Here is a 57,671-nt window from a genome sequence, read left to right on the forward strand (position 1 = left end):
CTTGATCAGCGCGAACGGGGCGCCGAACGGGTCGGCCAGCCAGGCGAGCCGGCCGACGTCCGGGACGTCCTCCGGGCCCATCAGCACAGTGCCGCCGGCGCCGGTGGCCCGGGAGACCACGCCGTCCACGTCGGAGGCACCGAAGTACGGCGTCCAGCTGGGCGGCTGGGCCTCGTCCATCACCGGGGCGATGCCGCCGAAAGAGGTGGCCCGCAGGTCGCCCCCGGCCGGGGAGACCACCTTGTACGTCATACCGGGCGCGGGGAAGTCCTCGGAGCGCCAGCCGAACACCGTCCGGTAGAAGGCGAAGCCCGCGTCCACCGGGCTGGTGTGCAGCTCGACCCAGATCAGCGCGCCGTCCTCGGAGACGACGTCCAGACCGGGCACCGCGGCGGGCTGCCAGACCGCGAACCGGGCGCCCTGCGGGTCGGTCAGCTGGGCCATCCGCCCGGCGTCCATCACGTCGAGGGCCGGGACCCGGACGGCGCCGCCGGCCCGCTCGACGGCCGTGCAGGTGGCCTCGGCGTCGGGTGCGTGGAAGTACGTCGTCCAGGCGGACCGCGCGCCCTCCTCGGTGAGCGGGCCCACGGCCGCGGCCGTCTTCCCGTCCAGCTGGAGGAAGCCGTAGCCACCGGCCTCCGGGCCGGCGGACCGGAAGGTCCAGCCGAAGACCGTGCCGTAGAAGGCGGCGTCGGCGGCCGGGTCCGGGCTGCCGAGGTCGATCCAGCAGGGGGAACCGGCGGGGAAGTCGGTGGTGAGCATGGTGTCGCGTCCCTTCGAGGCAGGCAGACGGGTACGACCGGCCGGGCGGGCGTACCCGCCCGGCCGCTGCCACCTGCGAGTCTGCACCCCGCCACCGACATCCGCAGCCGGGGCGGACGGCTACGGGAGCGGCAGCACGTGGCGCAGCGCCTCGACGGCGTCCGGGTCGCCGTCCACCGTCAGCTCGGCGCGGGCGCCGCGGCCGTAGACGAAGAGCAGCAGCTCGCCCGGCTCCCCGGTGATCCGCACCGTCGGCTGGCCGGCCGGGCCGATGGTCGGACCGGTGCCGTCCGGGCGGCTCAGCTCCAGCCGCACCGGGGAGCGGCGGCCCGCCTCCAGCCGGGCGATCAGCGGCAGCCGGCGCCAGAGCGCCTCGGCCCGGCCGGGCGGCACGGGCTGCGGCCCGGGGCCGTCACCGGCCCGGGCGACGTCCTCGGCGTGCACGTAGTACTCGACGGTGTTGGCCGCCTCGTCCGCGCCGGGCAGCGAGAACAGCGAGAGGACCGGCGGGCCGGAGCGGAACAGCCGGACCAGCTCCTCGTAGGGCCGCTCGGCGTACGACTCCTGCACCCGGCGGGTCCGGCCCGCCAGCGGCCCGATCCGGATGCCGGCGGCGGCGTCCGGCCGCCGCTCGCGGATCACCAGGTGGGCGGCGAGGTCCCGGGTGGACCACCCGGCGCAGAGGGTGGGCGCGTCCGGCCCGGCGGCGGCCAGCAGTTCGGCCAGACGGTGGCGCTCGGCGTGGGCGTGGTTCGACATGCCTCCACCCTAGGGGGCGCCGCGTTGATCGTTCCCGGCTCCGCGACGATCCGCCGCCCGCCATCGGCGGGCTGACGGCGGGTCAGCGCAGCTGGCCGGTCAGCTTGGTGGAGCCGGTGCGGTTGCTCGCCGTCAGGATGCAGGTGTAGTCCCGCCAGCCCTGCTGGTAGAAGGTGTAGCTCGGGCCCACCGGATAGCTGTAGTACGGCCCGCCGCCGCCCTGCCGGGCCTCGGCGGCGGCCTGGGCCTCCTTGCAGCCGTCCCGCATCGCGTTGGCGACCTGGTAGTCGCCGGACAGCCCCTCGGGCAGCAGCTGGTCGGCGATCGCCTCGCCGTCGTGCTTCTCCTCGCAGGGGCGGGGCTCCGGCTTGGTGACGGTCTTGCTCAGCTGCGGGTGGTCCAGGCAGCTGCCGACGGGGAAGAAGCTGTACGGCACCACCTTGGGCGGCGTCGGCGTGGGCGTCGGGGTGGGGGTCGGTGTGGGCGTGGGGGTCGGGGTGGCCGTGGTGGGGGAGGGCGGCGGCGGCTTGGGCGCCGGCGCGTCCTCGGGCCACAGCAGGACCGTCGCCACCACCGCGAGCAGGACCGCCAGCACCGCCACGACGGCGATCAGCAGGCCCCGGGACGGCCGGGTGTCGGAGGTGCCCCCCGGGCGGGGGCGGTCGTCGTCGCCGTCGTCCGGCGGCCCGGCCGGTCCGGAAGCGCGCTGCTCGGAGGTCATGACCACGAGAATGGCGCAGAGCGGGGCCGTGCGGCAGGCGGTTTCCACAACTCGTTCGATCGGATGGTCCGCCCGGCGCCCGGCGGGCCGGTCCGCCGCGGCCGGAGGGGCCCGGCCGTGATCCGGACGGCTGCCCGGCGGCCCGGACCGGGCTGACACAATGGCCCCATGTCCACCACACCCGCCGCCCCCGGTTCCACCGCCCTGGCCCCCGAGATCGCCGCCCGGCTCAAGCGCACCGAGGACGGCCTGCTCCCGGCCGTCGCGCAGCAGTACGACACCGGCGAGGTGCTGATGCTCGGCTGGATGGACGACGAGGCGCTGCACCGCACCCTCACCACCGGCCGCTGCACCTACTGGAGCCGCAGCCGCCGGGAGTACTGGGTGAAGGGCGACACCTCCGGCCACGTCCAGCAGGTCAAGTCGGTCGCGCTGGACTGCGACGGCGACACCCTGCTGGTCAAGGTGGACCAGACCGGCGCGGCCTGCCACACCGGCGACCGCACCTGCTTCGACGCCGACGTGCTCCCGCTCGGCTGACCGCCCGCCCGGCCGACCCACCCCTTCCGTCCCTCCGTCGTAAGGTGCCGCCCGCCATGGACCTCGAAGCCTTCCGCAAGCTCGCCGTCGACACCCGGGTCATCCCGGTCACCCGCAGGCTCCTCGCGGACGGCCTCACCCCGATCGGCCTGTACCGCAGCCTCGCCGCCGAGCGCCCCGGCACCTTCCTGCTGGAGTCCGCCGAGCAGGGCCGCAGCTGGTCGCGCTACTCCTTCGTCGGCGTGCGCAGCGCCGCCACCCTGACCGCGGGACCGGACGGCGAGGCCCGCTGGCTCGGCACCCCGCCGGTCGGCATCCCCACCACCGGCGACCCGCTGGAGGTGCTGCGCGCCGCGCTGCGGGCCCTGCACACCCCGCGCCACGCCGACGACGGCCTGCCCCCGCTCACCGGCGGTCTGGTCGGCTACCTCGGCTACGACGTGGTGCGCCGGCTGGAGAAGCTGCCCGACCTCAACCCCGACGACCTGAAGCTGCCCGAGCTGACCCTGCTGCTCGCCACCGACCTCGCGGTGCTCGACCACGCCGACGGCACCGTGCTGCTGATCGCCAACGCGGTCAACCACAACGACCTGGCGAGCGGCGTCGACGAGGCCCACGCGGACGCCGTGGCCCGGCTCGACGCGATGGAGGCCGACCTGCTCAAGCCGGTCGACCCGGGCCTGGCCACCTTCACCCCGAGCGGCCCCGGCGAGGTCCGCTCGCCGTTCGGCGGGGAGCCCTACCGGGCCGCGGTGGAGGAGATCAAGGAGCGGATCCGGGCCGGCGAGGCGTTCCAGGTGGTGCCCTCGCAGCGGTTCGAGGCGCCCTGCCCGGCCTCCGCGCTCGACGTCTACCGGGTGCTGCGCACCACCAACCCGAGCCCGTACATGTACCTGTTCCGCTTCCCGGGCCCGGACGGCGGCGCCGAGGGCGGTTTCGACGTGGTCGGCTCCAGCCCGGAGGCCCTGGTCAAGGTCACCGACGGTGCGGCGATGCTGCACCCGATCGCCGGCACCCGGCACCGCGGCGCCACCCCGCACGAGGACGCCGAGCTGGCCGCCGAACTGCTCGCCGACCCCAAGGAGCGCGCCGAGCACCTGATGCTGGTCGACCTCGGGCGCAACGACCTCGGCCGGGTCTGCGAGCCGGGCAGCGTCGAGGTCGTCGACTTCATGCAGATCGAGCGCTACAGCCACGTCATGCACATCGTCTCCACGGTGACCGGCAAGGTCGCCGAGGGACGGACCGCCTTCGACGTGCTGACCGCCTGCTTCCCGGCCGGCACCCTGTCCGGCGCGCCCAAGCCGCGGGCGATGCGGATCATCGAGGAGCTGGAGCCCACCCGCCGCGGCCTGTACGGCGGCTGCGTCGGCTACCTGGACTTCGCGGGGGACTCCGACACCGCGATCGCCATCCGCACCGCGGTGCTGCGCGACGGCACCGCGTACGTCCAGGCCGGCGCCGGTGTGGTGGCCGACTCCGACCCGCACGGCGAGGACACCGAATGCCGCAACAAGGCCGCCGCCGTCCTGCGCGCGGTCGCCACGGCGAATACGCTGCGTAGGCCGTAGGACACGCCCCAGGACGTGGGCCCCCGCGCGGCCCGCGGGGGCCGCCGCAGCGGAAGGGACAGCAGGATGCCGGACGTGCAGCGGCGGATCGTGACCGCCGCCAGGGAGCAGCTCGTGCGGCAGCCGGGCGGCCACGGCGGCGTCCTCGCGGACGTGCGCCTGGAGGGGCGGGCGGCCGCGCTGGTGCTGCTCGCACCCGGAGCGGTGCCGGACCCGGCCGGGCACTACCGGGCGGTGGACGCGCTGGTGGTGCTGGACGTGCTCCCGGCGCCGGAACGGGCCGAACGCCACCGCTTCCACGCCGCCGCGGGCGTCCCGCTGTACGTCGTGGTGGACCCGGCGGAGGGGGTCTGCACGGTGCACAGCCGTCCGCTGCCCGGCACCGGGTACCGGGAGGCGGAGCGGGTGCCCTTCGGCAACGACCTGTTCCTGCCGCTGGGGGAGCGGACACTGGTGCTGGAGACGGGCGACTTCCCCACCGAGCCGCCCACCCCGGGTGCGGCGGCGGGGTGAGGACGGGGGACACTGGAGCGGTGAGCGCCGAAGCCCCTGCCGACACCGTGACCGCCGACCCCGACCCCGCCGCCGCGACCGCGCCCGCCGCGCGGGCCGGGCGGCGCACCCTCGGGGTGATGCTGCTGCTCACCGTGCTGGGCGCGGTGCTGGTGCTGACCGCCGCAGGCCGGGTCTGGGCCGAGGGGACGGCGGGGACCCTGGAGGTCTCCGTCACCGGCGGGAAGATCTCCGAACTGCCCGCCGGGCTGGCGCTGGTGGCGCTGGCGGCGGCGGTGGCGGTGTTCGCGGTGCGCGGCGCCGGCCGGATCGCGGTGGGGGCGCTGACCGTACTGGCCGGGCTGGGCGCGGCGGCCGCCGCCGCGGCGGGCGCCGGGGACACCGGCGCGCTGGACGCCGAGGCGGCCCGCAAGCTCGCGCTCACCGGCTCGGCCGCGACCGGGGTCGGGCACACCGGCTGGCCGTGGGTGGCGCTGCTGGGCGGGTTGCTGCTGGCGCTGGCCGGGCTGCTGACCGCCCGGTACGGGCGCGGCTGGCCGGCCATGGGCAGCCGCTACGAGGCGCCCGCCGGCAAGGCGCCGGTGAAGCGGCGGCCGGCCGCCGCGGAGAGCCCGGCGGACCTGTGGAAGGCGCTGGACCGGGGCGAGGACCCGACGGCGCGCTGACCGGCGCGGACGCGGGCGGAGCACTGTGACGCGATAGACCCGCCACCCCCTTTGGGGCGCCGGTGTGTGGCCCGGCACAATGGAGACGTCCATGGGACACGTCAACCCGGGAGGGGCCGAGCAGGCCCGGCCGGGCCCCCGAGAGCGTAGGAGCACCATCCAATGGCAGCAGCAGCACACGGCCACACCACCGCCGCCTGGACCGGCGTGACCATCTCGTTCCTCGGCTTCTGCGTCGCGGGCGTCGCGATGATCCTGCCGTCGGTGCTGCTCACCTGGGCCGGCCTGGCGGTCGTCCTGCTCGGCGGCGTGGTCGGCAAGGCCATGTCGATGGCGGGCATGGGCAAGCAGCCCAGCACCAACGTGTACACCCACGAGGAGCAGGCCGCGCTGGCCGCCGCCTCCGCCTGACCGACCGGCGCTTCGCGTGAACGGCGGCCCACGGGCCGCCGTTCCGCGTGTCCCGGTGGGGCCGGAAACGGGCCGCGGCGGGGCACAATCATGGGCGTGAACGCCGCCCCCGCCCCCACCGCCTCCGCCCGGCCCTCCGCGCCGCGCCGGCTGGTGCCGCCGCTGGCCGCAGCGGCCGCCGTGGCCCTCCCCGCCGGGTACGTCGCCGCGGTGGACCCGAACGTCCCCGGGCACTACCCCGACTGCCCCTTCCTGGCGGCCACCGGCTGGTGGTGTCCCGGCTGCGGGGGGCTGCGCTGCGTGCACGCGCTGGCCCACGGGGACCTCAGCGGGGCGCTGCACGACAACGCCGTGGCGGTGCTGCTGTTCGCCGTGCTGGCGGTGCTCTGGGTGCGCTGGCTCTGGGCGGCGGTGCGCGCCCTGCCCGGCCCCCGGCCGGCGCTCGGGGCCCGGCGCTGGGTGCTGGTGGGGCTGCTCGTCCTCGTCTTCACGGTGGTCCGCAACCTGCCGATCGGGGCCGGCCTGGCCCCGCCGCCGGTCTGACCGCCGGGGTGGCGATGGTGTGAAGCCGCAGTTCGCGGGGGTGTCCGGGGGTCCGTACCGTGAGACGCGCGCCGGGCGGATGCGCTGTGCGCTCCCCCTTGCCGATACCATCGAAGGGCCGGAGGCCCGCTGGTCGTCCGGCTCCTCGCCAGCAGGACCAGGACTGGCAGACATGATGGGGGCGCCCGAGTGAGTGTGCTCGACTCGATCGTCGAAGGGGTCCGCGAGGACCTCGCCGAGCGGCAGGCCCGGGTCTCGCTGGACGAGCTCAAGGAGCTCGCCGCCAAGGCGCCGGACGCCAAGGACGGCGTGGCGGCGCTGCGCGGCGACGGTGTCCGGGTGATCTGCGAGGTCAAGCGCTCCAGCCCGTCGAAGGGCGCGCTGGCCGCGATCGCGGACCCGGCGTCGCTGGCGATCGACTACGCGGCCGGCGGTGCCGCCGCGATCAGCGTGCTGACCGAGCAGCGCCGCTTCGGCGGGTCGCTGGCCGACCTGGACGCCGTCCGGGCCGCGGTGGACACCCCGCTGCTCCGCAAGGACTTCATCGTCACCGCCTACCAGCTGTGGGAGGCCCGCGCGCACGGCGCCGACCTCGCGCTGCTGATCGTCGCGGCGCTCGACCAGCCGGCCCTGGTGTCGCTGATCGAGCGGGCCGAGTCGATCGGCCTCACCCCGCTGGTCGAGGTGCACGACGAGGAGGAGATCAAGCGCGCGGTGGACGCCGGCGCGCGGATCATCGGCGTCAACGCCCGCAACCTCAAGACCCTTGAGGTGGACCGCAACACCTTCGGCAACGTCGTCCACGCGATCCCGGACGGCGTCGTCAAGGTCGCCGAGTCCGGGGTGCGCGGCCCGCTGGACGTCATCTCCTACGCCAACCTGGGCGCGGACGCGGTGCTGGTCGGCGAGTCGCTGGTGACCGGCAAGGACCCGCGGGCCGCGGTGGCCGACCTGGTCGCGGCCGGCGCCCACCCGGCGATCCGGCACAAGGACTGATCCCGCCGCCATGAAGATCGCCACCCGTCTCGCCCCCGGCTGCCGCCCGCGCGGCTGCCGCGCGCCCGCGCGCCGGGTGCTGGGCCGGCGGGTGCGGTACGTCATCGGCTGCGAGCCCGGGCAGGTGCCGGGGCGGCGATGGCGCGTGACGTCCGGCTGATCGCAGCCGGCGGACGTCACCGTCAACCGTCGTCATCTTCCCGAGGGACTTCACCATGTCCGAACGGTCCGAGAAGGACTACCTGCCCGGCGCCGAGGTGCCGGACGCGCGCGGCTACTTCGGCGCGTACGGCGGCCGCTTCATCCCGGAGGCGCTGGTCGCCGCCGTGGAGCAGGTCGCCGAGGAGTACGAGAAGGCCAAGGCCGACCCGGCCTTCGCCGCCGAGCTCGACGCGCTGCTCAAGGACTACACCGGCCGGCCCAGCCCGCTGACCGATGTGCGGCGGTTCTCCGCCGAGGCCGGCGGCGCGCGCATCCTGCTCAAGCGCGAGGACCTCAACCACACCGGCTCGCACAAGATCAACAACGTGCTGGGCCAGGCCCTGCTCACCAAGCGGATGGGCAAGACCCGGATCATCGCCGAGACCGGCGCCGGCCAGCACGGCGTGGCCACCGCCACCGCCTGCGCCCTGTTCGGCTTCGACTGCACCATCTACATGGGCGAGGTCGACACCCGGCGCCAGGCGCTGAACGTCGCCCGGATGCGGATGCTCGGCGCCGAGGTGGTGGCCGTGACCTCCGGCAGCCGCACCCTCAAGGACGCCATCAACGAGGCGTTCCGCGACTGGGTCGCCAACGTGGACTCCACCCACTACCTGTTCGGCACCGTGGCCGGGCCGCACCCGTTCCCGATGATGGTCCGCGACTTCCACCGGGTCATCGGCGTGGAGGCGCGCGAGCAGGTCCTGGAGCGCACCGGGCGGCTGCCCGACGCGGTCGTCGCCTGCGTCGGCGGCGGCTCCAACGCGATGGGCATCTTCCACGAGTTCATCCCGGACGCCGGGGTGCGCCTGATCGGCTGCGAGGCGGCCGGCGAGGGCGCCGAGACCCCGCGGCACGCGGCCACCCTCACCAAGGGCGACCCGGGCGTGCTGCACGGCTCGCGCACCTACGTCCTGCAGGACGAGGACGGCCAGACCATCGAGTCGCACTCGATCTCGGCCGGCCTCGACTACCCGGGCGTCGGCCCGGAGCACGCCTGGCTGAAGGACACCGGCCGGGCCGAGTACCGCCCGGTCACCGACGACGCCGCCATGCAGGCGCTGCGGCTGCTGTCCCGCACCGAGGGCATCATCCCGGCGATCGAGAGCGCGCACGCGCTGGCCGGCGCCCTGGAGCTGGGCCGCGAGCTCGGGCCCGAGGCCACCGTCCTGGTCTCGCTCTCCGGGCGCGGCGACAAGGACATGCACACCGCCGCCGAGTACTTCGGCCTCTACGACGAGCCGGGCGCCGGCTCCGCCCACGGGGGTAAGTGACCATGGCTTCGAAGCTCAGTGGCGTCCTCGCCGCCGCCAAGGCGGAGGACCGCGCCGCGCTGATCGGCTACCTGCCGGCCGGCTTCCCGTCGGTGGACGGCGGGATCCGCGCGGTCGGCGCGCTGGTCGAGGGCGGCTGCGACGTCGTCGAGATCGGCCTGCCGCACTCCGACCCGGTGCTGGACGGCCCCACCATCCAGACCGCCGACGACATTGCGCTGCGGGCCGGCGTGCGGATCAAGGACGTGCTGCGCACCGTCCAGGAGGTCGCCGCCGCGCACCCCGCCGCGGCGGTGCTGGTGATGACCTACTGGAACCCGGTGGACCGGTACGGCGTCGCGCGGTTCGCCGCCGACCTCGCCGCGGCCGGCGGGGCGGGCTGCATCCTGCCGGACCTTCCGGTGGAGGAGTCCGAGGAGTGGCGCAAGGCGGCCGGGGAGCACGGTCTGGACACCGTGTTCGTGGTCGCGCCGAGCAGCAAGGACAAGCGGCTGGCCGAGGTCACGGCGGCCGGCAGCGGCTTCGTGTACGCGGCCGCGGTGATGGGCGTGACCGGCAGCCGGGCGCAGGTCGGCGAGCTGGCCGAGGACCTGGTCGCCCGGACCAGGGCCACCACCGAGCTGCCGGTCTGCGTCGGCCTCGGCGTGTCGACCCGGGAGCAGGCCGCCCAGGTGGCCGGGTTCGCGGACGGCGTGATCGTCGGCTCGGCGTTCGTGCAGCGGATCCTGGACGCCGACGGGGACGAGCCGGCCGCGCTGGCGGCGGTGCGCGAACTGGCCGGCGAACTGGCGCAGGGCGTCCGCCGGCGGTAGACCACCCCTCCCGCGCGGTGCCCGACGGCCCGCCACCCCGCCCGGGGTGGCGGGCCGTCGGCGTTCCCGGACCCGTTCGGTCACCCCCTCGACCCGAACGGGTGAACAGTGGCGGGCACGCGCACCAGCCCGCGGTTGGGCGGCGTTGAGTGGAGGGACGAGTGCACGAGCGACGTGCCCGGGGGCCAAGCGAGCGGAAGGGGTCGGCCGATGCCCGGTCTTCAGCGAGCCGTGCTGCTGCGGGCGGCCGCGGCCGCGCTGGCGCTCGGCGCCGCGCTCGGGGCGCAGTGCGCGGTCGGGCCGGCGCTGGCCAGGCGGGGGGTGGAGCGCGCCGAGCGGGACGCCTACGTCTGCGCGGAGGCGGTCCGGATGGAGGCGGCGGCCGCGCGGGCGGGCCGCCCGGCCCCCGCCGGATCCGGCGGCTCCGGGCGCACCGACCGGCACGACGTCGACCGGTACGACCTGGGATGGCCGTTCGGCTGCGACCCTGACCACTCGTTAGGGTGAAACCACCTCAGAACATCTCAACCTTCACTCTTTTGGCTTAACTCCGAAAACCGGAGGAACCCGGCGTCCCCGGGAGCGGTTCATAGGGGCGTGACGGTGTTTCCCGAGGGGGTTGTCCGGATGGCCGGGCCGGCGACGGAGTGGATCGGCACGGCCGCCCGGCTGGGCCTGGCCGTGGTCTGGGGCTGGGCCGGGCTGGCGAAGATCGCCGACCCGGCGGAGGCCGCCCAGGCGGTGCGCGCGTACGAGATCCTGCCCGAGTCCCTGGTCAAACCGGTGGGCCACGGGCTGCCCTTCCTGGAGCTGGCGCTCGCCCTGCTGCTGCTGGCCGGCCTGGGTACCCGGGTGGCCGCGGCGGTCTCCGCGGTGCTGCTGCTCGCCTTCATCGGGGGCATCGCCTCCGCCTGGGCGCGCGGCATCTCGATCGACTGCGGCTGCTTCGGCGGCGGCGGGGCGGTCGACGCCTCGCAGACCGAGTACCTGCAGGAGATCCTGCGCGACACCGGGTTCCTGGTGCCGGCCGGCTGGCTGCTCCGGTGGCCCCGCACCAAGTTCTCGGTGGACGGCCTGCTGGCGGGCTGAGCGCCCGCCCCACCCTCCCCGGACCCCGCCACCCGCACCCCCACCCCCGAACCTGGAATTCCAAGGCTGATGAGCGAGAAGAACCGAGAAGGCAAGCGCACCGCCCGTGAGCGGATGCTGGCGGAACGCGCCGAGGAGGAGGTCCGCGGCCGGCGGAAGCGCAAGCTGGTCATCGGCGGAGTGGCGCTCGCGGTGATCGCCGCCGCGGTGGTCACCGGCGTCGTGGTGCAGGACCAGCGCTCCACGCCGGAGACCCCCACCGCCGTACCGGCCGGCACGATCGGGGACAAGAACCTGGTCGTCCCGGTCGGCTCGGACAACGCGCCGTCCGTCCTCACCGTCTACGAGGACCCGCGCTGCCCCGCCTGCGGCGTCTTCGAGCGGGATTTCTCGCCCACCATCAGCCAGCTGGAGGACGCGGGCAAGATCTTCACCAACTACCACATCGTCTCGTTCATCGACCGGGCCGTGCCGGGCAAGGGCTCCAAGTACGCCGCCAACGCGCTCGGCTGCGCCCAGGACGCCGGGCACTTCCGCGACTACCACGACGTCCTCTACCGCAACCAGCCGGACGAGACCAACGACGCGTTCGGGAACAAGGCGACCCTGATCAACCTCGCCAAGCAGGTCGACGGCCTGGTCACGCCGGCCTTCGAGTCCTGCGTCAACGACCTGAAGTTCAGCGACTGGGTGTCCGCGGTGCAGCAGGACTTCGACAAGTCCAACTTCAAGTCCACGCCGACCGTGCTGCTCAACGGCCAGCCGATCTACCCCAAGTTCAACAACGAGGAGATCACCCCGGCCAACCTGGTCGCGTGGGTGGACGCCGCCAACCAGGGCAAGCAGCTGGGCACCCCGGGCAGCCACGGCCAGTCGCCCGCGCCCACCAGCACCGCCTCGGAGGCCAACAACCCCTCGCCCAACGCCGGCTGAACCGGGCGCGTACGCTGCGGGGTGGCCGCCGCCCCCTCCCCGTCCGGAGGGGGCGGCGCCGGGCCGTGCTCCGGGCCCGCGCGCCGATCTGTGCCCGACTGTGACCCGCCGGGGTGTCCTGGACGGGCCGCCGACCCTGTAGCGTCGGAGCTGCCATGGATATCGCCTACATTCCCAGCCCGTCGCGGGGTGTCCTGTACCTCGGACCGATCCCGCTGCGCGCCTACGCCTTCTGCATCATCCTCGGTGTCGTCGTGGCCGTCTGGCTCGGCAGCAAGCGCTGGGTCGCCCGGGGCGGCGGCCGCCACACCGTCGGCGACATCGCGGTCTGGGCCGTGCCGTTCGGCCTGGTCGGCGGCCGGCTGTACCACGTGATCACCGACCACCAGCTGTACTTCGGCGAGGGGAAGAACCCCTGGAACGCCTTCAAGATCTGGGAGGGCGGCCTCGGCATCTGGGGCGCGATCGCGCTGGGCGCGGTCGGCGCCTGGATCGGCGCCCGCCGCCGCGGTGTCCCGCTGCCCGCCTACGCCGACGCGATCGCCCCGGGCATCGCGCTCGCCCAGGCGCTCGGCCGCTGGGGCAACTGGTTCAACCAGGAGCTGTACGGGCGGGAGACCACCCTGCCGTGGGGCCTGGAGATCACCAAGACGCTCCCCGGCGGTGAGGTGGTCACCACGATCCACCACCCCACCTTCCTCTACGAGTCGCTCTGGTGCGTGGGCGTCGCCGCCCTGGTGATCTGGGCGGACAAGCGGTTCACCCTGGGCCACGGGCGGGCCTTCGCGCTGTACGTGGCCGGGTACACGGCGGGCCGGTTCTGGACCGAGTGGCTGCGGGTCGACGAGGCGCACCACATCCTCGGCCTGCGGCTGAACGACTGGGTGGCGATCCTCGTCTTCCTCGGCGCGGTGGCGTACTTCGTGGTCGTCGGGAAGAAGCGGCCCGGCCGGGAGGACCCGGCGAGCATCGACCCGATGGCGCGGGCCGAGGCGGAGGCCGCGGCGCCGGCCGACGAGCCCGGGAACGACCGGCCGGAGGGCGACCGGCCGACGGACGACCGGCCGCAGGACGGCCGGGCCGAGAAGTCCGACCCGCTGGAGAAGGGTGCCAAGCACCCGGCCTGACCTGCACCGACCCCCGCTCCCGGCCGCCCCGCACCCCGTGCGCAGGGCGGCCGGAGCCATGTTCGGAAAGCCTTACTTTGCTGGAAATGCCCAGCTCAACAGGGCTACGGTCGACGGGTAAGGCGATCGGACCGATGGACGGAGGGGAACGGCCGTGACTGCGACCGCCCTGGAACACGAGAGCGGACACCACCCCCGGATACCCGCTGCCGGGCACCACCGGGACGTCAACGGCGGCTGGCTGCGCCCGGCGGTGTTCGGCGCGATGGACGGCCTGGTCTCCAACTTCGCGCTGATGACCGGTGTGGTCGGCGGCGCCGTCTCCAGCAGCACCGTCGTGCTCACCGGCCTCGCCGGGCTGGCGGCCGGCGCCTGCTCGATGGCGGCGGGCGAGTACACCTCGGTGGCCTCCCAGCGGGAGCTGGTGCAGGCCGAGATCGAGGTCGAGCGGCTGGAGCTGCGCCGCAACCCGCACGGCGAGCTGGCCGAGCTGACCCAGCTGTACGTCGAGCGCGGGGTCGACCCGGACCTCGCCCACGAGGTGGCGCGGCAGCTGTCCGCCGACCCGGAGCAGACGCTGGCGATCCACGCCCGGGAGGAGCTGGGCGTCGACCCCGACGACCTGCCCTCGCCGTGGGTGGCGGCCGGTTCCTCGTTCGTCTGCTTCGCGGTGGGCGCGCTGCTGCCGCTGCTGCCGTACCTGCTGGGCGCGACCTCGCTGCTGCCGGCGCTGCTGGTCGCGGCGGCCGGGCTGTTCGCCTGCGGGGCGGTGGTGGCCCGGGTGACGGCGCGCAGCTGGTGGTACAGCGGCGTGCGGCAGCTGGCGCTGGGCGGGATCGCGGCCGGGGTGACCTACCTGCTGGGCGCGCTGATCGGCGGGCAGGTCGGCTGACGGCCGGACGGGCCGCCGCAGGGGACGGCCGGGCACTGTGCCGTTGCATTGTTATGCAGCCGAACGGGTGAGGTTGCACACACGGTCGCCCGGCCGCGCCTGGCCTTGTCTCGCCATGTGGGCCCATAGGCCGAAGAATCGCATCCCCCGGTCACGTTCCGGGATGGAATCGCAGGCCGCTCGGACGGGCCACCGGAATCGCGGGATTTCGGCCCTGTTTCAGGCCCTGGAGGGCCGGGCACAATCGTCGGGACGTGCGGTGTGGCACGTCCCCTCACCCACCCGGTGACCTGCGGATCAGTCCGCGATGTGGACGCAATACTCCGCTTCCCGGGACCTTCGGCATCATGTAACGTGCGTGCCTCAATCGCATCAGGGCCAACGTCGTCCCTACTGCACCAGTTTCGAAAGACGACGACGGGAGAGCCGATGCTGTCTGCATCCATGCACTCCGCCAACGAGCCCCAGGCCGGCGCCGCCCGCCCGCCGTACGCGCTCGTTCCGGATGCGCGACCTGCTGCTCAGGGCCTGTACGACCCGCGTAACGAGCACGACGCCTGTGGCGTCGGATTCGTCGCCACGCTGACCGGCACCGCCGACCACACCGTCGTCGAGCAGGCGCTGACCGTCCTGCGCAACCTGGAGCACCGCGGCGCCACCGGCGCCGAGCCGGACTCCGGCGACGGCGCGGGCATCCTCACCCAGATCCCGGACGCCTTCCTGCGCGCCAAGGTCTCCTTCGACCTCCCGGAGGCCGGGTCCTACGCGGTCGGCATCGCCTTCCTGCCCGACGCCGACGACGAGGACGCCGCCGCCGTCGCCCGGATCGAGGCGATCGCGGCCGAGGAGGACCTCACCGTCCTCGGCTGGCGCGACGTCCCGGTCACCCCCGACCTGCTGGGCGCCACCGCGCGCGGCGTGATGCCGCGCTTCCGCCAGCTCTTCCTGGCCGGCGAGGGCAAGGCCGGCCTCGCGCTGGACCGGATCGCCTTCGTGGTCCGCAAGCGCTCAGAGCGCGAGGCCGGGGTCTACTTCCCCTCGCTGTCCGCGCGCACCATCGTCTACAAGGGCATGCTGACCACCGGCCAGCTGGAGCCCTTCTTCCCCGACCTGTCGGACCGGCTCTACGCCTCCGCGCTCGGCCTGGTGCACTCGCGCTTCTCCACCAACACCTTCCCCAGCTGGCCGCTCGCCCACCCGTACCGGTTCGTCGCGCACAACGGCGAGATCAACACCGTCAAGGGCAACCGGAACTGGATGACCGCCCGCGAGTCGCAGCTCGCCACCGACCTCATCCCGGCCAACCGCAACGGGCAGGGCCTGGAGCGGATCTTCCCGGTCTGCACCCCGGACCACTCCGACTCGGCCTCCTTCGACGAGGTCCTGGAGCTGCTCCACCTGGGCGGCCGCTCGCTGCCGCACGCCGTGCTGATGATGATCCCGGAGGCGTGGGAGAACCACGCCACCATGGACCCGGCCCGCCGCGCCTTCTACCAGTACCACTCCAACCTGATGGAGCCCTGGGACGGCCCGGCCTGCGTCACCTTCACCGACGGCACGCAGATCGGCGCCGTGCTGGACCGCAACGGCCTGCGCCCCGCCCGCTACTGGATCACCGAGGACGGCCTGGTCGTCCTCTCCTCCGAGGTCGGCGTGCTCGACATCGAGCAGACCCGGGTGGTCAAGAAGGGCCGGCTGCAGCCCGGCCGGATGTTCCTCGTCGACACCGCCGAGCACCGCATCGTCGAGGACGAGGAGATCAAGTCGGCGCTCGCCGCCGAGCACCCCTACGAGGAGTGGGTCGCGGGCGGCCAGATCCAGCTCGCCAAGCTCCCCGAGCGCGAGCACATCGCCCACACCCACGCCTCGGTCACCCGCCGCCAGCAGACCTTCGGCTACACCGAGGAGGAGCTGCGGGTCATCCTGGCGCCGATGGCCAAGACCGGCGCCGAGGCGCTCGGCTCGATGGGCACCGACTCGCCGATCGCCGCGCTGAGCGAGAAGCCGCGCCTGCTGTTCGACTACTTCGTGCAGCTCTTCGCGCAGGTCACCAACCCGCCGCTGGACGCCATCCGCGAGGAACTCGTCACCTCGCTGCTGTCCAACCTCGGCCCCGAGGGCAACCTGCTGGCCGCCGAGGCGGCGTCCTGCCGCTCCGTCGGCATCACCTTCCCGGTGATCGACAACGACGAGCTGGCCAAGCTGGTCCACATCAACGCGGACGGCGACCAGCCAGGCCTCAAGGCCGTCACGCTGTCCGGCCTCTACAAGGTCGCCGGCGGCGGCGGGGCACTGGCCGCCCGGCTCGCCGCGATCGCCGCCGAGGCCGACGCGGCCATCGCCGACGGCGCCCGGATCATCGTGCTCTCCGACCGGCACTCCGACGCCGAACACGCCCCGATCCCCTCGCTGCTGCTCACCTCGGCGATCCACCACCACCTGATCCGCACCAAGCAGCGCACCCAGGTGTCGCTGCTGGTCGAGGCGGGCGACGTCCGCGAGGTGCACCACGTCGCGCTGCTGATCGGCTACGGCGCCGGCGCGGTCAACCCGTACCTGGCCATGGAGTCGGTCGAGGACCTGGTCGCCCAGGGCGTGTTCATCCAGGGCGCGGAGCCCGAGAGGGCGATCAAGAACCTGATCAAGGCGCTCGGCAAGGGCGTGCTCAAGGTGATGTCCAAGATGGGCATCTCCACCGTCGCCTCCTACCGCGGCGCCCAGGTCTTCGAGGCGATCGGCCTCTCCCGGGAGCTGGTGGACGCCTACTTCGCCGGCACCACCACCAAGCTCGGCGGCATCGGCCTGGAGGAGATCGCCCAGGAGACCGCCGCCCGGCACGCCAAGGCCTACCCGGCCTCCGGCATCCCGGCCGCGCACCGCGCGCTGGAGATCGGCGGCGAGTACCAGTGGCGCCGCGAGGGCGAGCCGCACCTGTTCGACCCGGACACCGTCTTCCGGCTGCAGCACTCCACCCGCAACCGCCGCTACGACATCTTCAAGCAGTACACCGACCGGGTGAACGAGCAGTCCGAGCGGCTGATGACGCTGCGCGGCCTGTTCAAGCTCGACGCGCTCGGCCGCACCCCGGTGCCGGTCGAGGAGGTCGAGCCGGTCTCCGAGATCGTCAAGCGGTTCTCCACCGGCGCCATGTCCTACGGCTCGATCTCCCGCGAGGCGCACGAGACCCTGGCCATCGCGATGAACCGCCTCGGCGGCAAGTCCAACACCGGCGAGGGCGGCGAGGACCCGGAGCGCCTGCACGACCCGGAGCGCCGCTCGGCGATCAAGCAGGTCGCCTCCGGCCGCTTCGGCGTCACCTCCGAGTACCTGGTCAACGCCGACGACATCCAGATCAAGATGGCCCAGGGCGCCAAGCCCGGCGAGGGCGGCCAGCTGCCCGGCCACAAGGTGTACCCGTGGGTCGCCAGGACCCGGCACTCCACCCCGGGTGTCGGCCTGATCTCGCCGCCGCCCCACCACGACATCTACTCGATCGAGGACCTGGCGCAGCTGATCCACGACCTCAAGAACGCCAACCCCGAGGCCCGCATCCACGTGAAGCTGGTCTCCGAGGTCGGCGTCGGCACGGTCGCGGCCGGCGTGTCCAAGGCGCACGCCGACGTCGTGCTGGTCTCCGGCCACGACGGCGGCACCGGCGCCTCGCCGCTCACCTCGCTCAAGCACGCGGGCGGCCCCTGGGAGCTCGGCCTCGCCGAGACCCAGCAGACCCTGCTGCTCAACGGCCTGCGCGACCGGATCGTGGTGCAGACCGACGGCCAGCTGAAGACCGGCCGCGACGTCGTCATCGCCGCCCTGCTGGGCGCCGAGGAGTTCGGCTTCGCGACCGCCCCGCTGGTGGTCTCCGGCTGCATCATGATGCGCGTCTGCCACCTGGACACCTGCCCGGTCGGCGTCGCCACCCAGAACCCGGTGCTGCGCGAGCGGTTCTCCGGCAAGCCGGAGTTCGTGGTCAACTTCTTCGAGTTCATCGCCGAGGAGGTCCGGGAGATCCTGGCCTCGCTGGGCTTCCGCTCCGTCGAGGAGGCCGTCGGCCACGCCGAGCACATCGACGCCGAGGCCGCGGTCGGCCACTGGAAGGCCGCCGGGCTCGACCTGGCCCCGCTCTTCCACGTGCCCGAGCTGCCCGAGGGCGCGGCCCTGCACCGCACCACCACCCAGGACCACGCGCTGGACAAGGCCCTGGACAACCAGCTGGTCGACCTGGCCCAGGACGCCCTGGAGAACGGCGAGGCCGTCCGCATCCAGCTGCCGATCCGCAACGTCAACCGGACCGTCGGCACCATGCTCGGCCACCACGTGACCAAGCGGTATCGCGGCGAGGGCCTGCCGGAGGGGACCATCGACGTCACCTTCACCGGCTCGGCCGGCCAGTCCTTCGGCGCCTTCGTGCCGCGCGGCATCACGCTGCGCCTGGAGGGCGACGCCAACGACTACGTCGGCAAGGGCCTGTCCGGCGGCGTGATCGTGGTCCGTCCGGCCCGCGACGCGGCGGCGATCGGCAACGACGCGCAGAACCACGTCATCGCCGGCAACACCATCGGCTACGGCGCCACCGGCGGCCGGATCCACCTGCGCGGCAAGGCCGGTGAGCGCTTCGCCGTCCGCAACTCGGGTGCCACCCTGGTCGTCGAGGGCGTGGGCGACCACGGCCTGGAGTACATGACCGGCGGCCGGGTCGTCATCCTCGGCGAGACCGGACGCAACCTGGCGGCCGGCATGTCCGGCGGCATCGCCTACGTGCTGGACCTGCGCCCCGCGAACGTCAACAGCGGCATGGTGGGCATCGAGGCCCCGAGCGCCGCCGACCGCGAATGGCTGCGCGAGACCGTGCAGCAGCACTACGAGGAGACCGGCTCCACCGTCGCCGCCGAGCTCCTGGCGGACTGGGGCAGCGGGGTCTCCCGCTTCTCCACGATCATGCCGACCGACTACAAGGCAGTGCTCGCCGCCAAGGACGCCGCTGAGCGCGATGGCCTCTCCGAGGCCGAGACCACTCGCAAGATGATGGAGGCGGCACATGGCTGACCCCAAGGGCTTCCTGACCACGCCCAAGCAGCTGGCCGAGCGGCGTCCGGTGGACGTGCGCCTGCGCGACTGGAACGAGGTCTACGTCGAACGCAGCCTGCTGCCGATCATCACCAAGCAGGCCGGCCGTTGCATGGACTGCGGCATCCCGTTCTGCCACAACGGCTGCCCGCTCGGGAACCTCATCCCCGAGTGGAACGACCTCGCCTACCGGGACGACTGGAACGGCGCGATCGAGCGGCTGCACGCGACCAACAACTTCCCGGAGTTCACCGGGCGGCTCTGCCCGGCGCCCTGCGAGTCGGCCTGCGTGCTCGGCATCAACCAGGACGCGGTGACCATCAAGAACGTCGAGGTCACCATCATCGACAAGGCCTGGGACCGGGGCGGGGTCACCCCGCAGGTGCCCGAGCGGCTGTCCGGCAAGACGGTCGCCGTGATCGGCTCCGGGCCGGCCGGCCTGGCCGCCGCCCAGCAGCTCACCCGGGCCGGGCACACGGTGGTGGTGTACGAGCGGGCCGACCGGATCGGCGGCCTGCTGCGGTACGGCATCCCCGAGTTCAAGATGGAGAAGCGCCACATCAACCGCCGCATCGAGCAGATGCGCGCGGAGGGCACCCGCTTCCGCACCGGCGTGCACGTCGGCGAGGACCTCACCGGGCAGCAGCTGCGCGAGCGCTTCGACGCGGTGGTCGTCGCGGCCGGCGCCACCACCGCCCGCGACCTGCCGGTGCCCGGGCGCGAGCTCAAGGGCGTCCACCAGGCCATGGAGTACCTGCCGCTGGCCAACAAGGTGCAGGAGGGCGACTTCGTGGAGTCGCCGATCAGCGCCAAGGGCAAGCACGTCGTGGTCATCGGCGGCGGCGACACCGGCGCGGACTGCGTCGGCACCGCGCACCGGCAGGGGGCGGCCTCCGTCACCCAGCTGGAGATCATGCCGCGGCCCGGCGAGGAGCGGCCGGCCGGCCAGCCGTGGCCGACCATGCCGATGACCTACAAGGTCACCTCGGCGCACGAGGAGGGCGGCGAGCGGGTCTACTCCGTCTCCACCACCCACTTCACCGGCGACGAGGACGGCAACGTCCAGCAGCTGCACCTCGTCGAAGTGCAGTTCAAGGACGGGAAGTTCGAGCAGGTGCCGGGCAGCGAGCGGGCCATCCCGGCGCAGCTGGTCACCCTGGCGATGGGCTTCACCGGGACGGACGTGAAGAACGGTCTGGTCGAGCAGCTGGGCGTGGACCTCGACGCACGCGGTAATGTGGCCCGCGACGGCCGCTTCGCCACCAACGTCGATGGCGTCTACGTCTGCGGTGACGCCGGACGGGGCCAGTCGCTGATCGTCTGGGCCATCGCGGAGGGCCGCTCGGCCGCCGCGGCGGTCGACACCTACCTGGGCGGCAAGACCCCGCTGCCCGCACCGATCCGGCCGACGGACCGCCCCCTGGTGGTCTGATCCGGTCCAGGTAGCCCGGCGCCGCACTGCCGGGTCGTACCGAGCCGCACCCCGTCAGCGTCGCCGGGCCACCGCGGTCCATGGCGCCTGCCCACATCCCCGACCAGTTTGGGGGCAGGCGCCTTTCGCGTTTCCCGGGGCGGGCCGGTCCCCGGGACGGTCCCCGGGCCGGCCTGCGGGTCAGCCGGCGGGGAAGTAGACGGGGCGGCCGGCGAGGTTGAGGACCACCCGGTCGCCCAGGGGCTCGGCGGGCCGGAACCGGGCCTCCCGTGCGTCGCCGTTCGGTTCGCAGTCGGCCGGCCGGCCGTCGGTGCGGCCGATCAGCACCAGGACGCCGGCGGTCCCGTACGTCGCGCCCGGCAGCGGGGCGGCGCAGTTCTCGGGGGACAACAGGGCCCAGAAGTCGCTCTCGCCGGCGGTGCGATTGGCCCACCAGAGGTCCGTGACGCCCTCGGGAAGGTCCCCGTCCTCGACCTTGTGCGGGCCGGGCGGCTCCTGCGACTCCACGGCCGCGACCGCGTAGGGGTCGTCGACTCCGGCGAACCGGAACTCCCAGACCGGGACCGTCGCCGTCCCGCGGCTGGTGATCTGGGGCCGGGTCGCGGGCCGGACGGCGATGACGGTGAGCACGGTGTCGCAGGGCTCCCTGGTGCAGGGGGTGTCGCGGTAGCGCACGAGCTGCTCGTAGGCGGCGCGCGGGTCGGTCAGCGGCAGGGTCCGGGAGGTCCCGTCCGGGAAGGAGACCGTCCCCGGGCCGGAGAACGGGGGGAACTCGGCGTCCAGGTCGATCCGGTCGCCGAGGAACGCCGCGAAGGCGCGGTCGTCCTGGTGGAAGTCCCTCGGCAGCCAGTACTGCCCGTCCTGCTGGGGGTAGTAGCCGTCGCGCCAGATCCGTTCGGACTCCGAGCCGGGCCAGGACTGCGCCACCTGGCGGGCGCGTTCCAGCGCCCCGGCGGGGACCGGGGTGTCGCGGACGGCGGCCGGCGTGACGGCGGGTACGGGGGAGGTGTCACCGGGGACGGTGAGCACGGCCAGGACGGGGAGCAGGACCACGGCGGCGGTGCGAAGTCGTCTCAGCACATCGTCGGGGACGCCCGGCGGCGCGCTCGGGTTGCGTCAACCGTTGTCGATTCCGGCCGAGTTGTGGATCCCGGGGGGTCATCGGGGGGTTGGGGATGTCCATGGCGACGGTGGGGGACTAGAGTGCGTTCCGGGGAGCTACGGGTCGGCTACCGCGCGTATCCGGACGGTGGTCGTCCGGGCGGTCACGGCGGCGGCCGACGGCTCCGCGGAGGGTGTTCCGAGGACTGTTGTTTGTCGGTCCCTGATGGAAGACTGCGGCCGACGGCCGGGGGGCTGCGCGAGGTGCGGAGGGTTGAGGCGATGGGTGCGACTCAGGCGGGTGGTGGTGCCACGGTGCGGCGTCTGCTGCTGGGGTCGCAACTACGAAGGCTCCGGGAGGCCCGGGGCGTCAGCCGGGAGGAGGCCGGGTACTCGATCCGGGCCTCCGAGTCCAAGATCAGCCGGATGGAGCTCGGCCGGGTCGGCTTCAAGGAGCGCGACGTCGCCGACCTGCTGACGCTGTACGGGGTCGACGCGGAGCCGGAGCGGGCCTCGGTGCTGGGGCTGGTGCGGGCGGCCAACGCGACGTCCTGGTGGCACGGCTACGGGGACGTCCTGCCGGGCTGGTTCCAGAACTACCTGGGGCTGGAGGAGGCCGCCACCGAGATCCGCAGCTACGAGGTGCAGTTCGTCCACGGGTTGCTGCAGACCGCCGACTACGCGCGGTCGGTGATCACCCACGGCGGGCACGTCACCGAGGCGGCCGAGATCGAGCGGCGGGTGGAGGTGCGGCTCAAACGCCAGGAGGTGCTGACCGCCGACCGTGCGCCGCGGCTGGTCGCCGTGCTGGACGAGGCCGTGCTGCGCCGGCCCTGGGGCGGCCCGGAGCCGATGCGGGCGCAGGTCGACCGCCTGCTGGAGCTGACCGACCTGCCGAACGTCGAACTCCAGGTGATGCCGCTGGGTTTCGGCGGGCTGCGGGCGGAGGGCGGGGCGTTCTCGGTGCTGGCCTTCGACGAGCAGGAACTGCCGGACATCGTCTACCTGGAGCAGTTCACCACCGCCCTGTACCTGGACAAGCCGACGGAGGTCGCCGAGTACGCGGGCGCGATGGACGGTCTGGTGGCGGACAGCCTCTCCCCCGAGCGGACACGAGAACTTCTTCGCTCCGTACGCCAAGAACTCTGACGGATAAGTACGATGAGCCCCGATCAGATCTGATCGCGAACGACCGCGAGCGATGTTCGTGCGTTCCCGTAGGCATGAGAGGGATCAGATGTCGTACCTTTCCGAGTTGGCGCTGCAGTACATCGACGGTGAGTGGCGCGAGGGCAGCGGCTCCTGGGACATCGTCGACGTCGACCCCTTCACCGGCGACAAGATCGCCGCCATCACCGTCGCCACCGTCGAGGAGGTCGACCAGGCCTACCGGGCCGCCGCGCTGGCGCAGAAGGAGTGGGCGGCCACCAACCCCTACACCCGCCGGCTGGTGTTCGAGCGCGCGCTGCGGATCCTGGAGGACCGCGAGCAGGAGATCACCCGCGACATCATGACCGAGCTCGGCGGCACCGCCGTCAAGGCCTGGTTCGAGCTCTCGCTCACCAAGGACATGCTGCGCGAGGCGATGCAGCTGTCGCTGCGCGCCGAGGGCCGGCTGCTGCCCTCCCCGGTGGACGGCAAGGAGAACCGGCTCTACCGGCTGCCGGTCGGCGTCGTCGGGGTGATCAGCCCGTTCAACTTCCCGCTGTTCCTGTCGATGAAGGCGGTCGCCCCGGCGCTGGCGCTCGGCAACGGCGTGGTGCTCAAGCCGCACCAGGAGACGCCGGTGGTCGGCGGCACCCTGATCGCCAAGATCTTCGAGGAGGCGGGCCTGCCCGCCGGACTGCTGAACGTCGTGGTCACCGACATCGCCGAGATCGGCGACGCGTTCATCGAGCACCCGGTCCCCAAGGTGATCTCCTTCACCGGCTCCGACAAGGTCGGCCGGCACGTCGCCACCGTCGCCGCCGCGCACTTCAAGCGCACCGTCCTGGAGCTGGGCGGCAACAGCGCGCTGATCGTGCTGGACGACGCCGACCTCGACTACGCGGTGGACGCGGCCGTGTTCAGCCGCTTCGTGCACCAGGGGCAGGTCTGCATGGCCGCCAACCGGGTGCTGGTCGACCGCACGGTGGCCGAGGAGTTCACCCGCAGGTTCGTCGCCAAGGTCGCCACCCTGAAGGTCGGCGACCCGCGGGACCCGGCCACCCACATCGGCCCGCTGATCAACCCCGTCCAGGCCGACGCCCTCACCGCACAGGTCGACCAGGCGGTCGCCGCCGGCGCCACCGCGCTGCTGCGCGGCACCACTACCGGCAGCCTGATGGAGCCCGTGGTGCTCGGTGACCTGCCGGCCGACGCGCCGATCCTGCGCAACGAGCTGTTCGGCCCGGTCGTGCTGCTGGTGGCGTTCGACGGCGAGGACGAGGCGGTGCGGATCGCCAACGACACCCCGTTCGGGCTCAGCGGCGCGGTGCACACGGCCGACGTGGAGCGCGGCGTGCGGGTCGCCCAGCGGATCGAGACCGGCATGATCCACGTCAACGACGGGACCATCGCGGACGAGCCGGTGGTGCCCTTCGGCGGCGAGAAGAATTCGGGCGTGGGCCGGCTGAACGGCGACGCCACGGTCGACGCGTTCACCACCGTGAAGTGGATCTCGATCCAGCACGGGCGCAGCCGCTTCCCGTTCTGACGGCCGCGGCCGCTCCGGCCGTCCGCTCCGCCCGCTCCCGCGACGGAGGGGACGGCCGGGTTCCACTTGCCCGGCAGGGCTGCCCTATGCTGCGCCTGTCGGGTCGTGCGGGGACCAGTGGGGACTGTGTTCGACCGCATGCGACCGTGGGTGACCGGAACGGACCGAAGGGGTGGCAGGGGTGACCGGGTTTCAGGAGATCGGCCGGGAGTGGCTCGTCGGTGACGAGGGCGACGAGGTGCGGCCGCCCGCCGACCTGCGCCCCGAGATCCCGCACCCCGCCCGGATGTACGACTACTACATCGGCGGCAAGGACAACTTCCCGGCCGATCGCGAGGCCGCCGAGCGGGTGCTCGCCATCAGCCCGATGGTGCGGCTCAGCGCGCTCGCCAACCGGGCCTTCCTCGGCCGTGCGGTGCGCCACCTCGCCGGCGAGGGCATCCGGCAGTTCGTCGACATCGGCACCGGCATCCCCAGCGCCGGGAACACCCACGAGGTCGCCCAGCAGGTCCGGCCGGACGCCCGGGTGGTCTACCTCGACAACGACCCGATCGTGCTGGTGCACGGCCGCGCCCTGCTGAGCGGCGCCGCCCCGGGCAGCACCTCGGTGGTCCAGGCCGACCTGCGCGACCCGGCCGCGATCCTGGCCACCCCCGAGGTCCGCCGGGCACTGGACTCCGGCGAGCCGGTGGGACTGCTGCTCGTGGCCGTCCTGCACTTCATCGACGAGCAGGACGACCCGTACGGCATCGTGCGCACCCTGGTGGACGCCCTGCCGCCCGGCAGCCGCCTCGTGCTGTCGCACGGCACCCTCGACTTCACCCCGACCGCCGACGCCGGCCGCGGCCCCGCCGTCTACCGCAGCGCCTCCGCCCAGCTGACCATGCGCAGCCGCGAGCAGGTGCTCCGCTTCTTCGACGGCCTCACCCTCGCCGACCCCGGCCTGGTCACCGCCCCCCTCTGGCGCCCCGACACCCCCGAGCGGCCCACCGACTCCCAGATCGGCATCTGGGCCGCCGTCGGCGAGAAGTCCTAGGCGGGGCGGCGGAGCCGTCCGGCGGCCGCGGGATCGGGGGCCGAACCCCGTCGCGGTAGTTCGTGGTGCGAATTTCTGCTGTTAGGCTGGCCGGATGGTGAAGAGCGAGGGTGGCGGGATCGGGGTCGTCGGGGCGCTGGTGCGGGCGGCGTTCCTGGTGGACGCGGTGTACGCCGAGTCGGCGCGGGAGCACGGGCTGACGCCGCAGCAGGGGCAGTTGCTGTGCGTGCTGCTGGGGCGGTCGTACGTGATGGGGGAGCTGGGCGGCGTGCTGCGGCTGGCCAAGTCGAGCCTGTCCGGGCTGGTGGACCGGAGCGAGCGCAACGGGCTGGTGCGGCGGGAGAGTTGCGAGGGGGATGCGCGGTCGGTGCGGGTCGCGCTGACGGCGGAGGGGCTCGCGCTGGGGGAGCGGTTCCACGCGGAGACCTGCCGGCGGATCGACGAGCTGCCGGCCGGGCTGTCCGCCGGGGAGCGGGAGGTGCTCGCCGGGCTGCTCGGGCGGGTGGTGCTGGACAACGAGGTGCCGCCGGTGTTCGGCGGGTAGCCGGCGGCCGGGGGCCGGAAGGGGTTGCAGTTCGCGGAACGAACCAATAGGTTCGTGCTGCGAACTTCAGCTCTTTTTTGCTTTGGGGGAACGATGAGCATCGAGAACGCGGGCGTCGTCTTCGGGTTCGGAGCGCCGGGGGAGCTCGCCGGTACCGCGCAGCTGCTGGACGTCGTCCAGCAGGCCGACCGGGACGGGCTGGACCACTTCTCGCTGTCCGACCACCCGTACCTCGGCGCGCGGGTGGACGCCTACGCCGCGCTCGGCTTCCTGCTCGGGCGCACCGGGCGGATCAGCGGCTTCGCCAACGTCACCAACCTGCCGAGCCGGCCCGCCCCGCTGCTGGCGCGGACCGTCACCTCGCTCTCCGCGCTGTCCGGCGGGCGGGTGGTGCTGGGGATGGGCGCCGGCGGGATCTGGGACCGGATCGCCGACCTGGGCGTCGAGCGGCTCGCTCCGGGCGAGGCGGTGGAGGCCTTCGAGGAGGCGATCGTGCTGATCAAGCGGCTGTCCGGGGGCGGCCCGCCGCTCACCCACGAGGGCCGGCACTACCGCGTCCGGGACATCGAGCCGGCGCCGGTGGCCGCGCCGCCGGTGTGGACGGGCTCCAACGGGCGCAAGTCGCTGGCGGTCACCGGCCGGGTCGCCGACGGCTGGATCCCCGGCCACGCGGCGGACTGGCTCAGCGAGCGCTACCGCACCTCGCGACCGGTCGTCGACGAGGCGGCCGCCGCCGTCGGACGCGACCCGCGCGAGGTGCGCACCGTCTACAACCTGCCCGGCCGGATCACCGACCGGCCGCTCGCCGCGACCCGCGACGCCGAGGGCAGGTGGCTCGGCGGCTCGGTGGACCAGTGGGTGGCGGAGCTGACCGGCGCGGTGCTGGAGCACGGCGCGTCCGGCTTCACCCTCTTCGCCGCCGACCACGGCTCGCCCGACCCGGTCACCCTCCGCCGGTGGGCGCGGGAGGTCGCCCCGGCGGTCCGGGAGGCGGCCGGGAAGGGCTGAGCCGGACTCAGGCGGCCCGGGACTCGCGGCGGTAGCCGCCCGGCGCCAGGCCGAACTCCCGCTTGAAGGCCTTGGCGAAGGCGTACTCCGAGCCGTACCCGGTCTGCGCGGCCACGGCGGTGAGCGGGGCCTCCGACTCGCGCAGCAGCCGGGCCGCGGTGGTCATCCGCCAGCGGGTCAGGTACGCCATCGGCGGTTCGCCGACCAGGGTGGTGAAGCGGCGGGCGAACGCCGCCCGGGAGAGCCCGGCCCGGGTGGCCAGGGACTCCACCGTCCAGGCCGCGGACGGCGCCTCGTGGATCGCGGTCAGCGCCGGGGCCACCGCCGCGTCGCCGAGCGCCGCCGCCCAGCCGGCCGCGGTGGCGGGCGGCTGCTCCTCGAACCACGCCCGCAGGATGTACAGCAGCAGCGAGTCGATCAGCGCCGGGACGATGCCGGCCGAGCCGATCCGCGGGTTCTCCAGCTCGGCGCCGAGCAGCTGGACGGCCGCGCTCAGCTCGGGGTGGCGCCCGTGCCGGGTCTGCAGGTGGACGATCTCCGGCAGTTGCCGCACCAGCGGGTGCGGCCGCGCCTGGTCGAGGTGGTAGTTGCCGCACAGCAGGCTGGTGCGCGGCCCGTCCCCGCCCAGGCTGACGGTGCCGATCGGCAGGCCCGGCCGGAAGTGCGAGGGCTGCTCGGGGACGGCCGGGGTCCGCGGGTGGTCGGCGAGGACGTGGCCGCGGCCGTCCCGCAGGAAGACGACGTCCCCCGGGCTGAGCGCGATCGGCTCGGCCGCGTCGTCCTCCAGCGGCACCAGCCAGCAGGTGCCGTAGAGCACCACGTGGAACCCGGCGCCGGCGACCGGGGGCAGCCGCAGCCCCCACGGGGCCCGCCCCTCGGTGCGGACGGAGGCGGGCTGCCCGGTCCGCATCGAGCTCAGTGCCTCGGTCAGGATGTCCACCCGGTCTCCCCCGGTCGCAGTGTGTCCCCGAGCACCTTACGGCGCACCCCGCGGCTCAGCCGACGGTGAGGACGATCTTGCCCTGGGTGCGGCCGGTGGCGATCAGCTCGTGGGCCTTGCCGGCCTCCTCCAGCGGGAAGGTCCCGGCGATGTGCGGCCGGATCCGGCCCTCGTCGACCAGCGCGGCGATCGCCTCCAGCGAGGCGTAGTCCGGCTCCACCGAGACACCGGCGAACCGCCGCCCGGCGGCCTCGACCTCGGCGGCCAGCGCGGTGTTCCAGTGCTCCATGATCGAGACCAGCACGCCGCCCTCGCGCAGCACCTCCAGCGAGGCGGTGCCCTGCGAGGAGGAGTCGAACACCACGTCCACCTTCCCGACCCGGCCCAGGAAGCCCTCCTCGCGGTAGTCGATCACCTCGTCGGCGCCCAGCGAACGCACGAAGTCGTGCTTGGGCCCGCTCGCGAGGGCGATCACGTGCGCGCCGCGGGCCTTGGCGATCTGCACCGCGAGGTGGCCGACGCCGCCCGCCGCCCGGTGGATCAGCACCCGCTGTCCCCCGGCCAGCCCCGCCGCGTCCACCAGGCCCTGCCAGGCGGTCAGTGCGGCCAGCGGCAGCGCGGCGGCCCGCACGTGGTCCAGCGCGGCGGGCTTGCGGGCCACCTGGCGGGAGGGCACGGCCACGTACTCGGCGTAGCCGGTGGCGGCGCGCGGGAAGAACGGCATCCCGAACACCTCGTCGCCGGCCTTGAAACGGGCACCGGGGCCGGCCTCCTCGACCACGCCGGAGATGTCCCAGCCGACCCCGAACGGCGGCTCGCCGAGCAGCGGGAACGCGCCCGAACGGACCGCCGCGTCCACCGGGTTGACGCCGCTGGCGTGCACCCGGACCAGGACCTCGCCGCCGCGCGGGGCGGGCCGCTCGATCTCGACGAGCTCCAGGACCTCGGGACCGCCGAAGGACTTCTGGGTGACTGCGCGCATGGGACCGCTCCTTCTCGCAAGGATCGTGCTCTCGTTGACGTGATCAACGGTAGGCAGGGCCCGCGCGCGGCTGAATATCCCGCTGTCTCGGAAAGATGTCCCAGCGTCTCGCCCGCCGGCCGTCCGGTCCGGAGGGCGGGCGAAGTGGACCCTCCCACGGGGGGAGGGTCCACCATGGGCCCGTGCGAGACCAGGACGACTTCCTCACCATCGGGCGCTTCGCCCGCCTCTGCCGGCTGAGCGTCAAACAGCTCCGCCACTACGACGACACGGGCCTGCTGCCGCCGGCCCGGGTCGACCCCGCCACCGGCTACCGCTACTACGCCCCCGCCCAGGCCCGTGACGCTCTCACCGTCGCGCTGCTGCGCGAACTCGACCTGCCGCTCGCGGTGATCGCCGCGACCATGGCGGCCGGCGAGCCGGAACGGGCCCGGCTGCTGCGCGCCGAACGCGACCGGGTCGCCGAGCGGATCAGCCGCGACCGGGCCCGCCTGGAGCTGCTGGAACGCCTCGCGGACGGCGGCGGGCTGCCCGGCTACGAGATCACCCTCGGCCGCGAGCCGCGGCGCACGCTCGCCGTCGTGCGGGCGGTGGCCGGCCCGGGCGAGCTGGCGCAGCGGGTCGGCGGGTGCGTCGGGCTGCTGCTGGCGCACCTGGACGGCACGCCGTGGCGGCCGCCGCTGTGGGGGCTGTTCCCGCTGGACCTCGGGGAGGGCATGCGGATCGCCGTCGGCGCCGAGGTGGACGAGGCGCACGAGGCGGCCGGGCTGGAGCACGAGGTGCTGCCCGGCGGGCCGGTGGTGGAGACCGTCCACCACGGCCCGTACTCCCAACTGCCGCTCGCCTACCACGCCCTGCTGGCCGCCGTGCACGAGCGCGGACTGCGGCCGCTGGCGCCGGTGCGGGAGGCGTACCTGGTCGGACCGGGGGAGGCCCCGGCGGAGGAGTGGACGACCCGGCTGGTGGTCCGGGTCGAGGAGCGGACGGAGGAGGCGGCGTGAGCGGGTCGCGCGGCGGGGAGCACTGCGAGACGACGGCGCTGGGCGTGCTGCTGCGCCACGAGGGCGTCGACCTGTCCGAGCCGATGCTGTTCGGGCTCGGGGCGGGGTTGTCGTTCGTCTACTGGGACGGCAGGGGGATGGACTTCCCGTTCCTCGGCGGCCGGGTCAAGCCCTTCGAGCTGACCCGCGCGCTGGCCGCCCGGCTCGGGCTGGAGCTGGACGTCCGGGAGACCGCCTCCGCCCGCCGGGCCTGGCAGAACGTGGCCGGCGAGCTGGACGCCGGGCGCCCGGTCGGGCTCCAGCTGGACAGCTACCACCTGGAGTACTTCACCTCCAGGGTGCACTTCGGCGGGCACGTGGTCGCGATGGAGGGCTACGACGCGCACGACGCGCACCTGGTGGACACCGCCCAGCAGGGCGGCGCGGTCACCACCAGCCTGGCCTCGCTCGCCGCGGCGCGCGCCGAACGCGGCCCGATGACCGCCCGCCACCGCTCCTTCACGCTCACCCGCCCCGGCGGAGCACCGCACGTGCGGGGCCTGCTGGCCCCGGCGATGGCCGCGTGTGCGGCGGCGTTCCTGAACCCGCCGATCGCCAACCTCGGGCACCGCGGTATCGCGAAGGCCGCCGCGCTGGTGCCGGGCTGGCTGGCCCGCGCCGACCGGCCGCGGATCCAACTGCCGCAGGCCGCCCGGATGATGGAGAAGGCCGGGACGGGCGGCGCGCTGTTCCGCAACCTCTACCGGGACTTCCTCGGCGAGAGCGCCGACCTGCTCGGCGACCCCCGGGTGCGCGGCGCCCGCGACCGGTACGCCGAGGCCGCGGCGGGCTGGACCGAGGTGGCCGCCCTGGTCGGCGCGGCGGGGGAGTCCGGGGACGCGGCGCACCTGGAGCGGGCCGGGCGCCTGCTGGGGGAGCTGGCGCGGATCGAGCGCGAGGCGATGGGGCAGCTGGCACTGCTCGCCGCCTGAGCACGGGAGCGGCCCCGGGGCGAGCGCCCCGGGGCCGGTCCGGTGGTGGGGTCGAACCGGGTGGCGTCAGAAGACCGGCCGGCCGGCCCGCACCAGGCGCCAGGACTCGGTGAAGAAGTCCGCCGGGTCGATGACGCCCTTCTCCTTCACCCAGGCGATCATCGCGTTGCGGATCTCGTCCGAGTTGGCCCACAGCTTCTGGGCGGCCGCGACGTGCGGGAAGTTGCCGCCGCCGTTGGCGCGGTAGTTGTTGACCGCGAGGACGAACCGGGCGGTCGGGTCGATCGGCTTGCCCTCGAAGGAGAGGCCGACGATCCGCGAGCCGACCGGCTGGGAGATGTCGATGTCGTAGGAGACGCCGTACACCGCGTCGTAGTTGTAGTCCGGGGTGTTCTGCGCGTTGGTGAGCGTGGCCTTGTCGACCGGCGCGTCCGGGGCGAGCCGGGCGTAGTACTTCGCCGAGAACTCCAGGTAGTCCTTGATCTGGGCGCCCGTCAGGACGCGGGCCTCCAGGGTGTTCTCGTAGATGTACAGGCCGGCCGCGTCACGCAGCTTGACCTGGCCGGACGGGATGACCGCGGTGCGGTTGAACGGCGCGGCCTGGGCGAGGACCGGCAGCTCGGCGTACTGGCCGCCGGCCAGCGCGGCGCGCACCACGTCGGCCTGGACCCTGCCGATGAGGTCGATGATCGGGGTGTCCCGGAACGGCGCATCGGCGATGGACAGCTCGATCCTGGCGGTGCCGATGACCTGGTTGACGTACTCGACGACCTTCTTGTGCTGCTCGGTCATCAGGCCGACGATCTCCGGGTCCTCCGGGACGGTGTTGGAGTTCAGCACCCGGGAGGTGAGCGAGACGACCTTCCACGCGCCCTTGTCGAACTCGACCTCGAAGTCGAAGCAGGTCAGGCGCTGGCCCCAGCACAGCGGCTCGGAGAGCACGACCGTCCGGCCGGTCTCCTTGTTGACGACCAGGCGCTGGGCGATCTCCTTGTGGGCGTGGCCCACCAGGACGGCGTCGATGCCCGGCACCTGCTCGGCCAGCGCCACCGAGGCGTTCTCCGGCCAGGGCAGCTGGTCGCCGTAGGAGGTGGCCTCGTCCGTGCCGGAGTGGCAGGCGACCACGACGACGTCCGCGCCGGCCGCCCGCACCTTCGGCACCCAGGTCTTCGCGGTCTCGACGATGCCCGGGAAGGTCATCCTGCCGGCGACGTTGGCCTTGTCCCAGATCGCGATGCCCGGGTTGGTCAGGCCGACGATGCCGACCTTCAGGGCCGGGCCGTTGCCGAGCTTCAGCTTGCGGATCACGTACGGCGGGAAGGCCGGCTTGTCGTTGCGGGCGTTCAGCGCGTTGGCGCCCAGCAGCGGGAAGTCCAGCTGCTCCTCGTAGGCGCGCAGGGTGTCGATGCCGTAGTTGAACTCGTGGTTGCCGAGCGCGGCGGCGGTGTACTCCATGGTGTTCATGGCGAGCGCCATCGGGTGCTCGGGCGCGGTGTCGGCGTCGGTGGCGATCGGCTCGACCCGGGCGTAGTAGTACGTCAGCTGGGTGCCCTGGATGGTGTCACCGGCGTCGATGAGCAGGCAGCGGTCCCAGCCCTTCTCCTCGCGCACCTGCTTGGCGAGCGTGGAGATCTTGGCGAGGCCGACCTCGTTGTGCGCCTTGTCGGCGTAGACCGCGTCGGTGAAGTAGTCCCAGTTGAGCACCCGGCCGTGCAGGTCGGTGGTGCCCATCACGGTGAAGGCCTGGCGCTTGGTCCGGCCCTTGGCGCGGGCCTCGTCCGGTCCGGCCGCCGCGGCGGGGGTGGCGGCGGCGAGGGTGGCGCTGCTCGCGAGGGCGGCGCCGGCGGCGGTGGCGGCGGACCGGGTGACGAAGTCACGGCGGTTCAGGGACATTGGACGACTCTCCCGGTGGGACTACGGAACGGACCTCGGTGACGCGCGTAGAAGTACGCGCGTAGAAGTGTGCCGTGCGCCCGGGCCGGGGGGATAGCCCCCCGACCTGTCCGGCAGGTGAGATCTTGGCGACCCGTTCATGACGCGGGCGGGCAGGTGCGGTACTCCCCACCTGCCCGCCCGCGCCCGGTCGGGACCCGTCCTAGATGTAGCCCTCGCGGACCGCGTGGGCCACCGCGTGCGCCCGGTTGCGCAGCTGGAGACGGGTGGTCAGACCGTGCAGCACGTTCTTGACGGTCCGTTCCGAGTACGACAGCCGGGCCGCGATCTCCCCGGTGTCCCACCCCTCCGCGACCAGTCGCAGCACATCGGACTCACGCTCCGACAGACCCGTCGGAGCCTGCCCCGGCATGCCCTGCACGGACCGCTGCAACCGGCCCACCTGGGCGATCAGCCGCCCCTGCAGATCCGCCGGCAGATCACCGTCGCCCCGGGCCGCGGCCAGCACCGCCCGGCCCAGCCGGTCCGGCGTCGCCTCCCGGCGCCACAGGATCGCCGCCACCCCGCACTCGACGGCCTCCATCAACTCGGTCTCGCGCAGCCGCTCGACCACCAGCACCACCCGCTGCCCGGCACCGCGCACCAGCCGGCGCAACGCCGCCGTCGCGGCCGCGTCGGCCGACTCGGCGACCAGCACCGTCACCGTGCCCGGCGCGGGCGCACCCGTCGGGTCCACCACCGCGACCCCGGGAAAACGGCGCAGCTGCGCCTCGGCACCCGCGCGGGAGAGCGGATCGGCGGCCTGGACGGCGACCGGCACCGTCGAGGTGCGGGCCGCCTGGGCGACGGCCGGCCGCGTGGTGCCCGCGGCACCGCGCACCGCCTGGGCGGCGGACGTCTGGGCGTGCGCGGACGCCACGGCGGCCGTGCCCGGCACGGCCCCGGCGACGGCGACCGCACGGGGCGCCACCGGGCGCTGCGGCGGCACCGTGCGCGTGGCGGACGCCGAAGCCCGCACCGCCGTACCACGGCGGTCGTACTCGGTGTGCAGAACAGTCAAATCTGGCCCCCTCCTGGAGAAGCCGGCCCGGCCACCCGGTGGACCCCGAACCCTGGGGCATTGCGCCCCACCCGGGACGGCCGGCCGTTTCGACGGCGATCCGGGAGCGCTGCCCATGCCCCGGAAACTGCCTCCATGCTTCCCGCCCGGGCAGCCTCCCGGCCATCGTGGTCCACCACGAGATCGGGCCCGCCGGGCAGTCCCCGCCGATCGGCGGGGGCAACGGATCAGGCCCCGCGGGTGGTCAAAGGGGCGGGCGCACTGCCCCCGGGACAATCGGAGCGCGCCCTTCCGGGCCGATCCGCGACACCACCCGGGTTCGCCGGGACCCGTCGTGTCACGGGGAGAACCGGACTCACCGGTAACGCGTGGTTAGCACGTCAAGCCGATTTCCCGGTACAACGGCGGATACTGCCCTTTCGGACCAGGACAGGCGGCCGGGAAGGGCAGAAGGGGAGAGAGGGGAAACCGGGGATGCGCACCACCACGTCCACCCGGCTCGCGGAACGCGAACCACAGCTTCGGCAGATCGCGGACCGGGCCGCCGCGGCCCGCCGGGGCACCGGCCACGTCCTGCTGATCACCGGCGCCATCGGCACCGGCCGCACCGCGCTGCTCGCCGAGGCCGCCCGCCGCGCCGCCGCCGACGGCACCACCGTGCTGCGCGCCCGCTGCTCCGCCGAGGAGACCGCCACCCCCTACGCGGCCGCCCGCCAGCTCTTCGACACCGGCCCCACCCCCGCCGGCCCCTACGGCCACTGGGGCGCCGCGGCGGCCGCGGACCCCACCGCCGCCGCCGACCCCGGCACCTACGCCGGCACCGCCGAGGCCACCCTCTGGTCCCTGCTCCGCCTGCACAGCACCCACCACCCGCTGCTGCTCGCCGTCGACGACATCCACCTCGCCGACGAACCCTCCCGGCGCTGGCTGCGCCAGGTCGCCCGCCGCATCGACCGGCTGCCCGCCCTGCTGATCGCCACCGAACACCGCCAGGCCACCCTCGACACCCCGCCCGGCCGCTTCGCCCGCGACCTCACCCCCGACCTCGCCACCACCCTGCGGCTCGCCCCGGTCAGCACCCCCGCCGCCGTCCGGATCGCCCGGCAGCACCTCGGGCCCGGCACCCCCGCCGGCCTCGCCGCCGACTGCGCCCGCGCCAGCGGCGGCAACCCGCTGCTGCTCACCGCACTGCTCGCCGACCTCGCGACGGACCCGGCCGACGGCGACGGCCCGTACGGCGACGGCCCGTACGGCGACGGCCCCGACGGCGAGGGCCCGGACGGCGAGGGCCCCGGCGGACACCGGCCCGGCACGCCCGACCTGCCCGCCACCCTCCCCGAACGCTGCGGCGCCCTGCCCGGCGGCGCCTTCGCCGAAGCCGTCGACGCCTGGCTGCACGGCGCCGGCGACCACGCCGTCACCGTCGCCCGCGTCCTCGCCCGGATGCGCGAACACCCCGCCGCCGACACCACCCCCGCCCCCGGAACCCCGCCCCTCGACCCCGTCCCCCTGCTCGCCGACCTCACCGGCGCCGACCCCGGCCGGCTCACCGGCTGGCTCGCCCACCTCACCCTCCACCACCACGTCGACACCCCCGGCCCCGGCCACTGGCCCCGCTTCGCCCACCCCCTGCTCGCCGACGCCGTCCTCACCGGCCACGCCCCCGGCCACCGCGCCGAAGTCCACCTCGCCGCCGCCGAACACCTCCACCGCACCGGAGCCCCCGACGAGACCGTCGCCGGCCACCTCCTGCTCACCCCCGCCCCCACCCCCCGCTGGGCCGCCGACACCCTGCGCCGCGCCGCCCGCCAGGCCGCCGAGGCCGACCACCCCGCCGACGCCGCCACCCTGCTGCGCCGCGTCCTCGCCGAACCCCTCAGCGACCGCCAGCGCGGACTGCTGCTCACCGAACTCGGCAGCCTCGAAGTCACCCTCGGCCCCGCCGAACGCACCGTCGGCCTGCGCCACCTCGCCGAAGCCGTCCACCTCCAGCAGACCGACGAGGGCGTCTTCCGCGCCGCCAACACCCTCGGCGCCGTCCTCGCCACCCGCGGCGACACCACCGCCGCCATCGAGCTCATGGACGAACTCGCCCACCGCTTCGTCGACCAGGAGGACGTCCTCCACGCCGTCCAGGCCGCCACCGCCCAGATCGCCGCCCACGACGGCCGCAGCTGGCTCCAGGTCGTCGAAGGCGTCCAGCGCCTCGCCGCCCGCACCCCCCACCGCCTCGCCCCGCCCGCCTTCGCCCTGCTCACCGAATTCGACGCCACCAGCGGCCTGCTCTCCGCCACCGAGGTCACCGAACGCATCCGCGAACTCGACGACGCCCCCGTCGACCCGCTCTGCCGCTCCTACCTGCTGGTCTCCCTCGCCACCCTCTCCCAGTGGGCCGACCTCCTCGACCAGGCCGAGGAGATCGTCGCCCGCGGCTTCGCCTGCTACCGCGGCGGCCCCCTCGACCCCGGCTACCAGTGCCTGCTGAGCGTCCGCGCCGAAACCAGGATCATGCGCGGCGAGTACCAGGCCCTCCTCGACGACTACGCCCTCACCGCCCCCGGACCCGACCCCACCCCCGCACCCTCCGCCGCGCCACCCGCCCCCGCCCTCCTCCCGCCCACCCCCTGGGGACCCCCCGGCCTGCCCCGGCTGCACACCTGGGGCGCCCCCGGCCACCACGCCACCCCCGGCCCCTCCTGGTGGACCACCACCCCCGTCCCCCGCCCCCTCCCCGACGACACCGCCCCCGGCCGCTACGCCGAACTCCTCGGCCAGCAGAACGCCCACCTCGTCGCCCAGAGCGTCATCGCCCTCGTCGAGACCGGCCGCCTCTGGCAGGCCCACGGCCTCGCCCGCGCCGTCGCCGCCGACCGCGCCCAGGACTCCTGGGAGTGGAACGAGTACCTCTACGCCCGCGGCCTGCTCCGCCTCGCCTCCGGCGAACCCGCCGAAGCCCTCGCCGACCTCCTCGAATGCGGCCGCCGCCAGGGCGAACGCCAGGTCCGCAGCCCCATCGTCACCCCCTGGCGCTCCGTCGCCGCCGAATGCCACCTCCTCCTCGGCGAACCCGGACCCGCCGTCGCCCTCGCCGAGGAGGAACTGCGGCTCGCCCGCGTCTGGGGCACCCCCCGCACCGTCGGCCGCGCCCTGCGCGCCCTCGCCGCCGCCACCGGCGGACGCCACGGACTCGACCTCGCCGCCGAAGCCGTCCACCTGCTGCGCACCGCCGAGATCGACACCGAACTCATCCCCGCCCTCATCACCTACGGCCGGCTGCTCGCCGACGGCGGCCGCCGCGGCGCCGCCCGCCGCGCCCTGCGCGAAGCCGCCGGACGCGCCGAACGCCTCGGCGCCGTCCGCCACCGCGCCGCCGCGCTGGAATCGCTGCGCGCCTCCGGAGCCCGCATCGGCCGCGCCGACCACGCCGGGGCCGAAGCCCTCACCGACAGCGAACTGCGCATCTGCCGCCTCGCCGCGGCCGGGCACTCCAACGCCGAGATCGCCGCCATGCTCCACCTCGCGGTCCGCACGGTCGAGACCCACCTCACCAACAGCTTCCGCAAACTGGGCGTGCGCCGCCGCCTGGAACTGCCCGGCGCCCTCGACGCCTGACCCGCCCGACGCCGAAGCGGCCGGCACCCGGAGAACCCGGGCCCGGCCGCTCCGCCGTCCTCCCCCCACCACGGCACGACGGTCAGGACGCCGGCACCAGCGCCGCCATCTCGTCCACCGCCCGGGCCAGCTCCGCCGCCGGATCCGCCCCGTCCGACACCCACGGCTGCCACGTCAACGCGCGCAGGTACCCGTCCACCGCCAACGGCAGCCGACGGACCACGATCGGCTCCGTGGTCGGACCCGGCCCGGCCGAGCGCAACCGCACCAGCAACCCCGGCACGTTCGCCGACGGCGGCAGCGGCGCCGAACCCACGAACACCGCCAACTCCTCCAACTGCGGCCACACCCGCGGCGGCTCCGGCACCGGCACCGGCACCGGCACCGGAGGAGCCGGCACCTGGACCGGCACCGGAGGAGCCGGCACCTGGACCGGCGCGGGCTTCTCCCGCACCGACACCGGATCGGACTTCCCCGGAATCCCGGTCCCCTTGGGTGCCCCGGGCGGCCACAACAGCACCACCGCCCCGTACAGGGCGGCCACGATCCCCGGCCACCACGCCCCGCCGTAGCCCGCGAAGTGCAGCCCCAGCCCCACCGCACCGGCCCCGCACGCGGCGATGTTGCGGGCCGACCCCAGGTACCGCAGCAGCCGCCCTCCCCCCTCGCCGTCGCCGTCGCCGTTACTGGTAGCCACGGATCTCCTCGAACGCGCCGTCCAGCGAACCCGTCCCGTCGAACAGCTTGCCGCTCGTCAGATCCGCGATCCCCTGCAACTGCGCCTTCGCCGCGTCACCGAACAGGATCGGGAACACCCGCACCGACCTCAGCGCCGGCGACAACCCCGCACGGAACGTCTTGAAGTCCTGGTCCGACGCGCCCTCGTTGCTCTGCCCGTCCGTCATCACCACGATCGAGGTGAACCGGTCGTCCTTCGCCGCGGCCTGCTGCCGCTCGATCACCCGGTACGCCTCCTCCAGCGACGAGTACACCGCCGTACCGCCCTCCGCCGACAACGCCTGCACATCCGCGTTGATCGACGCCAGCTCCTGCTGCGCCGCCGCACCCGCCGGAACGGTGTGCGTCTTCGTGGACTTGACCTTCGAGGCGAACGAGATCAGCGTGACCTCCTCGCGGTCACGGAACCGCCGCACCCCCCGGGAGTCGTCCGACCCGGTCAGCCGGCCCATCGCCGACTTCAGCGCCGCCAGCCGCTCCCCGGTCATCGAACCCGAGGTGTCCAGCACGTACACCGTGCGCGAGGGCCGCCGCAGCTCGTTCTGGTACGAGGCCAGCAGCTGGTTCGCCACCGCCAGACTGCCCGGGAACGGCAGCTCCCGCCGCCGGTCCGTCGGCACCCCCACGGCCGGGGCCACGCCCGCCGTCACCGGGTGGCGCAGCGTCTGCTCCGAGATCCGCTTCTGGACGTCCTCCTTCAGCAGGTACTCGGTCAGCCGGCGGAACGACTCCTGCTCCCGGGGCTGCGCGGAACTCAGCAGCGTCAACGGGTAGCTGGCCGTCACCACGCCGTCCGCCGGACGCACCACCGTGAGCTGCTGGTCCGGCGGCAGCGTCTTGTTCAACGACATCAGCACCGACTCGTAGTTCACCAGCGCCCCGACCGAACCCGCCTCGGCCTGGGTGTACGCCTGGGTCAGCCAGCCGGACGACCCGGACGTCAGCTTCTGCCCGGCGAAGAACTGCTTCAGCTGCGGCGTCGCCTTCACCACGTCCGCCTCGGTCAGCGCCGCGTTCGCGGCCGAGAACGCCGAGGCCACCGCCACCAGCCCGGAGAAGCCCGAGTTCGACCGGGAGGGGTCCGCCATGCCGTAGGACAGCTTCCCGCCGGCCGCCGCCTCGGCGAGGTTGCCCCAGGTCACCGACGAGCCGTCCCCCCAGCCCAGCTCGCCCAGCACCGAGGAGCGGATCCCGAACGCCACCGGCGACGTCATGACCGGGCTCTCCGACAGCAGCTTCGGCCGGCTCTTCTCGTCCAGCCGCAGGTACTGGTTCGACGGGAACCAGAGCGCGTCGTACTTCCCGTCCGCCGCGCCGCCGGAGACCGCCTCCGCGCCGTCCAGCGAACCCGTCCAGGAGAACTGGACGGTCACCCCGGTCTCCTTCTGCGCCTCCGCCAGGATCGGTGCCATGTCCTGCAACTCGCTGCCGGCCAGGACCCGCAGCACCCCCGCCTGCGCGGTCGGGGCCGGAGGTCTGGTCGGGTCCGGCTTCGGCGCGGCGGACGACGTGCACGCCGTCACCATCGCCGCCAGCACCGCCAGTCCGGCGGTCAGCCCCCGGACCCCGCCCCGCTGCTTCCCCGCCATCGCGGCCTTCCCTGTCGCCATGTCTCCCGCTCAGTTCTTCGTCGCGACTTCGGTCAGCTTCTTCAGCACGTCGTACACCGGGACGGCGGCGTGGCCGATCCCCGACCGGTTCAGGTCCGGCGACAGGTGGAACGAGTCGGCCCGGCTCCTGAGCTGGGCGCCGAACGCCGTGACGTCCCCCTGGATGCGGAAGCCGTGCCGGGTCGCGGCCTCCCGCAGCTTGGTGTTGCTCTGCAGCAGCCCGGCCAGCTTCCGCCCGCCCGGGCTGAACCCGACCAGCGTGTGGTCCGAGAAGATCGTGGTGTCCGGGTAGAGCACCACCGTGTCGTCGGGAGCCTTGTTCTGCAGCACCAACTCGGCCGCCTCCGACTCGTACACCAGCGACAGCGGCCGGCCGACGCCCGAGGTGAAGCCCTTGAACAGCAGGTCGGTGGACTGCTGCTTCTCGCCCTGCTTGACGATCGCGGTGTGGAGCAGGTCCTTCACCTTCTCCACCTCCGCGTCGCTCGACACCGGGCCGTTGTTCTCCAGGGAGGAGAGCAGCGCCAGGTACATCGCCCCGGAGGAGGAGTCGTTGGGGTCGGTGGTGGCCATCATGATGCTCCCGCGCAGCTCGCCCTGCGACTTGCCGCCCGAGAGGTCCTCCCACGTCCTGCCCTTGCGCAGGGCGTCCAGGTAGACGTCCATCTTGAAGTTCCACACGTGGGTGGCGGGGTCCAGGACCGCCATCCCGCCGGCCTCCAGCGCCTTGGCGGTCGCCTCGTGGGCCACCACCACCAGCGGCGAGTAGAACGGTGCCGGGCTCAGCTCGGCGATGCCCTTCTTCTCCCGGATCTTGTCGGCCGGCGCCTTGCTCGCCGGGAACGCGAAGTCCTGCCCGTCCAGCTTGTCGACCATCTGCCAGGAACCGACGGGCAGGGTGTTCACGACGAGCCCCTGGGCCGCCAACTCGGCCTTGACGTCCTTGTCCTGGAAGAACTCCTGCTTCTCCGAGCCGATGAGACCGGTGATGGTCTCGGTCTTCTCGGTCTTATCCGACGGTCGCAGCAGCGCGAACGCCACCCCGCCGAGCAGCGCCAGTGCCAGCAGCACCCCGAACGCACGCTTCATGCCGGACGATTCCCCCTCGTCGCACGTTCTCCGTCACGCCGGGCACCTCACCCGGGTGACGAGCGTCCCGCCGTGCCACGAGCGCCGGCCGAAGTGACGGTGAACCAGGGGTGAACACCCCTTCACGGAATCGCATCAGGGGACGGGTGGCGGCGAACGCCGGGGAACCTCTCGCACGCCGGTCCGACGTTGTGTCAGATTGTTCAACTCTCCTTACGGCAACGGCCATCCCGTTGTCCGGACCCGCATCGACGTTACGCGTCGGTAATGCCTACTCTCAGCACTATGCGCCGAGCAAAAATCGTCTGTACCCTCGGGCCCGCCACCGACAGCTACGACCAGATCAAGTCCCTGGTCGACGCCGGGATGGACATCGCCCGATTCAATCTGAGCCACGGCTCCCACATCGAGCACGAGGAGCGCTACCGCCGGGTCCGCAAGGCCGCGGACGAGACCGGCCGCAGCGTCGGCGTGCTCGTCGACCTTCAAGGCCCGAAGATCCGCCTCGGGGCGTTCACCGAGGGCCCGGTACTTCTCGAACGCGGCGACGAGTTCACCATCTCCACCGACAACGGCGTCGAGGGAGACCAGAACGGCTGCGGCACCACCTACCCCGGCCTCGCCGGGGACGTCACCGCCGGCGAGCGGATCCTCGTCGACGACGGACGGGTCACCCTGGAGGTCGTCGAGGTGGCCGGACCGCGGGTCCGCTGCGTCGTCGTCGAGGGCGGCCTGGTCTCCGACCACAAGGGCCTCAACCTCCCCGGGGTCGCCGTCTCGGTGCCCGCGCTCAGCGAGAAGGACATCGCCGACCTGCGCTGGGCCCTGCGGGCCGGCGCCGACCTCGTCGCGCTCTCCTTCGTCCGCAGCGGGCAGGACGTCGAGGACGTCCACCGGGTGATGGACGAGGAGGGGCGCCGGGTCCCCGTCATCGCCAAGATCGAGAAGCCGCAGGCGGTGGAGAACCTCGACTCCATCGTCGACCGCTTCGACGGCGTCATGGTGGCCCGCGGCGACCTCGGCGTGGAGATGCCGCTGGAGGACGTGCCGATGGTCCAGAAGCGGGCGGTCGCCCTGGCCCGGCGCAACGCCAAGCCGGTCATCGTGGCGACCCAGATGCTCGACTCGATGATCAACTCCTCGCGGCCCACCCGTGCCGAGGCCTCCGACGTCGCCAACGCCGTCCTCGACGGCACCGACGCGGTGATGCTCTCCGGTGAGACCTCGGTCGGGAAGTACCCGTCCGAGACGGTCCGCACGATGGGCCGGATCATCGAGGCCGCCGAGCAGGACATCCTCTCCGCCGGACTGCCCCCGCTCACCCCCAGCAACAAGCCCCGCACCCAGGGCGGCGCCGTCGCCCGCGCGGCCGCGGAGATCGGCGACTTCCTGCACGCCAAGTACCTGATCGCCTTCACCCAGTCCGGCGACACCGCCCGCCGGCTGACCCGCTACCGCTCGCCGATCCCCGTCCTCGCCTTCACCTACGAACCGGCCGTCCGCAGCCAACTCGCCCTCACCTGGGGCGTGGAGACCTTCCTCGGCCCGTTCGCGCCCACCACCGACGAGATGGTCGAACAGGTCGACGCCGCCCTGCTCTCCCTCGGCCGCTGCCAGAAGGGCGACATCGTCGTCATCACCGCCGGCTCCCCGCCCGGCCTCGCCGGCTCCACCAACCTCGTCCGCGTCCACCACGTCGGCACCCTGGACGACTGACCCCGTTCCAGCGGCGCGGCGCCTCCTCGGGGCCGCGCCGCTGTCAGTGCTTGGGCCCGATGCGGGCGTCCATGAGGGCCACGGACTCCTTGCGGGCGACGGAGACGTTGACCTGGCCGGTCGGCCGGGGGATCGAGGCCTTCCACTGCACGCCGACGGTGTCGAGCGTGTCGGTGAAGAGGCGGACGATGTCGGCCGAGGTGTTGGTGAAGAAGTAGCGCGGGTACTCGTAGCGCTTCTGGACGCCGCCGACCGTGCGGGTCGTCCAGTTGGTGATGCGGCAGCCGTCGGAGTGGATCAGCCCGCGCAGGAACTCCCAGGGGTGGGCGTCGACGATCTCCTGCTGCCAGGGCTCCAGGGCTATGGTGCGCTCGTGCTTCTTGCCGGGGCCGTGCTGGGGGAAGTAGCAGGTCAGGTGTTTCGAGTACACCTTGATGTTGTGGCAGCCGGGTTTTCGCACGCGGCAGGGAGTGAGGGCGGGGAAGACCTGGCGTACGGCGGATTCGGCGGAGTCCATGATCCCGGGCCACTTGTCGTCGCACGTGATGAACAGGCTCGGGATCTTGTGCTGTGCGGGGTGGCTGATGTGGCCGTCGTCCAGGTAGAGCCCGAGCAGGTAGGAGTACGCCGATCTGTTCAGTGCGTCTCCGAAGCAGTGGAAGCAGGTGGACTGCTTGCGGCCGGGAAGCTGATCGTGCTTCGCGAGGTCCTGGTGCTTCCACCAGGAGACGGTGCCGCGCGGGGCACCCAGGCGGCGAGCGGTCTCCGCGGTCCCGACGCCGCTGCGCATGAGCTGGACGGCTTGCTCGCGCATCGATGGTTCGTGCATGTGCACGATCCTTGGGCGTTATCGGAAGAGTGTCGGGCAAATAGCTGACCGCTCACTCGAACGAGTGGGCGGCCACAACCGTTGCACTCAATCCGGCTACCTTCGATTCGAAGGAAAGTGCCCCGAGTGGGATTCGAACCCACACTTTATGGTGTTTGAGACCATTGCCTCATGCCAATTGGGCTATCGGGGCCTATGATTCGAAGGTGGTCGCCTTCGCGTCATGTCTCAAACATACCGTGTCTAGGTACCCTCGTGCATGCAGTACCCCGCCGGAACGAGGAGCCCCGTGAGCACCGCCGACGAGCAGGCCGAGCCGCTTGAGACCGATTCGCCCCAGATCACCCGGATTGTGATCGCCGAGGACGAGGCGCTGATCCGTCTCGATCTGAAGGAGATGCTGGAGGAGGAGGGGTACACCGTCGTCGGGGAGGCCGGGGACGGCGCGACGGCGGTCCGGCTGGTGCAGGAGCTGAAGCCGGATCTGGCGATCCTGGACGTGAAGATGCCGGTGCTGGACGGGCTGTCCGCGGCCGAGCAGATCCATGAGCAGCACCTCGCGCCGGTGCTGATGCTGACCGCGTTCTCGCAGCGGGAGCTGGTGGACCGGGCGCGCGACGCCGGGGCGATGGCGTACATCGTCAAGCCGTTCTCCAAGAGCGACCTGGTGCCCGCGATCGAGATGGCGGTGTCCCGGTACACGGAGATGCGGACGCTGGAGGAGGAGATCGCCGATCTCACCCAGCGGCTGGAGACCCGGAAGCTGGTGGACCGCGCGAAGAGCGTGCTGCAGACCAAGTTCGGGCTGAACGAGCCGGCCGCGTTCCGGTGGATCCAGAAGACGTCGATGGACCGCCGGATGACGATGGCGGCGGTGGCCGAGGCGGTCATCGAGGAGGGTGCCGCGCAGGACCGCAAGAAGGCCGAGGAGGCCGCGGGCGGCGCGGAGTAGTCGTACGAGGCGCAGGGGCCCGGCGCACCAGGTGCGCCGGGCCCCTGCGTGTGCGGGCGCCGGTCAGTCCTCGCCGAGGTAGGCCTTGCGCACCGACTCGTCGTGCAGGAGGTCGGCGCCGGTGCCCTTCAGGACGATGGAGCCGGTCTCCATGACGTAGCCGCGGTCGGAGAGCGAGAGCGCGGCCTGGGCGTTCTGCTCGACCAGCAGGATGGTGGTGCCGTCGGCCTTGAGCTCGACGATGGTCGCCATGATCTTCTGCATCATCAGCGGCGACAGGCCCATCGAGGGCTCGTCGAGCATCAGCAGCTTGGGCCGGGACATCAGGGCCCGTCCCATGGCGAGCATCTGCTGCTCGCCGCCGGAGAGCGTACCGGCGGCCTGCCGGCGCCGCTCGCCGAGGATGGGGAAGAGGCCGTAGGCCCGTTCGACGTCCTTGGCGATGCCGTCGGTGTCGCTGCGCAGGAAGGCGCCGAGGAGCAGGTTCTCCTCGATGGTCATCCGCGGGAAGATGTGCCGGCCCTCGGGGGAGTGGGCGAGGCCGAGGGCGACGATCCGGTGGGCGGGGACGGCGTCGAGCGGCTGCCCGTCGAAGGTGATGCGGCCGGCGGTGGGCTTGAGCAGGCCGGAGAGGGTGCGCAGGGTGGTGGTCTTGCCGGCGCCGTTGGTGCCGATCAGGGTGGTGACCTCGCCCTGGTTGACGGTGAAGCTGATGCCCTTGACGGCCTCGATCTTGCCGTAGGCGACGCGGAGGTCCTGGACTTCGAGGAGTGCGGTCACTGGTCGGTCTCCGTAGCGGGGGCGGTGCCTTCGAGCGGGGCGCCGAGGTAGGCGGTGATGACGCGTTCGTCGTTCTGGACGGTCTCGCGGTCGCCCTCGACGATCTTCTGCCCCTGGACGAGCACGGCGGTGCGGTCGCAGAGGTTGAAGATGAAGCGCATGTCGTGCTCGATGACGAGGACGGACACGCCCCGGTCGCGGATGGCGAAGACGAGTTCCTCGGCGGCGCGGGTCTCCTGCGGGTTCATGCCGGCGGTGGGCTCGTCGAGGAGCAGCAGGCCGGGGTCGGAGGCGAGCGCGCGGGCGATCTCCAGCTTGCGCTGCTCGCCGTAGGGGAGGTTGCGGGCGAGGTGGTCGGCCTTGCCGGCGAGGCCGGTGAACTCCAGGAGTTCCATGGCCCGGTCGCGGCTCTCGGCCTCGGAGCGGCGGAAGCCGGGGCCGCGCAGGACGGCGGAGAGCAGGCCCTGGCGCATCCGGCTGTGCCGGCCGACCTGGACGTTCTCCAGGACGGTCATGTTGGCGAAGAGCCGGATGTTCTGGAAGGTGCGGGCGATGCCGGCCTGGGTGACGAGGTGGGGCTTGGGCGGCAGGACGGTGCCCTGGTAGGTGACGGTGCCCTCGGTGGGGACGTAGAGGCCGGTGAGGCAGTTGAAGAAGGTGGTCTTGCCGGCGCCGTTGGGGCCGATGAGGCCGATGATCTCGCCGCGGCCGACGGTCAGGGAGACATTGTTGACGGCGGTGAGGCCGCCGAAGCGCATGGTGACGCCGGAGACGTCGAGCAGGGGTTCGGCGGAGCCGGGTGCGGCGCCGGCGGGGGCGGGGGCGTCGGTGGTCGTCATCGGGGGGTCACGCCCCTGCCTTGGTGAGGGCGACGCTGTCGCCGGTGGACTGGGCGGGGAGGGCGGCGGCCTCGTGGAACTCCAGCTGTTGGCGCCGGTTGGGGATGAGGCCTTCGGGGCGCACCCGCATGAGGACGATCAGGGCGATGCCGAAGGCGAGCAGCTGGTAGTCGGCGAGGAATTCCAGCTTCTTCGGGATGAGGAAGAGGAGGGTGGCGCCGGCGAGGGGTCCGCTGATGGTGCCCATGCCGCCGAGGATGACGGCGGCGAGCAGGAAGGCGGAGTTGGGCGGCAGGGCTTCGGCGAAGGTGTACTGGTCGGGCGTGACGGTGTAGCTGACGTGGGCCTGGACGGTGCCGGCGAGGCCGGCGAGGCAGGCGCCGAGGGCGAAGGCGAGGAGCTTGAGGCGGAAGCCGTTGATGCCCATGGCCTCGGCGGCGGTCTCGTCCTCGCGGATGGCGACCCAGGCGCGGCCGATGCGGGAGTTGCCGACGCGCGCGAAGACGAGCACGACGAGGGCGGTGACGAGCAGCATCAGCAGGTAGTAGTTGGAGAACCGGCCGAGTTCGACGCCGAAGACGGTGGTGGGCTTGCCGAGGTCCCAGCCGAGGATTTCGAGGTCGGGGATCCGCGGGATGCCGTTGGAGCCGTTGGTGACCTTGGGGCCGGTGGTGCCGTTGAGGTTGAGCATGGTGATGCGGAAGATCTCGCCGAAGCCGAGGGTGACGATGGCGAGGTAGTCGCCGCGCAGTCGCAGGGTGGGGGCGCCGATGACGACGCCGAAGACCATGGAGACGACGGCGCCGGTGAGCACGGCGGCCCAGAACGGGAACTGGACGTGGATCGGCGAGGCGGGGGAGCCGGAGACCAGGGCGGCGCTGTAGGCGCCGACGCCGAGGAAGGCGACGTAGCCGAGGTCGAGCAGGCCGGCGAGGCCGACGACGATGTTGAGGCCGAGGGCGACGGTGGCGAAGATCAGGATGTTGGTGGCGACCGAGGTGTACTGGTCGCTGGTCTGGGTGAAGGGGAAGCTGGCGGCGGCGGCGAAGGCGGCGCCGGTGGTGACGGCCTGGTACTTGACGGTCAGTGCGCGCAGCCGGGCGATCAGGCCGGAGCGGCCGAGTGCGGCGACCACGGCGGCGGCGAGCAGCAGGTAGCCGGTGAAGAGCTCGCCGTACTCGGTGTCGATGCCGAAGGTGATGGCGAACAGGCCGACGGCGAAGGCGACGACGATCAGGCCGACCTCGGCCCAGGAGGGCAGCTCGCGCGGGGCGGGCAGCGGGCGCTGGACGGTGCCGAGCCGCAGCCAGGTGTTGGCGAGGTGGCCGAGCTGGACGAGCAGGACGGCGCCGGTGGCGATGGCGAGGCCGCCAGCGAGGGCGGTGAGCACGGGGGCGACCGGCTTGTCGTCGGGGATCGCGTGGGTGGCGAACCAGACGGCCGGGGCGATCGGGACGAGCAGGAAGAGCCGCCGGTCGAGGAGGCGCAGCGGGACGGCGGTGCGCCGGTCGAGGGGCAGGCCGAGGGCGCCGGTGACGGCGAGCAGGGAGCCGACGGCGAGGACCCAGCCGCCGGGTTCGAGGTTGGCGAGGCCGCCGAGGTCGTTGGCGATGGAGACGGCGGAGAACCAGCCGACGGCGAGGGCGCCGGTGGCGGCGAACAGGACGGCGTTGTGGGTGTGCCGGGGGGCGGCCCAGCGCAGGCCGGGGACGCCCTGGGTGGCGAGGAGCAGGAGCAGGGTGACGAGGCCCGCGGTGAGGGCGAGCCACTGGAGGCCGGCGGGGGAGCCGTAGTAGGTGAGGTCGCCGGGGTAGTCGGAGGTCCAGGTCCAGGTCCAGGGCATCAGGGCGGAGCCGGTGACGGCGAGGGCGCCGGTGCCGGTGACCAGGGCGGCGGTGCGGCCGGGCAGCGGGATGACCGGGGTGGTTTCGGTGCCGGTGGTGGTCATGGTGCTCACGCCCTGTCCGCGACGCGCTCGCCGAGCAGCCCCTGGGGCCGGACGAGCAGGACGACGATGAGGAGTACGAAGGCCCAGACGTCCTTCCAGGCGCCGCCTCCGAAGAGGTGCATGCCGGGCAGGTGCTGGATGTAGCCGGTGGCGAGGGCTTCGGCGAGGCCGAGGGTGATGCCGCCGAGCATGGCGCCGTAGATGTTGCCGATGCCGCCGAGGACGGCGGCGGTGAAGGCCTTGAGGCCGAGCAGGAAGCCCATCCGGAAGTCGACCTGGCCGCTGCGCAGGCCGTAGGCGACGGCGGCGACGGCGGCGAAGGCGGCGCCGATGGCGAAGGCCATGACGATGATCCGGTCGGTGTCGATGCCCATGAGCTTGGCGGTGTCGGGGTCCTGGCTGGTGGCCTGCATGGCGCGGCCGGAGCGGGTGCGGGTGACGAACCAGCCGAGGGCGATCATGCAGAGCGGGGCGGCGATGATCAGGAAGAGGTCGCTGCGCTGGATGGCGACGGAGCCGAGCTCGAAGGGGTCGCCGGGGATCTTCGGGAAGACCCGGGCCTTCTTGGCGTCCGGGTAGAAGGCGAAGACCAGTTGCTGCAGGGCGATGGACAGGCCGATCGCGGTGATCAGCGGGGCGAGCCGGGGTGCCGTGCGCAGCGGCCGGTAGGCGAAGCGTTCGGCGGCGACGGCGGTGAGGGTGGAGACCAGGATGCCGGCGATCAGCATCAGCGGTAGGGCCAGCCACAGGGTGGTGCCGCCGGGGAGGGCGAGGTAGGCGGTCAGGGCGCCGAAGCCGCCGACCATGACGATCTCGCCGTGGGCGAAGTTGATGAGCTGGACGATGCCGTAGACCATCGTGTAGCCGATCGCGACGAGCCCGTAGAGGGCGCCGAGGATCAGGCCGTTGGCCAGCTGCTGCGGTAGGTCGTGCACCGCTGGGCCTCCGTTGTGCGTGTGGGGTGTCCGCGTGGGTGGTGGATGTGGGTGCGCGCGGGGGTGCTCGTGGCGTCCCCCGCGCGCTGACTCCGGTGTGCTGTGGTGCTCCTGACGTCAGGTCAGGTGGCGGTTCAGCCGTTGAAGGTGCCGGACTTCTCCACGGCCCACTTGCCGTCCTTGACGGTGTAGACGGTGAGCTGCTTGTTGGTGGTGTCACCGAACTCGTCGAAGGAGACCTTGCCGGTGACGCCCTCGAAGGTGACCTTCTGGACGGCCTCGACGACCTTGGCGCGGGGGTCGGAGGGGAGCTTGCCGCTGTTGGCGGCGACGACGGCCTTGACGCCCTGGATGATGGCCCAGGCGCTGTCGTAGGAGTAGCCGCCGTAGGTCTCGTAGGCGTCCTTGTAGCCGGCCGCCTTGTAGTCGGCGATGAACTTGGCGGCGGTGGGGAGCTGTTCGACGGGCAGGCCGACGGCGGTGGCGAGGTCGCCCTGGCCCTTGGGGTTGAGCTTGATGAAGTCGCCGCTCTGGATGCCGTCGCCGCCCATCAGCGGGATGGTGACGCCGGCGTCCTTGAGCTGGAGGGAGAGCGGGCCGGCGGCGGGGTACTCGCCGCCGTAGTAGATGGCCTCGGCGCCGGAGGACTTGACCTTGGTGACGACGGCGGCGAAGTCGCGGTCGTCGGGGTTGACGTGCTCCTCGCCGGCGATCTGGCCGCCGTTCTTGAGGAACTGGCCCTTGAAGGTGGCGGCGAGGCCGGCGCCGTAGGTCTTCTGGTCGTCGATGATGAAGACCTTGGTCTTCTTGGCGTCCTTGACCAGGTAGTCGGCGGCGAAGGGGCCCTGGACGGCGTCGGTGGTGGCGGTGCGGAAGTAGGTCTTGAACGGGCGGGACTTCTCGCCGGTGGCCCACTTCTCGCCCTGGCTGAGGGCGACGCCGGTGTTGGCGGGGGAGATCTGGACGAGCTTGGCGTCGTTGAAGATCTGCTGCATCGACTGGGCGACGCTGGAGTTGAGCGGGCCGACGACGCCGATGACGTCCTTGTCGCCGACGAGCTGGGTGGCGTTCTGCTGGCCGGGGCCGGGCTTGCCGGTGTCGTCGAGGTCCTTGATCTTGAACTTGACGCCGGGGACCTCGTTCTTCTCGTTGGCCTGCTTGACGGCGAGTTCCACGGAGTTGCGGATGCCGAGGCCGAGGGCGGAGAGGTCGCCGGTGAGCGGCGCGTCGACGCCGATGGTGACGGTGGTGTCGCCGCCCTTGCCGCTGTCCCCGGACTTCTTGTCGTCGCGGGAACCGCACGCGGTGAGGGTGAGGGCGCCGATCACGGCAATGCTCACGACAACTGCTGAACGATGACGCACGGGGGTCCCCTTCGGTTCAGGAGGGCGCCGCGCCTGAACGGCGGGAGCCTGGATGCGCGGTGGGCCTGGCCCATTCCGGTGGCGCGGTGACTGGCCGTGACTCTAGATGTCGGTCGGCGGCTCGGGCAGTGGTGTAGCGAGGCTGTGATTCTCTTGTTATGAGCACACAGAGAAGTCGTCTCACCATGTGGTCGTTCCGGTTCGATCGATCCGCTCCTGCCGGGGGTCCCGGCCTCAACTCGCCCTGTGTAAGGCGTAGAAGGGCAGGTGACTCCTGGCCTTGCCGATAATCGGACGAGGGTGTCCGCGGTGTTGGCGCCGGGCACATGCGTCCGAATATCGGACGACAAGGGGGGTGGCGTACTGCTTTCGTCCGATTCGGCCCCCGGAAACTGTCTGTTGCTTGGAAGTCCTACTTGTTACGCAGTGTTACATCGGTGAAAATGCCCGGACATGCCGCCGCCCCCTTGTCCAGACCAACGACTGCCCAGGGCGGTCGAAGGTCAAACAAGGGGGCGGGCAAGGGATTTGACGGAGGATCGGGTCAGAGGTCGCGCAGCATGCAGGTGAGACGGCAGCTGGTGACCCGCTTGCCGGTGTCGTCGGTGATCGCGATCTCGTAGGTGGCGGCCGTGCGGCCCTTGAAGACCGCGGTCGCCACACCGGTGACCAGACCGGAGGTGGCCGAGCGGTGATGGGTGGCGTTCAGGTCCACGCCCACCGCGTACCGGCCGGGGCCGGCGTGCAGCATCGCGCCGACCGAGCCCAGGGTCTCGGCCAGCGCCGCCGAGGCGCCGCCGTGCAGCAGGCCGTACGGCTGCTGGTTGCCGTCCACCGGCATGGTGCCGACCACCCGGTCGCCGGAGGCCTCGACGATCCGGATGCCGAGCTTCTCGCCGAGCCGTCCGCCGGAGAAGGTGGCCGGCTCCACGCCGAGCTTGGCGAAGTGCTCCAGCATCTCCGGCGAGACGTCGAGGAGGGGGACCTGCGCGGGGCTGTCGGGAGCCGCGTCGGCGGTGGTGGTGGCTGCGTCGGGGGCCGGGTCGGTCATGGGGGAGCTCCTGCCGCTCGGGGGTCACGTCGTCGTGCTGCCTGTGATCGTACGACCGTCCTACTCGGCGGTAGTGGTGCTGACGGCGGTGAACGGGTGTGGCGGCCGGGGCGTGAGCGCACGGGAGGGGCGCCCGCCCCCGGCATGCCCCTTTTGTCGGTGGCGGGCCCTAGGATCGGTGGCCGGTAGTGGAATCGGCAGGAACGGACGTTGACGTGGCTACGCAGAGTACGGACAAGGGCGCGCCGGGTGGCGGCGGAGCCGGATCGCGGCCCCGCCTGATGCTGCTCGACGGGCACTCCATGGCCTACCGGGCGTTCTACGCGCTGCCCGTGGAGAACTTCAACACCTCCACCGGCCAGCCCACCAACGCGGTGTACGGCTTCGCCTCGATGCTCGCCAACACCGTCCGGGACGAGGCCCCCACCCACCTCGCGGTCGCCTTCGACCTCTCCCGCCAGACCTTCCGCTCGGTGGAGTTCCCCGACTACAAGGCCAACCGGGCCAAGACCCCGGACGAGTTCCGCAGCCAGGTCGGCCTGATCGGCGAGCTGCTCGACGCCATGAACGTGCCGCGGCTGACCGCCGAGGGCTTCGAGGCCGACGACATCATCGCCACCCTGGCCACCGCCGCCGAGGCGGCCGGCTACGACGTCGACATCGTCACCGGCGACCGCGACTCCCTCCAGCTGGTCACCGAGCACATCACCGTGCTCTACCCGACCAAGGGCGTCTCCGAGCTCACCCGCTACACCCCGGAGAAGGTCGCCGAGAAGTACGGCGTCACCCCCCGGCAGTACCCGGACCTCGCCGCGCTGCGCGGCGACCCGTCCGACAACCTGCCCGGCATCCCCGGCGTCGGCGAGAAGACCGCCGCCAAGTGGGTCAACCAGTTCGGGTCCTTCGAGGAGCTGGTCGCCCGCGCCGACGAGGTCAAGGGCAAGATCGGCGAGAAGCTGCGCGAGCACCTCGACTCGGTCAAGCGCAACCGCGTCCTCACCGAGCTGGTCCGCGACGTCGAACTCCCGCTCGGTGTGGGCGACCTGGCCCGCGCGCCGTTCGACCAGCCGGCCGTCGGCGCGCTGATGGAGTCGCTGGAGTTCCGCAACGCCAACTTCCGCGACCGGGTCTTCGGCATCGACCCGGGAGCCGCCGAGCCCGAGGCCGTCGAGCTCGCCCCCGGCGTCGAGGTCGACGGCGAACTGCTCACCGACCCCGGCACCCTCGCCGCCTGGCTGCGGGAGCACGCGAACGACAAGTCCCCGGTCGCGCTGGCCGCCGTCTACCAGTGGGCGCTCGGCAGCGGTGAGGTCACCGAGGTCGCGCTCGCCGCCGGGGAGACCGCCGCCTGGTTCGACCCGGCGCTGCTCGCCGAGGAGGACGAGCGCGCCTTCGCCGGCTGGCTGGCCGACCCGGCCGCGCCCAAGGCCCTGCACATCGCCAAGCAGGTCATGCGCGCCTTCGCCGAGCGCGGCTGGAGCGTCGAGGGCGTGGTCGCCGACACCGCCCTCGCCGCCTACCTGGAGAAGCCCGGCCGGCGCACCTTCACCCTGGAGGTGCTCGCCGAGGAGTACCTGGGCCGCTCGCTCGCCCCGGCCCCCGCCGCCGAGTCCGGCCAGCTCGCCTTCGACGCCCCGGAGGAGGACCCGGCCGCCCACGCCCAGGCGCTGATGCTCCAGGCCCGCGCCGTGCTCGACCTCGCCGCGCTCTTCGACGGCCGCCTCGCCGAGGTCGGCGCCACCGAGCTGATGCGCGACATGGAGCTGCCGATCGCCGCCCTGCTCGCCCGCATGGAGCGCACCGGCATCGCCGCCGACCGGGGCTGGCTCACCGGCCTGGAGGCCCAGTTCGCCGCCGAGATCCAGCGGGTGGTGGAGGAGGCGCACGCCGCGGCCGGCCACGAGTTCAACCTCGGCTCGCCCAAGCAGCTCCAGGAGATCCTCTTCGGCGAGCTCGCCCTGCCGAAGACCAAGAAGATCAAGACCGGTTACACCACCGACGCCGACGCGCTCACCTGGCTCGCCACCCAGACCGACAACGAGCTGCCGGTCATCCTGCTGCGCCACCGCGACCAGGCCAAGCTGCGCACCACCGTCGAGGGCCTGCTCAAGACCGTCTCCCCGGCCGGGCGCATCCACACCACCTTCAACCAGATGGTCGCCGCCACCGGCCGGCTCTCCTCGCAGGACCCGAACCTGCAGAACATCCCGGTCCGCACCGAGGAGGGCCGGATGATCCGCCGCGCCTTCGTCGTCGGCGAGGGCTACGAGTCGCTGCTCACCGCCGACTACTCGCAGATCGAGCTGCGGATCATGGCCCACCTCTCCGAGGACGAGGCGCTGATCGAGGCCTTCGCCACCGGCGAGGACCTCCACACCACCGTCGCCTCCCAGGTGTTCGAGGTGCCGGGCAGCGCCGTCGACGCCGAGATGCGGCGCAAGATCAAGGCGATGTCCTACGGCCTCGCCTACGGCCTCTCCGCGTACGGGCTCTCCCAGCAGCTCGGCATCAAGCCCGCCGAGGCCCAGGGCCTGATGGACACCTACTTCGAGCGCTTCGGCGGCGTGCGCGACTACCTCCACCGGGTGGTCGAGGAGGCCCGTGCCACCGGCTACACCGAGACCCTGCTCGGCCGCCGCCGCTACCTGCCGGACCTCAACAGCGACAACCGCCAGCGCCGCGAGATGGCCGAGCGGATGGCCCTCAACGCCCCGATCCAGGGCTCGGCCGCCGACATCGTGAAGATCGCCATGCTCCGGGTCGACGAGGCGCTGCGCACCGCCGGGCTGACCTCCCGGATGCTGCTCCAGGTCCACGACGAAATCGTGCTGGAGCTGGCGCCCGGCGAGCGCGAGCCGGTCGAGGCGGTCGTCCGCGAGCAGATGGCCGGCGCCTACCCGCTGCGCGCCCCGCTCGACGTCTCGGTCGGCGTCGGCGCGAACTGGGAGGCCGCCGCGCACTGACGATGCGTCAATGCGCCCCGGGCGCAGCCTCGTCGAGGCTGCGCCCGGGGCCTTTCCGGTGGCGGTGGACGGCCCTACCCTGGCGGTCATGTCTGCCGATGAGGTGCTCCGCCGCGGCCGTGACGGCACCACCGTCGACCTCGTGTTCGAGCCGGGCGGAGGTTCCCTGCCCGCCGCCGCGCTGCTGGTGCTGCGCACGCTCGCCGTCCTGCTCGCGGTGGGTGTCGTCTTCGTCCCCTTCGCCGTCCTGGTCGTGATGGTCGCGGTGATCATCGGTGCCACCCTGGTGGCCGCGGTGACCGTCTGCGGGGCGCTGTGGGCGTCCGCCGCGCTGCTGCTGTGGCCGTTCGCCGCCTCCACCGAGCTGCGGTCGGTCCGCCGGATCCAGTTCGCCCCGGCCGAGGCTCCGGCCGAACTGCGCGTCGTCCGGGGTGCCCGCGCCGGCGCCTGGATCCCGGTCTCCTCCGGCCTGCGGCGCGTCCAGCTGGACGAGACCGTGGAGGAGCCCTACGAGGGCGATACCGAACCGGCCGTCCGCACCCTCGACATCACGGTGGTGGTCGCGACCGGCGACGACGGCCGCCCGCACCGGGCGCCGAAGGACACCGACGCCGACGCGCTCCAGCGCGCCCTGGAGGACCTGTTCGGTCCGGCCGGCGTACCGGTCCTGCGCCGCACCGAGCGGCGCGTGCGCCCCAAGCCCCGGCCCTCCTCCGGCGGCTGGGTCTACGGCGGCTCGGGCTCGGCCAACTCCGGCGGGGGCTTCTCCGGCGGCGGGTGAGATCGTGCGGGCGAGTCCGGGCGGCTGGCGAGTCCGGGTGGGTGGGCCGGCACGGGCGGCGCCTCGCGGGCCGGAGCGGTGGTGGCGGGGCGCGGGCCTTCGGCGTGCCGACGGTGTTCCGGGCGATGCCGCCCGCCCCTACGCTGCGGCGAGTGGGGAGGTGACGGGCGGTGATGCCGTGGAAGGCCGTGAAGCAGCCGGGGCCGGGCCTGCGCAACACCGGGCGCTCCGTGGTCCTGACGGTCCGCCCGGGCGGCGGGCGGTGGCGGTCCGCCGGGTGGATCGTCCTCTCCCGCACGCTGGTCGGGGCCGGCCGGCAGGTGTGGTGGATCCCCGCCTGGGTCCCGCTGGTCCTGCTGCTCCGCCACGTGCTCGAACGCGATCCCCGCACCAGTGCGGCGATCACCGCCGGCTCCTACCTCCTGTGCTCGCCGCTGTGGGGGATCCGGGAGGTGCGGGACGCGCTCCGGGCCTTCCACCAGCTGGAGTTCGGCCCGCCCGGGGCCCCCGAGCGGTTCAGGGTCGTCGGGGCCGGGCCCGGCGGCCGGTGGCGGCCGATCGCGGACCTGCTGGGCGTCGAGATCGTGCACCTGGTCACCGCGCCGGTGGACAGCCGGCCGGGGCCGGAGAACGACCGGTGGAAGGTGTCGGTGCGCGTGCGCGGACCCCGCTCGCTGTACCGGGAGGGCACCGGTGACCCCCGGGCGGTCGCGGCGGAGCTCGCCGGGGCGCTGGAACCGGCCGGGGTGCCGGTGGAGTTCGTCACCGTCCGGCGGACGGCGCGCAAGCTCCCCGCGGCGCCGGCCCGGCCGCCCGTCGATGCCCGCGCCGTTCGGGCCGTGCCGGTGGACGCCGTGCCGGTCGACGTCGGGCCGGTCGACGCGCCGCCGGAGCCGAGCTCCTGAGCCCCGGCGGCCGGGCGCGGACCGGGGCTCCGGAGGCCGGGGGCCCGCCCGGATCCCCGTGCTTCGCCGCGGTGGCCGGCCGCGGTCGTCCGGAGGGCTTCTGCGCCCGGTGTCACGGCCCTACGCTGGGGCCGTGACGGAGCGGGTGACCGTGCGGGTGGGGCCGGAGTCGGCGGTGCTGGTGCTCGGCACCGGCCGGGACCGGGTGCGCGAGGCCGTCGGGGAGCTGGGCTCGGAGCTGGTGCTGTCGGTACTGGGACCGCAGGTGATCCTGCTGCCGTTGGGAGCGCTGGCCGGGGTGGTCGCCCACGTTGCCCTGGGCCTCGGCGCCGGGGCGGCGGTCGGGCTGGTCGGGGCGGTGACGCTGCTGGAGCTGCTGGTCTGCGGCCTCCTGGCCGGCTGGAGCACCCTCACCCGGCCCTGCCGCCTGGAGCTTTCGCCGCCGCACGCACCGGTCCGGATGCGCCTGGTACGGCTGGGACTGCCGGGGCGGTGGCGACCGGTGGCGGAGCTCGGCGGGCTGGAGGTGGTGCACCGGATCCACGAGCCCGTGGACGGGGACCCGCGGCCGCGCGCAGAGACCTTCACGGTGTCGGCGGCCGGCTACCGGGGGGCGTCGCTGTCGGTCCGCGACGTCCCCGGGGATCCGCGGCGGCTCGTCCAGCAGCTCGGGGACGTGTTGGCGCCCGCCGGTCTGCCGGTCGACCTCCGAACCACCCGGTACATCGGGAGGCCCGGCAGGCCCCCGCTTCTCGTGGCCGGCCCGTCACCGGCCGACGAGGCGCAGGCGGACCCGGTGCCGACCGACGAGCGGCAGGGGCAGGGGCAGGGGCCGGTTCGGGAGGTCGGGCGGACGGCGGAGGGTGCCCCCGGCCCGGGGTGACCGAAGTCCGTGCCGCCGGGGCGGCGGCCGTGCATCCCGGGGGTTGATATCGGGTCAGGGAGCCTCTTCACTTGTCATGGCGCCGACGTCTTCGATCATGGGCGCGGCACCACCTGCCCCGCTGCTCCGCCGCCCCATCCGACGAGTCTGGAGATCCCCTCATGTCCCAGTCCCGCCTGCGGCGCGCCGTTGTCGCGCTGACGGCCCTGCCCTTGCTCGCGCTCGGCGCGGGCCAGGCCGTGGCCGCCGCCCCCGCCCCTGCCTCCGCCCCCGTTCCCGCCGTTCGCGCGGCCGCCTCCCCGGTGACCGCGATCGAGGACGGGATCGCCCGCACCCTGGCCACCTCCCTCGCCGACCCCGCCCTGCGCGAGCGGCTGCGCAGCGCGACCGCCTCCGCCCCGGCCTCCGCCTCCGCCGAACTCGCCGCGCTGGCGGCCGGCTTCCCGGGCCTCGCCGCCGCTACCGCCCAGGGGGACCGCGCCATCGCCGCCGCCAAGGGCCTCGGCGGCGACCTGGGTCCGCTGCTGCGCGTGCAGCTGGCCGACCCGTCGATGCGGGCCGCCCTGGACGCCGGCGCCGCGCCGCTGGTGGCCACCGCCGGCACCGACGAGCACGCCCGCACCGTCCGCGCCTACGACACGGCCGGCCGGGCGCACGCCCTGAACGCCGCCACCCTGCCCACCCGTCCGGTCTACCTGGTCGACATCGACACCGCCAAGGCGAGCGCGGCCGGAGTCGACCTGCTCCAGCGGGAGTTGGCCGCCCGGGGGGCAGCCCCGGCCACCCCCGCCCCCGCCGCCGCGCAGGCCGCCGGCTGGTGGGGCACCAAGATCACCTCCGTCGAGGTGAACGACGACGAGGAGCCCTGGTTCAAGGGCGCCGCCGAGATGTTCAGCCTGGTCAGCGGCTTCGGCCAGGACGGCAAGGTCCGGGTCGACTCGGTCGCCATGCCGTACCTCCAGTACGACGGCACCGTGTACTACCCCAACCAGATCCTGGTGAACTGGTCGAACTACAAGTACAACCTGGCCGACGTCGTGCTGATGGAGGACGACGGCGACACCAACTACCTGGCCCTCGCCCAGGCGATCGCCGCCGTCCTGCTCACCATCGCCGACCAGGGTGCCTACATCCCGC

The 57,671-nt window shown here is 73.3% G+C and carries 50 protein-coding genes and 1 tRNA gene (2 of these 51 running past the window's edge); 32 read left to right on the forward strand and 19 right to left on the reverse strand.

Annotated elements, in window-relative coordinates:
* From ACFVVL_RS11250 to ACFVVL_RS11260, 3 genes are all read right to left on the reverse strand, one after another.
* On the reverse strand, positions 1–762 hold the 5' portion of the coding sequence (locus ACFVVL_RS11250; protein ID WP_387673399.1) for a VOC family protein. The gene continues 24 nt to the left of window position 1, outside the view; 762 of the gene's 786 nt are visible here — the first part of the coding sequence; its start codon is at positions 760–762; its stop codon lies beyond the left edge, outside the window.
* Between the two features lie 120 nt (positions 763–882).
* Positions 883–1,521, reverse strand: a complete 639-nt coding sequence (locus ACFVVL_RS11255) for a TIGR03085 family metal-binding protein (RefSeq protein WP_387673402.1) — start codon at positions 1,519–1,521, stop codon at positions 883–885.
* An 82-nt stretch (positions 1,522–1,603) separates the two neighbouring features.
* The gene (locus ACFVVL_RS11260; protein ID WP_387673405.1) at positions 1,604–2,242 is read right to left on the reverse strand and encodes a hypothetical protein; all 639 of its coding nucleotides are present in this window, start codon (positions 2,240–2,242) and stop codon (positions 1,604–1,606) included.
* Positions 2,243–2,410: 168 nt separating this feature from the next.
* Between ACFVVL_RS11260 and hisI the strand changes: the two genes are divergently transcribed.
* The 17 genes from hisI to ACFVVL_RS11345 all read left to right on the forward strand — a co-directional run bounded on the left by hisI (position 2,411) and on the right by ACFVVL_RS11345 (position 20,308).
* Positions 2,411–2,782, forward strand: a complete 372-nt coding sequence (hisI, locus tag ACFVVL_RS11265; protein WP_329882099.1) for a phosphoribosyl-AMP cyclohydrolase — start codon at positions 2,411–2,413, stop codon at positions 2,780–2,782.
* Between the two features lie 56 nt (positions 2,783–2,838).
* Positions 2,839–4,353, forward strand: coding sequence for an anthranilate synthase component I (locus ACFVVL_RS11270; protein WP_380286799.1), 1,515 nt, complete (start codon positions 2,839–2,841; stop codon positions 4,351–4,353).
* A 66-nt stretch (positions 4,354–4,419) separates the two neighbouring features.
* Positions 4,420–4,866 (forward strand): hypothetical protein, encoded by a 447-nt coding sequence (locus ACFVVL_RS11275; protein ID WP_387673408.1) that lies wholly within the window; start codon positions 4,420–4,422, stop codon positions 4,864–4,866.
* A 20-nt stretch (positions 4,867–4,886) separates the two neighbouring features.
* Positions 4,887–5,531 carry a TIGR02234 family membrane protein gene (locus ACFVVL_RS11280; protein ID WP_380286797.1) on the forward strand — a complete coding sequence of 215 codons (645 nt, stop codon included), beginning with the start codon at positions 4,887–4,889 and terminating at the stop codon, positions 5,529–5,531.
* A 162-nt stretch (positions 5,532–5,693) separates the two neighbouring features.
* Positions 5,694–5,942 carry an HGxxPAAW family protein gene (locus ACFVVL_RS11285; RefSeq protein WP_380286796.1) on the forward strand — a complete coding sequence of 83 codons (249 nt, stop codon included), beginning with the start codon at positions 5,694–5,696 and terminating at the stop codon, positions 5,940–5,942.
* Between the two features lie 90 nt (positions 5,943–6,032).
* The gene (locus tag ACFVVL_RS11290; RefSeq protein ID WP_380286795.1) at positions 6,033–6,485 is read left to right on the forward strand and encodes a DUF2752 domain-containing protein; all 453 of its coding nucleotides are present in this window, start codon (positions 6,033–6,035) and stop codon (positions 6,483–6,485) included.
* A 189-nt stretch (positions 6,486–6,674) separates the two neighbouring features.
* On the forward strand, positions 6,675–7,481 hold the full coding sequence (gene trpC, locus ACFVVL_RS11295) for an indole-3-glycerol phosphate synthase TrpC (protein ID WP_380286794.1): 807 nt from the start codon (positions 6,675–6,677) through the stop codon (positions 7,479–7,481).
* 10 nt (positions 7,482–7,491) lie between these two features.
* Positions 7,492–7,641: a tryptophan biosynthesis modulator TrpM gene (trpM, locus tag ACFVVL_RS11300; RefSeq protein WP_374119904.1), complete on the forward strand. Its 150-nt coding sequence runs from the start codon at positions 7,492–7,494 to the stop codon at positions 7,639–7,641.
* Between the two features lie 55 nt (positions 7,642–7,696).
* Positions 7,697–8,956: a tryptophan synthase subunit beta gene (trpB, locus tag ACFVVL_RS11305; RefSeq protein ID WP_380286793.1), complete on the forward strand. Its 1,260-nt coding sequence runs from the start codon at positions 7,697–7,699 to the stop codon at positions 8,954–8,956.
* 2 nt (positions 8,957–8,958) lie between these two features.
* Positions 8,959–9,768, forward strand: a complete 810-nt coding sequence (gene trpA / locus ACFVVL_RS11310; protein WP_380286792.1) for a tryptophan synthase subunit alpha — start codon at positions 8,959–8,961, stop codon at positions 9,766–9,768.
* A 210-nt stretch (positions 9,769–9,978) separates the two neighbouring features.
* Entirely contained in the window at positions 9,979–10,275 is a 297-nt protein-coding gene (locus ACFVVL_RS11315; protein WP_387673415.1) for a hypothetical protein, read from the forward strand.
* A gap of 120 nt (positions 10,276–10,395) precedes the next feature.
* Positions 10,396–10,857, forward strand: coding sequence for a MauE/DoxX family redox-associated membrane protein (locus tag ACFVVL_RS11320; RefSeq protein WP_380286790.1), 462 nt, complete (start codon positions 10,396–10,398; stop codon positions 10,855–10,857).
* A 69-nt stretch (positions 10,858–10,926) separates the two neighbouring features.
* The gene (locus ACFVVL_RS11325; protein ID WP_387673418.1) at positions 10,927–11,790 is read left to right on the forward strand and encodes a DsbA family protein; all 864 of its coding nucleotides are present in this window, start codon (positions 10,927–10,929) and stop codon (positions 11,788–11,790) included.
* A 155-nt stretch (positions 11,791–11,945) separates the two neighbouring features.
* Positions 11,946–12,917, forward strand: a complete 972-nt coding sequence (gene lgt, locus ACFVVL_RS11330; RefSeq protein WP_380286788.1) for a prolipoprotein diacylglyceryl transferase — start codon at positions 11,946–11,948, stop codon at positions 12,915–12,917.
* Between the two features lie 169 nt (positions 12,918–13,086).
* Positions 13,087–13,809 (forward strand): VIT1/CCC1 transporter family protein, encoded by a 723-nt coding sequence (locus tag ACFVVL_RS11335; RefSeq protein WP_380286889.1) that lies wholly within the window; start codon positions 13,087–13,089, stop codon positions 13,807–13,809.
* A gap of 444 nt (positions 13,810–14,253) precedes the next feature.
* The gene (gene gltB / locus ACFVVL_RS11340) at positions 14,254–18,855 is read left to right on the forward strand and encodes a glutamate synthase large subunit (protein WP_387673564.1); all 4,602 of its coding nucleotides are present in this window, start codon (positions 14,254–14,256) and stop codon (positions 18,853–18,855) included.
* A complete protein-coding gene (locus ACFVVL_RS11345) occupies positions 18,848–20,308 on the forward strand; it encodes a glutamate synthase subunit beta (RefSeq protein WP_380286787.1) in 1,461 nt (486 codons plus the stop codon). Before gltB ends, ACFVVL_RS11345 begins: the two co-directional genes overlap by 8 nt.
* A 180-nt stretch (positions 20,309–20,488) precedes the next feature.
* On the opposite strand, the gene ACFVVL_RS11350 is transcribed toward ACFVVL_RS11345, so the two are convergent.
* A complete protein-coding gene (locus ACFVVL_RS11350; RefSeq protein ID WP_387673421.1) occupies positions 20,489–21,388 on the reverse strand; it encodes a hypothetical protein in 900 nt (299 codons plus the stop codon).
* 303 nt (positions 21,389–21,691) lie between these two features.
* On the opposite strand from ACFVVL_RS11350, the gene ACFVVL_RS11355 reads away from it, so the two are divergent.
* The 5 genes from ACFVVL_RS11355 (at position 21,692) to ACFVVL_RS11375 (ending at position 26,692) form a co-directional block, all read left to right on the forward strand.
* Positions 21,692–22,558: a helix-turn-helix domain-containing protein gene (locus ACFVVL_RS11355; RefSeq protein WP_387673424.1), complete on the forward strand. Its 867-nt coding sequence runs from the start codon at positions 21,692–21,694 to the stop codon at positions 22,556–22,558.
* An 88-nt stretch (positions 22,559–22,646) separates the two neighbouring features.
* Positions 22,647–24,104, forward strand: coding sequence for an aldehyde dehydrogenase family protein (locus ACFVVL_RS11360; RefSeq protein WP_380286783.1), 1,458 nt, complete (start codon positions 22,647–22,649; stop codon positions 24,102–24,104).
* Between the two features lie 181 nt (positions 24,105–24,285).
* Positions 24,286–25,140, forward strand: coding sequence for an SAM-dependent methyltransferase (locus tag ACFVVL_RS11365; protein ID WP_380286782.1), 855 nt, complete (start codon positions 24,286–24,288; stop codon positions 25,138–25,140).
* Between the two features lie 94 nt (positions 25,141–25,234).
* Positions 25,235–25,684 (forward strand): MarR family winged helix-turn-helix transcriptional regulator, encoded by a 450-nt coding sequence (locus ACFVVL_RS11370; RefSeq protein ID WP_387673427.1) that lies wholly within the window; start codon positions 25,235–25,237, stop codon positions 25,682–25,684.
* Between the two features lie 93 nt (positions 25,685–25,777).
* Positions 25,778–26,692: an LLM class flavin-dependent oxidoreductase gene (locus ACFVVL_RS11375; RefSeq protein WP_380286780.1), complete on the forward strand. Its 915-nt coding sequence runs from the start codon at positions 25,778–25,780 to the stop codon at positions 26,690–26,692.
* A 7-nt stretch (positions 26,693–26,699) separates the two neighbouring features.
* On the opposite strand, the gene ACFVVL_RS11380 is transcribed toward ACFVVL_RS11375, so the two are convergent.
* Entirely contained in the window at positions 26,700–27,632 is a 933-nt protein-coding gene (locus ACFVVL_RS11380) for an AraC family transcriptional regulator (protein ID WP_387673430.1), read from the reverse strand.
* Between the two features lie 55 nt (positions 27,633–27,687).
* Positions 27,688–28,614: an NADP-dependent oxidoreductase gene (locus tag ACFVVL_RS11385; protein WP_387673433.1), complete on the reverse strand. Its 927-nt coding sequence runs from the start codon at positions 28,612–28,614 to the stop codon at positions 27,688–27,690.
* A gap of 182 nt (positions 28,615–28,796) precedes the next feature.
* Here ACFVVL_RS11385 and ACFVVL_RS11390 point away from each other — a divergent pair, with 182 nt between their 5' ends.
* Together ACFVVL_RS11390 and ACFVVL_RS11395 are read left to right on the forward strand one after the other, a co-directional pair.
* Positions 28,797–29,615, forward strand: coding sequence for a MerR family transcriptional regulator (locus tag ACFVVL_RS11390; protein ID WP_380286777.1), 819 nt, complete (start codon positions 28,797–28,799; stop codon positions 29,613–29,615).
* Positions 29,612–30,586: a BtrH N-terminal domain-containing protein gene (locus tag ACFVVL_RS11395; protein WP_387673436.1), complete on the forward strand. Its 975-nt coding sequence runs from the start codon at positions 29,612–29,614 to the stop codon at positions 30,584–30,586. Before ACFVVL_RS11390 ends, ACFVVL_RS11395 begins: the two co-directional genes overlap by 4 nt.
* Before the next feature lie 66 nt (positions 30,587–30,652).
* Here ACFVVL_RS11395 and ACFVVL_RS11400 read toward each other — a convergent pair whose 3' ends face one another.
* On the reverse strand, positions 30,653–32,479 hold the full coding sequence (locus ACFVVL_RS11400; protein WP_387673439.1) for a bifunctional metallophosphatase/5'-nucleotidase: 1,827 nt from the start codon (positions 32,477–32,479) through the stop codon (positions 30,653–30,655).
* Positions 32,480–32,681: 202 nt separating this feature from the next.
* Positions 32,682–33,359, reverse strand: coding sequence for a LuxR C-terminal-related transcriptional regulator (locus ACFVVL_RS11405; RefSeq protein WP_387673567.1), 678 nt, complete (start codon positions 33,357–33,359; stop codon positions 32,682–32,684).
* Positions 33,360–34,013: 654 nt separating this feature from the next.
* Between ACFVVL_RS11405 and ACFVVL_RS11410 the strand changes: the two genes are divergently transcribed.
* The gene (locus tag ACFVVL_RS11410) at positions 34,014–37,151 is read left to right on the forward strand and encodes an AAA family ATPase (RefSeq protein ID WP_387673442.1); all 3,138 of its coding nucleotides are present in this window, start codon (positions 34,014–34,016) and stop codon (positions 37,149–37,151) included.
* Between the two features lie 82 nt (positions 37,152–37,233).
* Here the strand turns inward: ACFVVL_RS11410 and ACFVVL_RS11415 are convergent, their stop codons facing one another.
* The 3 genes from ACFVVL_RS11415 to ACFVVL_RS11425 are packed head-to-tail and all read right to left on the reverse strand — an operon-like array spanning position 37,234 to position 40,588.
* On the reverse strand, positions 37,234–37,848 hold the full coding sequence (locus ACFVVL_RS11415) for a hypothetical protein (RefSeq protein WP_387673445.1): 615 nt from the start codon (positions 37,846–37,848) through the stop codon (positions 37,234–37,236).
* Positions 37,835–39,499, reverse strand: a complete 1,665-nt coding sequence (locus ACFVVL_RS11420) for a substrate-binding domain-containing protein (protein WP_387673448.1) — start codon at positions 39,497–39,499, stop codon at positions 37,835–37,837. Before ACFVVL_RS11420 ends, ACFVVL_RS11415 begins: the two co-directional genes overlap by 14 nt.
* A 9-nt stretch (positions 39,500–39,508) precedes the next feature.
* Positions 39,509–40,588, reverse strand: coding sequence for a hypothetical protein (locus ACFVVL_RS11425; RefSeq protein WP_380290561.1), 1,080 nt, complete (start codon positions 40,586–40,588; stop codon positions 39,509–39,511).
* Between the two features lie 285 nt (positions 40,589–40,873).
* On the opposite strand from ACFVVL_RS11425, the gene pyk reads away from it, so the two are divergent.
* Positions 40,874–42,304 (forward strand): pyruvate kinase, encoded by a 1,431-nt coding sequence (pyk, locus tag ACFVVL_RS11430; protein ID WP_387673452.1) that lies wholly within the window; start codon positions 40,874–40,876, stop codon positions 42,302–42,304.
* A 43-nt stretch (positions 42,305–42,347) separates the two neighbouring features.
* Here the strand turns inward: pyk and ACFVVL_RS11435 are convergent, their stop codons facing one another.
* A complete protein-coding gene (locus tag ACFVVL_RS11435; RefSeq protein ID WP_387673455.1) occupies positions 42,348–43,139 on the reverse strand; it encodes a helix-turn-helix domain-containing protein in 792 nt (263 codons plus the stop codon).
* A 112-nt stretch (positions 43,140–43,251) separates the two neighbouring features.
* Positions 43,252–43,326, reverse strand: a tRNA-Leu gene (locus ACFVVL_RS11440).
* A gap of 96 nt (positions 43,327–43,422) precedes the next feature.
* On the opposite strand from ACFVVL_RS11440, the gene ACFVVL_RS11445 reads away from it, so the two are divergent.
* Positions 43,423–44,085: a response regulator gene (locus ACFVVL_RS11445; protein WP_350543927.1), complete on the forward strand. Its 663-nt coding sequence runs from the start codon at positions 43,423–43,425 to the stop codon at positions 44,083–44,085.
* Positions 44,086–44,148: 63 nt separating this feature from the next.
* Here ACFVVL_RS11445 and ACFVVL_RS11450 read toward each other — a convergent pair whose 3' ends face one another.
* From ACFVVL_RS11450 to ACFVVL_RS11475, 6 genes are all read right to left on the reverse strand, one after another.
* Entirely contained in the window at positions 44,149–44,865 is a 717-nt protein-coding gene (locus tag ACFVVL_RS11450; RefSeq protein WP_380290568.1) for an ABC transporter ATP-binding protein, read from the reverse strand.
* Positions 44,862–45,704: an ABC transporter ATP-binding protein gene (locus ACFVVL_RS11455; protein WP_380290570.1), complete on the reverse strand. Its 843-nt coding sequence runs from the start codon at positions 45,702–45,704 to the stop codon at positions 44,862–44,864. Before ACFVVL_RS11455 ends, ACFVVL_RS11450 begins: the two co-directional genes overlap by 4 nt.
* 7 nt (positions 45,705–45,711) lie before the next feature.
* A complete protein-coding gene (locus tag ACFVVL_RS11460) occupies positions 45,712–47,652 on the reverse strand; it encodes a branched-chain amino acid ABC transporter permease (protein WP_387673570.1) in 1,941 nt (646 codons plus the stop codon).
* A 5-nt stretch (positions 47,653–47,657) separates the two neighbouring features.
* Positions 47,658–48,587: a branched-chain amino acid ABC transporter permease gene (locus ACFVVL_RS11465; protein ID WP_387673459.1), complete on the reverse strand. Its 930-nt coding sequence runs from the start codon at positions 48,585–48,587 to the stop codon at positions 47,658–47,660.
* 134 nt (positions 48,588–48,721) lie between these two features.
* Positions 48,722–49,951, reverse strand: coding sequence for a branched-chain amino acid ABC transporter substrate-binding protein (locus ACFVVL_RS11470; RefSeq protein WP_380290574.1), 1,230 nt, complete (start codon positions 49,949–49,951; stop codon positions 48,722–48,724).
* Between the two features lie 544 nt (positions 49,952–50,495).
* Positions 50,496–50,909 (reverse strand): PaaI family thioesterase, encoded by a 414-nt coding sequence (locus tag ACFVVL_RS11475; protein WP_387673573.1) that lies wholly within the window; start codon positions 50,907–50,909, stop codon positions 50,496–50,498.
* 374 nt (positions 50,910–51,283) lie between these two features.
* On the opposite strand from ACFVVL_RS11475, the gene polA reads away from it, so the two are divergent.
* The 5 genes from polA to ACFVVL_RS11500 all read left to right on the forward strand — a co-directional run.
* A complete protein-coding gene (gene polA / locus ACFVVL_RS11480) occupies positions 51,284–53,965 on the forward strand; it encodes a DNA polymerase I (protein ID WP_380290635.1) in 2,682 nt (893 codons plus the stop codon).
* Between the two features lie 88 nt (positions 53,966–54,053).
* Complete coding sequence (locus tag ACFVVL_RS11485; protein WP_387673462.1) at positions 54,054–54,746, forward strand: hypothetical protein; 693 nt, start codon at positions 54,054–54,056, stop codon at positions 54,744–54,746.
* A gap of 173 nt (positions 54,747–54,919) precedes the next feature.
* Positions 54,920–55,651 carry a hypothetical protein gene (locus ACFVVL_RS11490; RefSeq protein ID WP_387673465.1) on the forward strand — a complete coding sequence of 244 codons (732 nt, stop codon included), beginning with the start codon at positions 54,920–54,922 and terminating at the stop codon, positions 55,649–55,651.
* Between the two features lie 133 nt (positions 55,652–55,784).
* Positions 55,785–56,534, forward strand: a complete 750-nt coding sequence (locus ACFVVL_RS11495) for a hypothetical protein (protein ID WP_387673468.1) — start codon at positions 55,785–55,787, stop codon at positions 56,532–56,534.
* A 161-nt stretch (positions 56,535–56,695) separates the two neighbouring features.
* Positions 56,696–57,671: the 5' portion of a DUF3103 family protein gene (locus ACFVVL_RS11500; protein ID WP_387673471.1), read on the forward strand. The gene runs 164 nt beyond the window's last position; only the first 976 of its 1,140 coding nucleotides appear in the window; its start codon is at positions 56,696–56,698; the stop codon falls past the right edge of the window.

Origin of the sequence: Kitasatospora sp. NPDC058115 (assembly GCF_042884635.1) — a bacterium.
Classification (GTDB): domain Bacteria; phylum Actinomycetota; class Actinomycetes; order Streptomycetales; family Streptomycetaceae; genus Kitasatospora.

Coding starts and splice junctions, on each gene's coding strand:
- ACFVVL_RS11285 (WP_380286796.1), top strand. CDS start 5,694: ATGGCAGCAGCAGCACACGGCCACACCACCGCCGCCTGGACCGGCGTG.
- lgt (WP_380286788.1), top strand. CDS start 11,946: ATGGATATCGCCTACATTCCCAGCCCGTCGCGGGGTGTCCTGTACCTC.
- ACFVVL_RS11360 (WP_380286783.1), top strand. CDS start 22,647: ATGTCGTACCTTTCCGAGTTGGCGCTGCAGTACATCGACGGTGAGTGG.
- trpB (WP_380286793.1), top strand. CDS start 7,697: ATGTCCGAACGGTCCGAGAAGGACTACCTGCCCGGCGCCGAGGTGCCG.
- ACFVVL_RS11255 (WP_387673402.1), bottom strand. CDS start 1,521: ATGTCGAACCACGCCCACGCCGAGCGCCACCGTCTGGCCGAACTGCTG.
- ACFVVL_RS11385 (WP_387673433.1), bottom strand. CDS start 28,614: ATGCGCGCAGTCACCCAGAAGTCCTTCGGCGGTCCCGAGGTCCTGGAG.
- ACFVVL_RS11455 (WP_380290570.1), bottom strand. CDS start 45,704: ATGACGACCACCGACGCCCCCGCCCCCGCCGGCGCCGCACCCGGCTCC.
- trpM (WP_374119904.1), top strand. CDS start 7,492: ATGAAGATCGCCACCCGTCTCGCCCCCGGCTGCCGCCCGCGCGGCTGC.
- ACFVVL_RS11375 (WP_380286780.1), top strand. CDS start 25,778: ATGAGCATCGAGAACGCGGGCGTCGTCTTCGGGTTCGGAGCGCCGGGG.
- ACFVVL_RS11485 (WP_387673462.1), top strand. CDS start 54,054: ATGTCTGCCGATGAGGTGCTCCGCCGCGGCCGTGACGGCACCACCGTC.
- hisI (WP_329882099.1), top strand. CDS start 2,411: ATGTCCACCACACCCGCCGCCCCCGGTTCCACCGCCCTGGCCCCCGAG.
- ACFVVL_RS11475 (WP_387673573.1), bottom strand. CDS start 50,909: ATGCTGGAGCACTTCGCCAAGCTCGGCGTGGAGCCGGCCACCTTCTCC.
- ACFVVL_RS11270 (WP_380286799.1), top strand. CDS start 2,839: ATGGACCTCGAAGCCTTCCGCAAGCTCGCCGTCGACACCCGGGTCATC.
- ACFVVL_RS11275 (WP_387673408.1), top strand. CDS start 4,420: ATGCCGGACGTGCAGCGGCGGATCGTGACCGCCGCCAGGGAGCAGCTC.
- ACFVVL_RS11315 (WP_387673415.1), top strand. CDS start 9,979: ATGCCCGGTCTTCAGCGAGCCGTGCTGCTGCGGGCGGCCGCGGCCGCG.
- ACFVVL_RS11325 (WP_387673418.1), top strand. CDS start 10,927: ATGAGCGAGAAGAACCGAGAAGGCAAGCGCACCGCCCGTGAGCGGATG.
- ACFVVL_RS11425 (WP_380290561.1), bottom strand. CDS start 40,588: ATGAAGCGTGCGTTCGGGGTGCTGCTGGCACTGGCGCTGCTCGGCGGG.
- ACFVVL_RS11345 (WP_380286787.1), top strand. CDS start 18,848: ATGGCTGACCCCAAGGGCTTCCTGACCACGCCCAAGCAGCTGGCCGAG.
- ACFVVL_RS11355 (WP_387673424.1), top strand. CDS start 21,692: ATGGGTGCGACTCAGGCGGGTGGTGGTGCCACGGTGCGGCGTCTGCTG.
- ACFVVL_RS11410 (WP_387673442.1), top strand. CDS start 34,014: ATGCGCACCACCACGTCCACCCGGCTCGCGGAACGCGAACCACAGCTT.
- polA (WP_380290635.1), top strand. CDS start 51,284: ATGCTGCTCGACGGGCACTCCATGGCCTACCGGGCGTTCTACGCGCTG.
- ACFVVL_RS11290 (WP_380286795.1), top strand. CDS start 6,033: ATGGGCGTGAACGCCGCCCCCGCCCCCACCGCCTCCGCCCGGCCCTCC.
- ACFVVL_RS11490 (WP_387673465.1), top strand. CDS start 54,920: ATGCCGTGGAAGGCCGTGAAGCAGCCGGGGCCGGGCCTGCGCAACACC.
- ACFVVL_RS11370 (WP_387673427.1), top strand. CDS start 25,235: ATGGTGAAGAGCGAGGGTGGCGGGATCGGGGTCGTCGGGGCGCTGGTG.
- ACFVVL_RS11420 (WP_387673448.1), bottom strand. CDS start 39,499: ATGGCGACAGGGAAGGCCGCGATGGCGGGGAAGCAGCGGGGCGGGGTC.
- trpA (WP_380286792.1), top strand. CDS start 8,959: ATGGCTTCGAAGCTCAGTGGCGTCCTCGCCGCCGCCAAGGCGGAGGAC.
- ACFVVL_RS11400 (WP_387673439.1), bottom strand. CDS start 32,479: ATGTCCCTGAACCGCCGTGACTTCGTCACCCGGTCCGCCGCCACCGCC.
- ACFVVL_RS11460 (WP_387673570.1), bottom strand. CDS start 47,652: ATGACCACCACCGGCACCGAAACCACCCCGGTCATCCCGCTGCCCGGC.
- pyk (WP_387673452.1), top strand. CDS start 40,874: ATGCGCCGAGCAAAAATCGTCTGTACCCTCGGGCCCGCCACCGACAGC.
- ACFVVL_RS11260 (WP_387673405.1), bottom strand. CDS start 2,242: ATGACCTCCGAGCAGCGCGCTTCCGGACCGGCCGGGCCGCCGGACGAC.
- gltB (WP_387673564.1), top strand. CDS start 14,254: ATGCACTCCGCCAACGAGCCCCAGGCCGGCGCCGCCCGCCCGCCGTAC.
- ACFVVL_RS11320 (WP_380286790.1), top strand. CDS start 10,396: ATGGCCGGGCCGGCGACGGAGTGGATCGGCACGGCCGCCCGGCTGGGC.